This window comes from Streptomyces sp. NPDC019396 (assembly GCF_040632375.1).
In the GTDB taxonomy this organism is placed as follows: Bacteria; Actinomycetota; Actinomycetes; order Streptomycetales; family Streptomycetaceae; genus Streptomyces.
In genome coordinates this window covers 57672-112707 of the sequence record NZ_JBEYBS010000024.1, presented here as the reverse complement: position 1 = coordinate 112707, position 55036 = coordinate 57672, and the positions used below count along the sequence as shown (strand labels likewise).

Here is a 55036-nt window from a genome sequence, read left to right as displayed (position 1 = left end):
ATGTCGGCCATCTGGTCGGCCTCGTCCAGGACGGTGACCGCGACCTGGTCCAGCCGGCAGTCACCCCGGTCGATGAGGTCCTTCAGGCGACCCGGCGTCGCGACCACGACCTCGGCACCATCCCGCAGCGCATTGCCCTGCCTGCCCACCGGTACTCCACCCACGACAGTGGCCAGGCGCAGCTTCACCGCACGGGCGTAAGGGGCGAGCGCATCGGTCACCTGCTGCGCCAGCTCACGCGTCGGCACGAGGATCAGGGCCAGCGGCTGACGGGGTTCGGCGCGCTGGCCGGCGGTCCGGGCCAGCAGCGCCAGGCCGAAAGCCAGGGTCTTCCCGGAACCGGTACGCCCGCGACCGAGGACGTGACGGCCCGCCAGGGAGTTCGGCAAGGTCGCGCCCTGGATCGGGAACGGCACCGACAGGCCCTGCGCGGTGAGCGCGGCCAGCAGCTGCTCAGGCATGTCGAGGTCGGCGAACGCCTCGACGGCGGGCAGCGCCGGAGTGACCGGCTTCGGCAGCGAGAACTCGCCCTGCGCTGCGGCGGGCCGCCGCCCGGATCCGCCCGAGCGGCTCGGACGCCCGGAACGGCTCGCAGCGGGTGGGCCGGAGCGGTCGCCCTTGCCCGCACCCATGCCATAGCCGAAAGCAAGGCCGCCCGTGCGGTGGCGGGCTCGGGAGGAGCGGTCATTCGTACGTGTCGGGCTCATTCAGAACCTTCCTTGATACGGCACGTATCAAGGAATTCCCGTCGCGAAGAGCAGCGCGAAAAGTCGCAAGAAGGGGCCGAATAGAATGCGATTCGTTGGCCTGCAGTGAATTCGATGCGATGCAGCCGATGAAATGGCCGATGAAATATGTGACGCCATGTGGGCGCTGAATTCCGGAAGTGGAGGGGTGTGGTTCCGGAAGGCATGCATCCCTGAGGGGGAGAGCCTGCGGGCGGTGGTCGGCCCACGCCCGTAGCGAGGCCCTCTTCCATGACTGCCGGCGTCACCGGATCGGTGACCACGAAAAGGCTCACGGGGGGCGTCGCCCGTGGAGGGGCCCGCGGCACGCCCCGGTGCCCAGTGGGCGGTAGGCCTCAGGCGGGAACGATGTTCTCGGCCGTCGGGCCCTTCTGGCCCTGCGCGATGTCGAACGTGACCTTCTGGCCTTCGGCCAGTTCACGGAAGCCTTGGGCGGCGATGTTCGAGAAGTGGGCGAACACGTCAGCGCCGCCACCATCCTGCTCGATGAAGCCGAAACCCTTGGCTGCGTTGAACCACTTCACAGTGCCTGACGCCATGTCATATCTCCTTTGGGGGCCAGCAGTACGCCGGGACCCCTCATGCGGGGGGCCGGGTCGCCGCGATGATGCCCCGTCCGGAAAGGACCGGAATGCGAAACGCTTCCAGCGGCTGAAAGTGCCGGAAAAGCGCCTGAAGGTGGGAACCACAACTGCAACTGACCTTGACAGTAGCATGTGGTAGCGGCCCGCGTACGAAAAAGAATCCACCGGGCCGATTGAGGTAAAGACGCTCCCCGCGTCGCGCGTTGAACCCTCATCTCGCGGACATAGAAATTGATCCGCCCGGAGCGCAGTGTCTCCGGAAGAGCCGTCGTCTTCATGCACCAGGCGACTGTGCCGTGTTCGAGGACTCCCGCCTGGCCCGCGACTTCGCCAGGACTTCGCCTGGGAGGTGCCCCGGCACGCAGACTCGCTGCGTTGTCGGGATCGTCCACGGACGCCTAGCACGAGGACGAGTGCCCCCGACCTTCGGTGGGGGTACCACGCGCCTCGCGTTGGCACGCACCGGACGCCGCGAGCCCCGCCCTCCGGGCGGGCGGCGCCAGTTCTCCAACACGGCCTGGGCCCGGCGACACGATTCGTGCCGTTCATTCGGCGCCGATTTCACCGGCCCGTACGCCGGTCCGCCGCAGATCAGGGCCGCGCAGCTGTTCGCGGCTCGACCCTGATCATATGCGGCACAGCAGAACGCACGCAGAGGACGTAAGCGAAGGAACCTCCGGACATGCCGGCTGACGTGGACGCGATTCTGGCGCACACCATCCCATGGCCACGGGAGACGGCCCCTGCGCCACGCACCGCACCCTCATGTGTGCGGGACCCGCCCGACACCGCAGGCCCGCACTGCATCAAACCTCGGTCGTCGGGTTGGTCGATTCGGCGGCGCGGCGGTATTCGGCGTTGATGCGTTGGGCTTCTTCGAGTTGGTCTTCGAGGATGATGATGCGGCAGGCGGCCTCGATGGGGGTGCCCTGGTCGACGAGTTCCCGGGCGCGGGCGGCGATGCGCAGCTGGTAGCGGGAGTAGCGGCGGTGGCCGCCCTCGGAGCGGAGCGGGGTGATCAGGCGGGCCTCGCCGATGGCGCGGAGAAAGCCCTGGCTGGTGCCGAGTATTTCGGCGGCCCGGCCCATCGTGTAGGCGGGGTAGTCGTCGTCATCGAGACGGCCGAAGGAGTCGTCTGCGGTCATTGCACCTCTCTGGGAACGCGTCGAGGGGCCCTGGTGCCTACCGGCACCAGGGCCCCGAAGGAACTACTACACCATCTGCCGGCCCCAGTACTGCGCCGGCCTTCTGTTTCCGCACACCAACCTGGGAGAGGTTGGGGGATGCGGGGATCGCGGTTGCTTGACCGAAGACCACCTCACTCACGATGTCCTGCGGTACCCGGGCTCAGACATCCACCCGGGCGATCCTGATGGCGCCCGTTCCTCCGTTCTTCCTCTTGATCAACCACTTGCCGAACCGGAACTGCACACTGCTGTCATGCGGGTACTTCTTGTACTGCTGGTGTTGCGTACTGCCGGTGGCCTCGCCCAGCACCACCTTCGGACGCCGGGCCCGTCGCCTGTCTCCTTCGGCTCGGGAACCCGCTCTGCCGAACTGCCCGGTACGCGCGCCCGCAGCCAGCGCCTTTACCGAGGCCCTGCTCACTGACTTCACTGCTGGGTGCTGCGAACCGCACTGACGATTACTGCACTGCGTCAACTGCGGCACTGCTCACGGCGGCCCCTGAACTGCGGGCCCCCCGGCCTGGTCGTCAGCCCCGTCGCCGTCCTGCAACCACTCTGGCTTCGGAACTCCAGCACCAAACCGTCCTACGCGTTGCAACTGCGGGTACTGCTGCCCGGCACTTCTCTGCCGGGCCCGGATGTCGTCTCACGGCTACGAGAGAAACCATAACCACACCAGCGTCCAATGTCTACTCTGGCCAACATAGATTTTCATTCGTCCGGCGGTGAGGTCATCGCTCTCGGGCAACGACGATGACGGGATCAAGCATGATCAACCGCCCAGGCCGGGTACGGACACCGGGCAGGCGTGAGGGCCGGCAGCGCAGGGCACGCGCACTGCTTGCCCTGCGCCCCGGGGGGGCCGTGTCCCCGCTGCTGCCCGGCCGAGGCTCCCCGGCAGGCGCGGACACCAGGCCTGCCGGGCCTGCCGGGGACCGGCCATCACGCGACATCCGGCTGAAGCGGAGCGATAGGCGCGCGCCGGGCGGCCCGTCATACCAATCCCAGGGCCGAAGGGGTGAACGGGGCGCGCGTGGGGCACGGAGGCGGCGCCCGCCGTGCAGCAGGCCACCGGGCCCGGCGGAGAGCCGGGCTTCTGTCACTGCAAAGCCGGGCATGGCCGGGGCTTGCCGCGGGGCGCCGGGGGGAGACCCGGAACGCCGGGCACTCGGGTGCCGGACCGTTCACCGTCTCCGTGCCCCGCACGGCCGCGCTCGACCGGCCGAATCGCCCCCACGCTCTTACGCTCGAGTCATGTCCGAGGTGTTCGCTGCCCGACGAGGGCGGCTGCGGGACAGGTTCGCAGCCGCGGGAAGCGCCGCGGCGCTGGTGTCGCGGCCTGCCAATGTCCGCTATCTCGCAGGCGCCGCGCCCCCAGGCGCCGTACTGCTGCTCGGTCCCGACGGGCCGGGAGGGGACACGCTCGTGAGCCCCAGCACCCCGTCGGGGGACGCGCTGGAAGGCAGGCTCGACGACGAGATGCGGCAGACCGTGCTGTCCGCCGACGGCGGTGACCCCGCCGTCGCCGCGGCACAGGCCGCCCGTGCGGCCGGTGCCGACTCCCTCGCCGTCGAGGAGCACCACCTCACCGTCGCCCGGCACCGGGCCCTCGGTTCCGTCGCAGCCCAGCTGCTCCTGTGCGATCTGGGCGGGGCTGTCGAGCAGCAGCGGACGGTCAAGGACGAGGAGGAGATCGCCTGTATCCGGATCGCCGCCGAGATCGCCGACCAGGCCCTCGGCGAGCTCCTCGAATCCATTCTCGTCGGCCGCACCGAGCGCCATCTCGCCCTCGAACTGGAGCGGCGCCTCGTGGACCACGGCGCTGACGGCCCCGCCTTCCCCACCTGTGTGGCCACCGGGCCCAACGCCGGACTGAGCGGCCACCGCCCCTCCGACCGGCGGGTCGAGGAGGGTGATTTCCTCTCCGTCTGCCTCGGCGCCAACTACCGTGGCTACCGTTGCGAGATCGGCCGGACCTTCGTCATCGGCACCACTCCGGCCGACTGGCAGATCGAGCTGTACGACCTCGTCTTCGCCGCTCAGCGCGCCGGACGTGAGGCCCTGGCGCCCGGCGTCGCCTACCGCGACGTGGACCGGGCGGCCCGCCAGGTACTCACCGGTGCGGGGCACGCCGACGGCCTCACACCCTGGATCGGGCACGGCGTCGGACTCGAAATCGACGAGGACCCGCAGCTGGCCCCTGCGGCCATGGGTAAACTGGACGCTTGTGTGCCGGTCACCGTCGAACCGGGGGTCCACCTCCCGGGCCGGGGCGGGGTCCGGATCGATGACACGCTCGTCGTGCGCCAGGAGGCGGACGGCGGACCCGAGCTACTCACCATCACGACCAAGGAGCTGCTCGCGCTGTAGGCGCGGACCTTCGCACTCCTGGGTCGTCCACCAGCGTCAGTCCAGGAGATTCCGCAACCGTGGCCACCACGAACGACCTCAAGAACGGCATGGTGCTCAAGCTCGACAACGACCAGCTCTGGTCCGTCGTCGAGTTCCAGCACGTCAAGCCCGGCAAGGGCCCGGCCTTCGTGCGCACCAAGCTCAAGAACGTGCTGTCCGGAAAGATCGTCGACAAGACCTTCAACGCCGGCATCAAGGTCGAGACGGCCACCGTCGACCGCCGCGACATGCAGTTCTCGTACATGGATGGCGAGTACTTCGTCTTCATGGACATGCAGACGTACGACCAGCTGCACGTCTCCCGTCCCGCGGTCGGCGACGCCGCCAACTTCCTCATCGAGGGCTTCACCGCCACCGTGGCGACGCACGAGGGCGAGGTGCTCTACGTCGAGCTCCCGGCCGCGGTCGAGCTCGTCATCCAGGAGACCGAGCCCGGCGTCCAGGGCGACCGCTCCACCGGTGGCACCAAGCCCGCCACCCTGGAGACCGGCTACACCATCCAGGTGCCGCTCTTCATCACCACCGGCGAGAAGATCAAGGTCGACACCCGTTCCGGCGACTACCTCGGCCGGGTGAACAGCTAACCGTGGCTGCCCGCAACAAGGCCCGCAAGCGTGCCTTCCAGATCCTCTTCGAGGCCGACCAGCGCGGGGTTTCCGTGCAGACGGTCCTCGCCGACTGGATCCGGCACGCCCGGACCGACGACCGTCAGCCGCCGGTGAACGAGTACACGATGGAGCTGGTCGAGGGGTACGCGAAGCAGGCGGACCGTATCGACGAACTCATCGCCACCTACTCGGTGGGCTGGTCGCTCGACCGCATGCCGGTGGTGGACCGCAACATTCTGCGGCTCGGAGCGTACGAGCTGGTCTGGGTGGACGAGACCCCGGACGCGGTCGTCATCGACGAGGCGGTCCAGCTGGCCAAGGAGTTCTCCACGGACGAGTCCCCCTCGTTCGTGAACGGGCTCCTCGCCCGTGTGAAGGACCTCAAGCCGAGCCTGCGCCGCGAGGCATAGCTCTCCGTTCTCACCACGGTGGCCCCGCAGTACACGTACTGCGGGGCCACCGTGTTTCCGTGAGGGAGCCCAACAGCACTCCCCGCCGCCGGACCAGGTCCGACGAATCCCTGAGCCTGTCCCGACCCCCGACGAAGCCCGGGGGAGACGGGCACTGCGGAGCCGCAACGGGGTGCGGCACGCCGCGACCTGGTCACCCGGCGCCGCGGGACCCCAGGGGACGCGGCCGCGCCGGAAACGCCGCCGGGCCGGCAGAAGCTCTCGCTCCCCCCGGCCCGGCGGCACGTTTCTGCGGAGTCTCAGCCCTCTTCGTGGGCGACCGCACGCCTCGCATCCGCGTCCAGCACGCCCCAGCTGATCAGCTGCTCGGTCAGGACCGACGGGGACTGGTCGTAGATCACGGCAAGCGTGCGCAGGTCGTCCTGGCGGATCGAGAGCACCTTGCCGTTGTAGTCACCGCGCTGGCTCTGGATCGTCGCGGCATAGCGCTGGAGCGGCCCTGCCTTCTCCGCGGGGACATGGGCCAGGCGCTCCAGATCGAGAACGAGCTTCGGCGGCGGCTCGGCGGCTCCGCCGGGCGTGGTGCCCGGGAGGAGCTCCTGCACCGGGACGCCGTAGAAGTCCGCCAGCTCGGCAAGGCGCTGAACGGTCACGGCGCGGTCGCCGCGCTCGTAGGACCCGACGACAACGGCCTTCCAGCGGCCCTGGGACTTCTCCTCCACCCCGTGGAGCGAGAGCCCCTGCTGGGTGCGGATGGCGCGGAGCTTGGCCCCGAGCTGCTTTGCGTATTCGCTGGACATATAGCTCCCCGGACACTGAATCGACGTGCGGCTCGGCCGCGCGGCTGGTCACTCACTGTGAGGTTACGCAGCGTGATTTGGCTGCGTCAAGCCGAAAGGTCCGTGCGACCCTCCCGAGGGGTGTGACCAGGGCACCTGTCAGCCCCTGGTACCGTGGACGACGCACATTCCGACGTCCTTTAAGGTCCGTCCCGTGAGGCGGAGAAGGAGGTCCGTTTCGTATGGACGCACACAGCTCCGATGCCGCGCGCCCCGTCCTTGAGGGCCCCGACATCGCGCGGGTACTGACCCGCATCGCACACGAGATCGTCGAACGCGCCAAGGGCGCCGAAGACGTGGTGCTCCTCGGCATCCCGACGCGCGGGATCCATCTTGCCCGCCGACTCGCCGACAAGCTCGCCGAGATCACCGGACGCACTGTTCCGGTCGGCTCGCTCGACATCACCATGTACCGCGATGACCTGCGGCTTCGTCCCGCTCGGGCCCTCGCGCGCACCGAAATTCCCGCAGACGGCATCGACGGCCGTCTGGTCGTTCTCGTCGATGACGTGCTCTTCTCCGGGCGCACCATCCGCGCCGCCCTCGACGCACTGGGCGACATCGGCCGTCCGCGTGCCGTCCAGCTGGCGGTGCTCGTCGACCGAGGCCACCGGGAACTGCCGATCCGCGCCGACTACGTCGGGAAGAACCTGCCCACGTCGCTCCGGGAGACGGTCAAGGTCCAGCTCGCCGAGGAGGACGGTCGCGACACCGTGCTGCTCGGCCTGGGTGAGACCGCCCCCGCCGGTCAGCCGTAGCACCTCGTACGGTCCGGGACAGCCGTACCTCCCGGACACCGCGCCCGCCCGGCCCAGGGCACCGCGCCCCGCGGTTCTGCGCCTGCGCGCCCGCATGCCCCGCATACCGCCACACACCGGAGCACACCCAGATGAAGCGTCACCTCATCTCGGCCGCCGACCTCACCCGTGACGACGCCGTCCTCGTCCTCGACACCGCCGAGGAGATGGCACGGGTCGCCGACCGGCCGATCAAGAAGCTGCCCACCCTGCGCGGACGTACCGTCGTCAACCTCTTCTTCGAGGACTCGACGCGTACCCGGATCTCCTTCGAGGCCGCCGCCAAGCGACTCTCCGCCGATGTCATCAACTTCTCCGCCAAGGGGTCGTCCGTCTCTAAGGGCGAGTCCCTGAAGGACACCGCGCTCACCCTGGAGGCGATGGGCGCCGACGCGGTCGTGATCCGCCATCACGCCTCCGGTGCGCCCTACCGGCTCGCGAACTCGGGCTGGATCGACGGCGCCGTCGTCAACGCGGGCGACGGTACGCACGAGCACCCCACCCAGGCCCTGCTGGACGCCTTCACGATGCGCCGCCGCCTCGTCGGCCGGGACACGGGCATGGGGCGCGACCTGGAAGGCCGTCGGATCACGATCGTCGGCGACGTGCTGCACAGCCGGGTGGCCCGATCCAACGTCCATCTGCTGCACACCCTGGGCGCCCAGGTCACCCTCGTGGCCCCGCCCACGCTGGTCCCGGTCGGCGTCGGGGCCTGGCCGTGCGAGGTCTCGTACGACCTCGACAGCGTGCTGCCGAAGTCCGACGCGGTGATGATGCTGCGGGTGCAGCGCGAGCGGATGAACGCCGCGTTCTTCCCGACCGAGCGCGAGTACTCGCGCCGCTACGGCCTCGACGGGGACCGGATGGCCCGGATGCCCGGGCACGCCGTCGTGATGCATCCCGGGCCGATGAACCGGGGCATGGAGATCACCGCCGAGGTGGCCGACTCGGACCGCTGTACCGCGGTCGAGCAGGTGGCCAACGGTGTGTCCATCCGGATGGCCGTCCTCTACCTGCTGCTCGGCGGTTCCGAACCCGCCGCGTCCGTCACGAACGCCCGCACCGAGGAGACGAAGTAACCATGAGCAAGATCCTTATCCGTGGCGCGAAGGTACTCGGCGGCGAGGCGCGGGACGTCCTGATCGAGGGCGAGACGATCGCCGCGGTGGGCGCGGAGCTGGATGCCGGCGATGCCACCGTCATCGAGGCCCAGGGCAAGATCCTGCTGCCCGGCCTCGTCGACCTGCACACTCATCTGCGCGAGCCCGGGCGTGAGGACTCCGAGACCGTCCTCACCGGCACCCGCGCCGCCGCCAGCGGTGGCTACACCTCCGTGTTCGCCATGGCCAACACCTTCCCGGTCGCCGACACCGCGGGCGTGGTCGAGCAGGTGTGGCGCCTCGGCCGCGAACACGGCTACTGCGATGTGCAGCCCATCGGCGCCGTCACCGTGGGCCTTGAGGGCAAGAAGCTCGCCGAGCTCGGCGCGATGCACGAGTCCGCCGCGGGTGTCACCGTGTTCTCGGACGACGGCAAGTGCGTGGACGACGCCGTGATCATGCGCCGGGCCCTGGAGTACGTGAAAGCCTTCGGCGGGGTCGTCGCCCAGCACGCCCAGGAGCCGCGGCTGACCGAGGGCGCCCAGATGAACGAGGGCGTCGTCTCGGCCGAGCTGGGCCTGGGCGGCTGGCCCGCCGTCGCCGAGGAGTCGATCATCGCCCGCGACGTGCTGCTCGCCGAGCACGTCGGCTCCCGCGTCCACGTCTGCCATCTGTCGACGGCGGGCTCGGTCGCGATCGTCCGCTGGGCCAAGTCCCGCGGCATCGACGTCACCGCCGAGGTCACCCCGCACCACCTGCTCCTCACCGACGAGCTGGTCCGTACGTACAACCCGATCTACAAGGTCAATCCGCCGCTGCGGACCGAGCACGACGTCATGGCGCTGCGCGAGGCCCTCGCGGACGGCACGATCGACATCGTCGCCACCGACCACGCCCCGCACCCCCACGAGGACAAGGACTGCGAGTGGGCCGCGGCGGCGATGGGCATGGTCGGCCTCGAGACCGCCCTGTCCGTCGTCCAGCAGACGATGATCGAGACCGGACTGCTGACCTGGGAGGGCGTCGCGGACCGGATGTCGTTCGCCCCCGCACGGATCGGAAGGGCCGACGGCCACGGCCGTCCCGTCTCGGCTGGTGAGCCCGCCAACCTCACCCTGGTCGATCCGGCATACCGTGGAACGGTGGACCCCGCGGGCTTCGCCTCCCGCAGCCGCAACACCCCCTACGAGGGCCGTGAGCTGCCGGGTCGCGTCACCCACACCTTCCTGCGGGGCCGGGCGACGCTCATGGACGGGAAGCTGGCGTGACACCTGCACTGATCAATCTGGCAGCCGAACCGGTCGGACCGAAGTCCGCGGAGGTGACCGACTGGGCCGCCCGCATCGGCTGGGTGCTGGGCCTCCTGCTCTTCGTCGCCCTCGTCTACTGGCTGATGCGCCAGGGATGGAAGTGGCGCGGTGAACTCCAGTCGGATCTGCCCGGGCTGCCCACCGTGCCCGAAACCACGGGACCCGCGCGGCTGAGCCTCACCGGCCGCTACCACGGCTCGACCAGCGCGGGCCAGTGGCTCGACCGCATCGTGGCGCACGGCCTCGGCACCCGCAGCCGCGTCGAGCTGAGCCTCACCGACGCCGGGGTCGGCGTCGTACGCCCCGGGGCCACCGATTTCCTCATTCCGGCCGCCGCCCTGCGCGGGGCGCGGCTGGGCAAGGGCATCGCCGGCAAGGTCCTCGCCGAAGGCGGACTGCTGATCATCACCTGGGAGCACGGAGAGCGGCAGATCGACTCCGGCTTCCGCTCCGACCACGCGGCCGAGCACGCCGCCTGGGTCGAGGCCGTCAACGCACTCGGCCCGGCAACCGCGCCGCACACCGCGATCCCGACAGACCCGACAACCGCGCAGCACACCACGATCCCGACGGAAGGCGCCGCACGATGACGACCTCCACCAGGGGAACCCGCGTTCCCGCCGTACTCGTCCTGGAGGACGGCCGCACCTTCCGCGGCCGTGCCTACGGGGCCGTGGGGGTGACCTTCGGCGAGGCCGTGTTCTCCACCGGCATGACCGGCTACCAGGAGACCCTCACCGACCCCTCGTACCACCGCCAAGTCGTGGTGATGACCGCCCCGCACGTCGGCAACACGGGCGTCAACGACGAGGACCCCGAATCATCCCGCATCTGGGTGGCCGGATACGTCGTCCGTGACCCCGCCCGCATCCCCTCCAACTGGCGCTCCCGGCGCTCCCTGGACGAGGAGCTGGCCCGCCAGGGTGTCGTCGGCATCAGCGGCGTCGACACCCGCGCCCTCACCCGCCACCTGCGTGAGCGGGGAGCGATGCGGGTCGGGATCTTCTCCGGGAACGCACTGCCCGACGAGGGCACGATGCTCGCCGAGGTGCGCCAGGCACCCGAGATGAAGGGCGCCGACCTCGCCGCCGAGGTCGCCACCAAGGAGCCCTATGTCGTCCCCGCGGTCGGTGACAGGAAGTTCACCGTCGCCGCCGTCGACCTCGGCATCAAGGGAATGACCCCGCACCGGATGGCCGAACGCGGCATCGAGGTGCACGTGCTGCCCGCCACCGCGACCGCTGACGACGTCTACGCCGTGAACCCGGACGGGGTGTTCTTCTCCAACGGTCCCGGTGACCCGGCCACCGCCGACCACGCCGTATCCGTGATGCGGGCCGTGCTCGAGCGCAGGACGCCGCTGTTCGGCATCTGCTTCGGCAACCAGATCCTGGGCCGGGCGCTCGGCTTCGGCACGTACAAGCTCAAGTACGGCCACCGCGGCATCAACCAGCCCGTACAGGACCGTACGACCGGCAAGGTCGAGGTCACCGCGCACAACCACGGATTCGCCGTCGACGCCCCGCTCGACAAGGTCTCCGAAACCCCCTTCGGCCGTGCCGAGGTCTCCCACGTCTGCCTCAACGACGACGTGGTGGAGGGCCTCCGGCTGCTCGACCAGCCGGCCTTCAGTGTCCAGTACCACCCCGAAGCCGCCGCGGGTCCGCACGACGCCGCGTACCTGTTCGACCGCTTCGTCTCCCTGATGGAGGGCCAGCGTGCCTAAGCGCACCGATATCCAGTCCGTCCTGGTCATCGGCTCCGGCCCGATCGTCATCGGCCAGGCAGCCGAGTTCGACTACTCCGGCACCCAGGCCTGCCGGGTCCTCAAGTCCGAGGGTCTGCGGGTCATCCTGGTGAACTCCAACCCGGCGACGATCATGACCGACCCGGAGATCGCCGACGCCACCTATGTCGAGCCGATCACCCCCGAGTTCGTCGAGAAGATCATCGCCAAGGAGCGCCCCGACGCCCTGCTCCCCACCCTCGGCGGCCAGACCGCGCTGAACACCGCGATCTCCCTGCACGAGGCCGGGACGCTGGAGAAGTACGGCGTCGAGCTCATCGGCGCGAACGTCGAGGCCATCAACAAGGGCGAGGACCGCGACCTCTTCAAGGGCGTCGTCGAGGCCGTCAACCGCAAGATCGGTCACGGCGAGTCCGCCCGCTCCGTCATCTGCCACTCCATGGACGACGTGCTCAAGGGCGTCGACACCCTCGGCGGCTACCCGGTGGTCGTCCGGCCCTCCTTCACCATGGGCGGCGCCGGATCCGGCTTCGCGCACGACGAGGACGAGCTGCGCCGTATCGCGGGACAGGGCCTCACCCTGTCGCCCACCACCGAGGTGCTCCTGGAGGAGTCCATCCTCGGCTGGAAGGAGTACGAGCTGGAGCTGATGCGCGACAAGAACGACAACGTCGTGGTCGTCTGCTCCATCGAGAACTTCGACCCGATGGGCGTGCACACCGGTGACTCCATCACCGTCGCCCCGGCGATGACCCTGACCGACCGCGAGTACCAGATCCTGCGTGACATCGGTATCGCCGTCATCCGCGAGGTCGGCGTGGACACCGGCGGCTGTAACATCCAGTTCGCCGTCGACCCCGAGGACGGCCGGGTCATCGTCATCGAGATGAACCCCCGGGTCTCCCGGTCCTCGGCACTGGCATCCAAGGCCACCGGCTTCCCGATCGCGAAGATCGCCGCCCGGCTCGCCGTCGGCTACACCTTGGACGAGATCCCCAACGACATCACCGAGCAGACCCCGGCCTCCTTCGAGCCGACGCTCGACTACGTGGTGGTCAAGGCCCCGCGCTTCGCCTTCGAGAAGTTCCCGTCCGCCGACAACACCCTCACCACCACCATGAAGTCGGTGGGCGAGGCCATGGCGATCGGCCGCAACTTCACCGAGGCCCTCCAGAAGGCGTTGCGCTCCCTGGAGAAGAAGGGCTCGCAGTTCGACTTCACGAGCCCGCTCGGCGACAAGGCCGAGCTGCTGCGCGATTCCGCCCGTCCCACCGACGGCCGGATCAACACCGTCATGCAGGCGATCCGCGCCGGTGCCACCCCCGAGGAGATCTTCGAGTCCTCGAAGATCGACCCCTGGTTCGTGGACCAGCTCTTCCTCATCAAGGAGATCGCCGACGAGCTGGCGGCCGCCGGCAAGCTCGACCCCGAGCTGCTCGCCGAGGCCAAGCGGCACGGCTTCTCCGACACCCAGATCGCCGGGATCCGCGGACTGCGCGAGGACGTGGTCCGTGAGGTGCGGCACGCCCTCGGCATCCGGCCCGTCTACAAGACGGTCGACACCTGCGCCGCCGAGTTCGCCGCGAAGACCCCGTACTTCTACTCCTCGTACGACGAGGAGACCGAGGTCGCCCCGCGCCAGAAGCCCGCGGTGATCATCCTCGGCTCGGGACCCAACCGCATCGGCCAGGGCATCGAGTTCGACTACTCCTGCGTCCACGCCTCCTTCGCGCTGAGCGAAGCGGGCTTCGAGACCGTGATGGTCAACTGCAACCCGGAGACCGTCTCCACCGACTACGACACCTCCGACCGGCTCTACTTCGAGCCGCTCACCCTCGAGGACGTGCTGGAGATCGTCCACGCCGAGACCCTCGCCGGCCCGGTCGCCGGTGTGGTGGTCCAGCTCGGCGGGCAGACCCCGCTGGGCCTGTCGCAGGCGCTCAAGGACAACGGCGTCCCGGTCGTGGGCACCTCGCCCGAGGCGATCCACGCCGCCGAGGACCGCGGCGCCTTCGGCCGCGTACTCGCCGAGGCCGGGCTGCCCGCTCCCAAGCACGGCACCGCGAGCACCTTCGCCGCGGCCAAGGCGATCGCCGACGAGATCGGCTACCCCGTCCTCGTACGCCCGTCGTACGTGCTCGGCGGCCGCGGCATGGAGATCGTCTACGACGAGACCCGCCTCGAGTCGTACATCGCCGAGTCCACCGAGATCAGTGCCGACCGCCCCGTGCTGGTCGACCGCTTCCTCGACGACGCCATCGAGATCGACGTCGACGCCCTCTACGACGGCACCGAGCTCTACCTCGGGGGCGTCATGGAGCACATCGAGGAGGCCGGTATCCACTCCGGCGACTCCGCCTGCGCGCTGCCCCCGATCACCCTGGGCGGCTTCGACGTCAAGCGGCTGCGGGCCTCGACCGAGGCGATCGCCAAGGGCGTCGGTGTGCGCGGACTGATCAACATCCAGTTCGCGATGGCCGGCGACATCCTGTACGTGCTGGAGGCCAACCCGCGTGCCTCCCGTACCGTGCCCTTCACCTCCAAGGCCACCGCGGTGCCGCTCGCCAAGGCTGCCGCGCGGATCTCGCTCGGCGCCACCATCGCCGAGCTGCGTGCGGAGGGCCTGCTGCCCGCTGAGGGCGACGGCGGCACGCTGCCCATGGACGCCCCGATCTCCGTCAAGGAGGCCGTGATGCCGTGGAGCCGCTTCCGCGACATCCACGGGCGCGGTGTCGACACCGTCCTCGGCCCGGAGATGCGCTCCACCGGCGAGGTCATGGGCATCGACTCGGTCTTCGGCACCGCCTACGCCAAGTCCCAGGCCGGCGCCTACGGCCCGCTGCCCACCAAGGGCCGCGCCTTCATCTCCGTCGCCAACCGCGACAAGCGCTCGATGATCTTCCCGGCCCGTGAGCTGGTGGCCCACGGCTTCGAGCTGCTCGCCACGTCCGGCACGGCGGAGGTGCTCAAGCGCAACGGCCTCAACGCCACCATCGTGCGCAAGCAGTCCGAGGGCGAGGGCCCGAACGGCGAGCGGACCATCGTCCAGCTCATCCACGACGGCCAGGTCGACCTGATCGTCAACACCCCGTACGGCACCGGCGGCAGGCTCGACGGCTACGAGATCCGCACGGCGGCCGTGGCCCGCGGAGTCCCGTGCCTGACAACGGTCCAGGCGCTCGCCGCCGCCGTCCAGGGCATCGACGCGCTCAACCACGGAGGCGTGGGAGTGCGCTCACTCCAGGAACACGCGGAACACCTGACCGCGGGCCGCGAGTAGCAGCCGAGAGGGGGACACCGGCAACGGTGTCCCCCTCTTCATGAAGGCACCTGTCTGACACATGTCTCCGTGAGGACACAGGACACCGATTCGATGTACGACTTCTTCTTCCACACGGTCTTCAAGCGCATGGACCCCGAGGACGCCCACCACCTGGCCGTCCGCTGGATCCGCCTCGCGGCCCGCGTTCCCGTGCTGCGGACGTTCGTCGCCGCCGCCCTGGCCCCCCGCCACAAGGAGCTGCGCACCGAGGCCCTGGGCCTGCGCATGCACGGCCCCTTCGGGCTCGCCGCCGGCTTCGACAAGAACGCCGTCGCCATCGACGGCATGAGCATGCTCGGCTTCGACCATGTCGAGATCGGTACGGTCACCGCCCAGCCGCAGCCCGGCAACCCCCGCAAGCGCCTTTTCCGGCTGATCCCCGACCGGGCCCTGATCAACCGGATGGGCTTCAACAACGATGGCTCCGCCGCAGTCGCGGAACGGCTCGCGGCCCGCCGGGCGGTGTTCAGGACCGTCGTCGGCGTCAACATCGGCAAGACCAAGGTCGTGCCCGAGTCCGAGGCCGTCGGCGACTACGTCACCTCCACCGAGCGGCTGGCCGCGCACGCCGACTACCTCGTCGTCAACGTCAGCTCGCCCAACACCCCCGGGCTGCGCAACCTCCAGGCGACCGAGTCCCTGCGTCCCCTCCTCGCCGCCGTACGCGAGGCAGCCGACCGCACCGTCACCGGCCGCAGGGTGCCGCTGCTGGTCAAGATCGCCCCCGACCTGGCCGACGAGGACGTCGACGCCGTCGCCGACCTCGCGGTCGAACTCGGCCTCGACGGCATCATCGCCACCAACACCACCATCGCCCGCGACGGCCTCGGGCTGAAGTCGGACCCCGAGCTGGTGCAGGAGGCCGGCGGACTGTCCGGCGCACCCGTCAAGGAGCGCTCCCTGGCGGTCCTGCGCCGCCTGTACGCCCGCGTGGGCGGCCGGATCACCCTCGTCGGTGTCGGAGGCGTCGAGAACGCCGAAGACGCCTGGCAGCGCATTCTGGCCGGTGCGACCCTGGTCCAGGGCTACAGCGCCTTCATCTACGAGGGCCCGTTCTACGCCCGCGCGATCCACAAGGGCCTGGCCGCCCGCCTCGCGGCCAGCCCGTACGCCACCCTCGCCGAAGCCGTCGGCGCCGACACCAGGAAGGCGGCCAGCGCATGAGCCCCCAGGAAGCATTCGGCGCCCGGCTGCGCCGTGCCATGGACACCCGCGGCCCGCTGTGCGTCGGCATCGACCCGCATGCCGCGCTGCTCACAGCCTGGGGCCTCGACGACGATGTGGCCGGTCTCGAGCGCTTCAGCCGGACCGTCGTCGAGGCGCTCGCCGACCGGGTCGCCGTGCTGAAGCCGCAGTCGGCGTTCTTCGAGCGCTTCGGCTCGCGAGGCGTCGCCGTCCTGGAGAAGGCGGTCGAGGAGGCCCGCGCCGCGGGTGCCCTGGTGCTGATGGACGCCAAGCGCGGTGACATCGGCTCGACCATGGCCGCCTACGCCGAGACCTACCTGCGCAAGGACTCCCCGCTGTTCTCCGACGCCGTCACGGTCTCGCCGTACCTCGGCTTCGGCTCGCTGCGCCCGGCGCTCGACATGGCCCGGGAGAGCGGCGCGGGAGTGTTCGTGCTGGCCCTGACTTCCAACCCGGAGGGCGCCGAGGTCCAGCGGGCGACTGCGGCGGGCGGGGTCTCACTGGCCCAGCTCATGCTGAACCACATGGCCGACGAGAACGCCGGAGCCCGGCCGCTGGGCTCGGTCGGCGCGGTGGTGGGTGCCACGCTCGGCCAGGCGGGTGCCGATCTGGACATCAACGGCCCGCTGCTCGCGCCGGGCATCGGAGCCCAGGGCGCGACCCCGGCGGAGCTGCCGGGTGTCTTCGGCGCGTTGGTCCGCAATGTCCTGCCGAACGTGAGCCGCGGGGTCCTGCGCAACGGCCCGGACATCGCTGCGCTGCGCGAATCGGCCGCCCGCTTCACGGACGAGGTGCGGGCCGCCGTCGCTACCGCCGAGTAGCTCCGTCCGGGTTCGGTGCCGAGGTCGCCACCTGCGCGTTTGACCGACGGTTTCTTGACAGAAACCGGGTCAGTATGTCTGGAATGTCCTGGTCAGCCGATGCTGACCAGGACTTTTCCGCTGTTCTCGCTGACGGGAGCGGTCTAGGCCGCTAGTCTCCGTCGAGAGCCGGCGATGCAGCGCGAGGTATGTGTTGCTCGTTGGCGCCTGGTGTGGGGCCGTTGTGTTCCTCACCGGTCCGTATCCGACAGTTCGACATCCGAGGTGACGTAGGCGTGGCTCTTCCGCCCCTTACCCCTGAACAGCGCGCAGCCGCGCTCGAAAAGGCCGCCGCGGCTCGCCGGGAGCGGGCCGAGGTCAAGAATCGACTCAAGCACTCCGGTGCCTCTCTCCATGAGGTCATCAAGCAGGGCCAGGAGAACGATGTCATCGGAAAGATGAAGGTCTCGGCCCTGCTGGAGTCCCTGCCCGGCGTCGGCAAGGTCCGTGCCAAGCAGATCATGGAGCGGCTCGGCATTTCCGAGAGCCGTCGCGTCCGGGGTCTCGGCTCCAACCAGATCGCCTCTCTTGAGCGCGAGTTCGGCGGCGGCGCCGCCTGACGTTCCCGGGCACTCCCGAGAACCTGGATAATCGCTGCATGGCAGCAGAGGTACGTCCGCGGCTGACCGTGCTCTCCGGCCCCTCCGGGGTGGGCAAGAGCACGGTCGTCGCTCATATGCGCAAGGTCCACCCCGAGGTCTGGCTCTCGGTGTCGGCCACCACCCGTAAGCCCCGCCCCGGGGAGCGGCACGGCGTTCAGTACTACTTCGTCTCGGATGACGAGTTCGACAAGCTGATCGCCAATGGTGAGCTGCTGGAATGGGCGGAGTTCGCGGGCAACCGCTACGGCACCCCGCGCAAGGCGGTCCAGGAGCGCCTGGAGTCCGGCGAGCCGGTGCTGCTCGAGATCGATCTCCAGGGCGCCCGGCAGGTCAAGGAGTCCATGCCGGACTCTCAGCTGGTGTTCCTGGCCCCGCCGAGCTGGGACGAACTGGTACGCAGGCTCACCGGCCGCGGCACCGAGGCGCCAGACGTGATCGAGCGCCGCCTCGAGGCCGCGAAGGTCGAGCTGGCGGCCGAGTCCGAATTCGACACCACCCTGGTCAACACCTCCGTCGAGGACGTGGCGCGTGAGCTGCTAGCCTTGATGGCAGTCGTTTGATCTTCGTCTGATTTCCTGACGTCCTTCGAAGATCTCCTTGAAACCATCGGAAGGCAGAGCGTGTCCTCTTCCATCACCGCGCCCGAGGGCATCATCAACCCGCCGATCGACGAGCTCCTCGAGGCCACTGACTCGAAGTACAGCCTCGTGATCTACGCGGCCAAGCGCGCGCGCCAGATCAACGCGTACTACTCGCAGCTCGGCGAGGGTCTGCTCGAGTACGTCGGTCCGCTGGTGGACACCCACGTCCACGAGAAGCCGCTCTCGATCTCCCTGCGTGAGATCAACGCGGGTCTGCTGACCTCCGAGGCCATCGAGGGCCCGGCGCAGTAGGCGCGTCTCTACGTCACCACAGGCCCGGCCGGGGCACCTCCCACCGCCCAGCGAGGGGAAGCGTCCGGCCGGGCCTGTGGTGTGTCAGCCTGATGTGTGTCGGACAAACCTGATGTGTGTCGGACGAAGGTGTGTCGTCGAAGGCGACGGTGATCGCCGTCCGTGGGGAGCGGGAACGCAGTGGACAAGCCGAAGGTCGTACTGGGAGTCAGCGGCGGCATCGCCGCCTACAAGGCGTGCGAGCTGCTGCGCAGGCTGACCGAGTCCGGGCACGACGTCCGCGTCGTCCCCACCGCGTCGGCCCTGAACTTCGTCGGCGCCCCCACCTGGTCGGCACTCTCCGGGCACCCCGTGTCCACCGAGGTCTGGTCGGACGTCCACGAGGTCCCGCATGTGCGCATCGGGCAGGAGGCGGAGCTGGTCGTGGTGGCCCCCGCCACCGCTGACCTGCTGGCCAAGGCCGCCCACGGGCTCGCCGACGACCTGTTGACCAACACCCTGCTCACCGCCCGGTGCCCGGTGGTCTTCGCCCCCGCGATGCACACCGAGATGTGGGAGCACCCGGCGACCCAGGAGAACGTGGCGACACTGCGGCGCCGCGGCGCGCTGGTCATCGAGCCGGCTGTCGGCCGGCTCACCGGTGTGGACACGGGCAAGGGGCGGCTGCCCGAGCCGGCCGAGATCTTCGAGGTCTGCCGGAGCGTCCTGGCGCGCGGTGTCCGCACTCCGGACCTCGTCGGCCGTCATGTCGTCATCAGCGCGGGCGGCACCCGCGAGCCCCTCGACCCCGTGCGCTACCTGGGAAACCGCTCCTCCGGCAAGCAGGGATACGCGCTGGCCCGCACGGCAGCGGCCCGCGGCGCCAGGGTGACCCTGATCGAGGCCAACACCGGCTTCGCCGACCCGGCGGGCGTGGACGTGGTCCACACCGGCACGGCGGTGCAGCTCCGCGAGGCCGTGGTCAAGGCGGCTCTTCAGGCCGATGTGGTGGTCATGGCGGCGGCGGTCGCCGACTTCCGCCCGGCGGCCTATGCGGCAGGCAAGATCAAGAAGAAGGAAGGTCAGGAGCCCGCGCCGGTCGCCCTGGTGCGCAACCCCGACATCCTCGCCGAGATCTCCGCCGACCGCGCCCGCCCGGGCCAGATCGTCGTGGGCTTCGCCGCCGAGACCGACGACGTCCTCGCCAACGGCCGCGTCAAGCTCCGTCGCAAGGGCTGCGACCTGCTGGTCGTCAATGAGGTGGGGGAGCGCAAGACCTTCGGTTCCGAGGAGAACGAAGCCGTGGTGCTGGCCGCCGACGGCGGTGAGACCCCCGTGCCGTACGGGCCCAAGGAAGCCCTCGCGGAGACCGTGTGGGATCTGGTGGCGGTCCGGCTGCCCTGACGGAACCTGGCCTGATTTCACGTCCGCGCGGCGACACGCCGAATGTGACGCACGCCGCATTCGGCGGGTGCGGAGGTGAAGGACGGCTTCCGGATCAAGGCGTGACGAATGCCGCATACCGCAGTGAGTCGCCGCGGCATGCGGTCGGCATACGGCGGAACCGGCGATTCAGATCCTCTGTGACGACCGGCACTGTGTGCTTCAGTCGGTACTTTGTGTGGCTGAACGACTCCCGTGAGGCCGGACACGTAGTCCAACCGCCGACCGCTCCCGATAAACTGTCCTCGGAACGACGTGGGGCGCAGCCCCCGGCCGGTCCACCAATGATCAGCCAGCAGCCGCTGCAACCCCAGGGAGCGTTGTGTCCCGTCGCCTGTTCACCTCGGAGTCCGTCACCGAAGGCCACCCCGACAAGATCGCTGACCAGATCAGCGACACCATCCTCGACGCTCTGCTCCAGGAGGACCCCTCCTCCCGTGTCGCCGTCGAGACGCTGATCACCACCGGCCTGGTGCACGTGGCCGGAGAGGTGACCACGAAGGCCTACGCCGATATCCCCACCCTGGTGCGCAACAAGATCCTCGAGATCGGTTACGACTCTTCGAAGAAGGGCTTCGACGGCGCCTCCTGTGGTGTGTCGGTGTCCATCGGCGCGCAGTCCCCGGACATCGCGCAGGGTGTCGACACGGCCTACGAGTCCAGGGTCGAAGGCGATGACGACGAGCTCGACAAGCAGGGCGCCGGCGACCAGGGCCTGATGTTCGGGTACGCCTGCGACGAGACCCCCGAGCTGATGCCGCTGCCGATCCACCTCGCGCACCGGCTCTCGCGCCGTCTGTCCGAGGTCCGCAAGAACGGGACCATCCCCTACCTGCGCCCCGACGGCAAGACCCAGGTCACCATCGAGTACGACGGCGACAAGGCCGTCCGGCTCGACACGGTCGTGGTCTCCTCGCAGCACGCCTCCGACATCGACCTCGAGTCGCTGCTCGCGCCCGACATCCGCGAGTTCGTGGTCGAGTACGTGCTCAAGGAGCTCGTCGAGGACGGTATCAAGCTGGACACCGACGGCTACCGCCTGCTCGTGAACCCGACCGGCCGCTTCGAGATCGGCGGCCCGATGGGCGACGCGGGTCTCACCGGACGCAAGATCATCATCGACACCTACGGCGGTATGGCCCGCCACGGTGGTGGTGCCTTCTCCGGCAAGGACCCGTCCAAGGTCGACCGCTCCGCCGCCTACGCCATGCGCTGGGTCGCCAAGAACGTCGTGGCCGCCGGCCTCGCCGCGCGCTGCGAGGTCCAGGTCGCGTACGCGATCGGCAAGGCCGAACCCGTCGGCCTGTTCGTGGAGACCTTCGGTACCGCCACGATCGAGACCGACAAGATCGAGAACGCCATCGCCGAGGTCTTCGACCTCCGCCCTGCCGCGATCATCCGCGACCTCGACCTGCTCCGCCCGATCTACGCCCAGAGCGCGGCGTACGGCCACTTCGGCCGCGAGCTCCCCGACTTCACCTGGGAGCGCACGGACCGGGTGGAAGCGCTGCGGGCGGCGGCCGGTCTGTAAGCCCTGACGACAGTCTTTCGCGGGAGCCCCGGACGGATGCCGTCCGGGGCTCCCGCATGCCCGGCGGCCGCCCGGTCCTGTCAGCCCCGTCTGGTAGGAATGTCGCTGTGAGCAGCGGCGACGAAAGTACCGGGCGGACCGGGGACGGACCGCCCGAGCAGCTTGCGCTCATTCGGGACACCGTGCGCAAGGCCAAGGCCCCGCGGGCCAGGCCGCGTACCTGGCGCGGAGCGGCGCTCGCCGGCGGCCTGCCGGTGGCCAGGGTGGTGGTCAACAAGGGCGTGCTCCACCTCGACCAGTTCTTCGACTACGCCGTGCCCGAGGAGCTGGACGCCGTCGCCCAGCCGGGGGTGCGGGTGCGGGTGCGGTTCGGCGCGGGGGCGCACCAGGTCCGTGCCGGTCGGCGTGAAGGCGGACGGCTGACCGACGGATTCATCGTGGAGCGCCGGGCCGAGTCGGACTACGCGGGACCGCTGGCCGCGCTCGCCGACGTCGTCTCGCCCGAACCGGTGCTCAGCCCCGAGCTGCTCGCGCTGACCAGGGCGGTCGCCGACCGTTACGCGGGCAGCCTGGCTGATGTGCTGCAGCTCGCCGTGCCACCGCGCAGCGCCCGGGCCGAGGCGAAGCCCTCCCCGGAGCCGCTGCCGCCGCCAGGGGCACCCGACCCCGGGACGTGGGCACGCTACCCACGCGGTCCCGGCTTCCTGGAGGCACTCGCCACCGGAGGAGCCCCGCGGGCCGTGTGGAACGCGCTGCCGGGGCCGCACTGGGCCGAGGAACTGGCCAGGGCCGTTGCCGCGACCCTGGCGTCCGGTCGCGGCGCGCTGGTCGTCCTGCCCGACGGCCGGTCCGTGGCACGGGTGGACGAGGCGCTGACCGGGCTCGTCGGCGAGGGGCGGCACGCGGTGCTCACCGCCGAAGCGGGACCCGAGAAACGCTACCGGCGGTGGCTCGCCGTGCGCCGTGGATCGGTGCGGGCGGTGATCGGGACCCGGGCCGCGATGTTCGCGCCCGTCCGCGAGCTCGGCCTGGTCGCGCTGTGGGAGGACGGCGACTCCAGCCACAGCGAGCAGCACGCCCCGCTGCCCCATGCGCGGGAGGTGCTGCTGCTGCGGGCGGCGCACGACAAGTGCGGCTTCCTGATGGGATCGGTGAGTTGCACGGTCGAGGCCGCCCAGCTCATCGAGAGCGGCTGGGCCGGGCCGCTGGCCGCGGACCGCGCCCGGGTGCGCGAGGCGGCCCCGCTGGTACGGACCGTCGGCGACGGAGAGCTCGCCCGGGACGAGGCGGCACGAGCGGCGCGACTGCCGAGCCTGGCCTGGCAGACCGTGCGCGACGGGCTGCGCACCGGGCCGGTGCTGGTGCAGGTGCCCCGCAGGGGGTACGTACCCCGGCTGGCTTGCGAAGGGTGCCGTGCGGCTGCCCGCTGCGGGCACTGCGCAGGGCCCCTGGAGGCACCCCGGGAGCGTGACCTGCGCTGCGGATGGTGCGGCAGGGACGCCGGCGAGTGGCACTGCGCCGGGTGCGGTGGCACCCGGCTGCGGGCCCAGGTGGTGGGCGCCCGGCGCACCGCCGAGGAGCTGGGACGGGTCTTCCCTGCCGTGCCGGTGCGCACGTCCGGGCGTGACCATGTCCTCGACACCGTGCCCGACCGGCCCGCGCTGGTCGTCAGCACCCCGGGCGCGGAACCGGTCGCTGACGGCGGATACGCGGCGGCTCTGCTGCTCGACGGCTGGGCGATGCTGGGCAGGCCCGATCTGAGATCAGGCGAGGAGGCCCTGCGGCGCTGGCTGAGCGCGGCAGCTCTGGTGAGGGGTCAGGAGGAGGGCGGCACCGTGGTGGTCGTCGCCGAGCCCACCCTGCGCCCCGTGCAGGCACTGGTGCGGTGGGACCCTGTGGGCCACGCCCGGCGTGAACTGGCCGAGCGTGCCGAGTTGGGCTTCCCCCCGGTGTCCCGGATGGCGTCCGTGACGGGTCGAGCGGACGCGGTTGCCGCGTTCCTGGCGACCGCCTCCCTCCCGTCCGACGCGGAGGTTCTCGGCCCGGTCCCACTGCCCCCTGTGGCCCCCGGCCGCCCCCGCAGGCCCGGGGACCCGCCGCCGGGTGAGCACTGGGAACGTGCGCTGCTGAGGGTGCCTCCCGGCAGTGGGGCGACACTGGCCTCCGCCCTGAAATCGGCGCAGGCGTCACGACTGGCGCGGGGCGGGGGAGATCCGGTGCGGATCCGCATCGACCCCCCGGACATCGGATAGCGCCTCGCCGGCCGCCGGTTCGGGGTGGGCGGGCCGTCGGCGTGCCCGCACCCCGTGGCGGTGCCCGGTGTGTCCGTCGTCCCCCGTCCCGCGCTGAGGTACGGGCTAGCCGTTGCGGGGGCCCGGGACCGCCCGGGCTGCCGGGACCGCGGGGGCGGTCGCCGGCACCGCCTCCGGCGTGGCAGCCGCCGGTACCTGCGTCGCCCGGCGTGAGCCGTAACGCCGGTGCACCGCCTGCTTGGTGACACCCAGCGCCGAACCCACCGCGTCCCACGAGAAGCCGAGCGAGCGGTCGAAGTCCACCGCCGCGGTCACCAATGTCTCGACACTGTCCCGCAGTTCCTGCGCGAGGCGGACGGTCGGGGCGGGAGCCCTGCCATAGACGACGAATCCCGCGGACGGGCCGGAGCGACGCGGACGGTAGACATTGCCCAACTGCGCCGTGAGTGTGCGCAGTGCGTCCACCTGTCGGCGGACCCGCTCGATGTCCCGCACCAACAGATGCAGACTGGCCCGGGCTTGGGCGTCGTGAGTTGCGTGGTCGGCCATGGACAAGCCTCTCGAACCGGCGTTGAAAGGGGCCGGGCCGCACCGGATGCCACCAGATCCAGATGCGGCGGCATGCGGCCCGTTTCGGTCAATCTCTCTTGACCAACGCTTCAGGCTGCGTTGTGGTCACGGTGCGGGAGAGTGAGGGCATGTGCGCAGGGCGCGCGGGCTCTCGTGCGCCCCCGGTCAGCAGGGCCAAATAGACTGGTGCGTCGCGCGTCCATACGGCACACAGAGCGAGGTAATCCCAGTGAAACTTGTCTTCGCAGGCACCCCCGAGGTCGCCGTACCCGCCCTTGACGCGCTGATCGCCTCCGACCGCCACGAGGTGGCCGCGGTCATCACACGCCCCGACGCGCCCGCGGGCCGCGGCCGGCGGCTGGTCGCCAGCCCCGTCGCGCAGCGCGCGGAGGAGGCCGGGATCGAGGTCCTCAAGCCCGTCAGACCGCGTGACGAGGACTTCCTGGCCCGACTGCGGGAGATCGCGCCGGACTGCTGCCCGGTCGTCGCGTACGGCGCCCTGCTGCCGAAGGCCGCGCTCGACATCCCCGGCAGTGGCTGGGTCAATCTCCACTTCTCGCTGCTGCCCGCGTGGCGTGGCGCGGCGCCCGTGCAGCACGCGATCCTCGCCGGGGACGAGATGACCGGTGCGTCGACCTTCCAGATCGAGGAGGGACTCGACTCCGGACCCGTCTACGGAGTGATCACCGAGCACGTGCGCCCCTCCGACACCAGTGGTGATCTGCTCACCCGGCTCGCCTTCGCCGGTGCCGGGCTGCTCGCCGCGACCATGGACGGGATCGAGGACGGGAGTCTCAAGGCCGTACGGCAGCCAGCCGACGGCATCACCCTCGCGCCGAAGATCACCGTCGAGGACGCCCATGTGGACTGGCGGGCACCGGCCCTCCGGGTCGACCGGGTGGTACGCGGCTGCACCCCCGCACCGGGGGCCTGGACCGTCTTCCGGGGCGAGCGGCTCAAGCTGGTGAACGCCACGCTGGTCCAGGACCGCTCGGACCTGGCGCCAGGGGAGCTCGCCGCCGGGAAGAACAACGTGTACGCCGGTACGGGTTCGCACGCCGTCGAGCTGCTCTGGGTGCAGCCCCAGGGCAAGAAGCCCATGCGCGCCGCCGACTGGGCGCGCGGGGTGCGGATCGCCCCCGGAGAGCGGCTGGGCTCTGTCTGAGGGGGATTCGGGGCGTCGTAGGCTGAAGGGGTTCGACCCTTTCGAAACGCGGAGCACCTTTTGAGCGAGCAGAGCCGTCGCCCTTCCCACAAGCCTTACCGCCGGCCGGCGAAGGACCCCGTGCGGATCCTCGCCTTTGACGCGCTGAGGGCCGTTGACGAGCGGGACGCGTACGCCAACCTCGTGCTGCCCCCGCTGCTGCGCAAGGCCCGTGAGAAGGGCGACTTCGACAGCCGGGACGCGGCACTCGCGACCGAGCTCGTCTACGGGACGCTGCGCCGCCAGGGCACCTACGACGCGATCATCGCCGCCTGTGTGGACCGTCCCTTGCGCGAGGTCGACCCGCCGGTGCTCGACGTGCTCTCGCTGGGCGCGCACCAGCTGCTCGGCACGCGCATCCCCACCCACGCGGCGGTGTCGTCGAGCGTGGAGCTGGCGAGGGTGGTGCTCGGTGACGGCCGCGCGAAGTTCGTCAACGCCGTGCTCCGGAAGATCTCGCAGCACGACATGGACGCATGGCTGGAGCGCGTGGCCCCGCCGTACGACGAGGACGCCGAGGACCATCTCGCCGTGGTGCACTCACATCCCCGGTGGGTCGTCTCGGCACTCTGGGACGCGCTGGGCGGTGGCCGCGCCGGGATCGAGGACCTGCTGGAGGCCGACAACGAGCGGCCCGAGGTGACGCTGGTGGCCCGCCCCGGCCGGGCGACCACGGAGGAGCTCCTGGATCTGCTCGGGGAGGGGACGGGGCTGCCGGGCCGCTGGTCGCCGTATGCGGTGCGGATGGCCGAAGGCGGCGAGCCGGGTGCGCTCGACCCGGTCCGCGAAGGACGGGTCGGGGTCCAGGACGAAGGCAGCCAGCTTGTCGCGATCGCGCTGGCGAACGCCCCGCTCGACGGCCGTGACGAGCGCTGGCTCGACGGATGCGCGGGCCCCGGCGGCAAGGCTGCCCTGCTGGGTGCCCTTGCCGCCGGGCGGGGCGCCGCGCTGCTGGCCGCCGAGAAGCAGCCGCACCGCGCCCGCCTCGTGGAGCGCGCGCTGACCGGCAACCCGGGCCCGTACCAGGTCATCGCTGCCGACGGCACCCGCCCGCCGTGGCGCCCCGGTTCCTTCGACCGGGTCCTGGTCGACGTGCCCTGTTCGGGACTCGGCGCCCTGCGCCGCCGTCCCGAGGCCCGCTGGCGCCGCCGCCCCGAGGACTTCGAGGGCTTCGCCCCGCTCCAGCGCTCCCTGCTGCGGGAGGCGCTGAGCGCCGTCCGGGTCGGGGGAGTCGTGGGCTACGCGACCTGCTCGCCGCATCTCGCCGAGACCCGCGTGGTCGTGGAGGACGTCCTGAAGGGCCGCGGCGGCCCGGCGGCCGAGGCCGAGTGGATCGACGCCCGCCCGCTGATGCCCGGGATCCCGGCCCTGGGCGAAGGGCCCGACGTCCAGCTGTGGCCGCATCTGCACGGCACGGACGCGATGTACCTGGCCCTGCTGCGGCGTACGGCCTGACGGCGGGAGACCCGTGGGCCTGCCGACGGAGTTCTTCACCACCGGGCGGTGACCGCAGGTGCCGCCGCCCGGTCGTGGTCCACGGGAGATTGGTCCACGGCGCGTGGAGCGTGGCGAGGTGGTCGTGGCACCCCCACAACGGTCGACGAAGGACGCCGAAGGCCCCGACGGTGCCGCTTTCCCGCACCCCGTCCCGGCGGCCCCCTGAGCCTCCTTGTGGTCCTCCTGCGCATGCCGGTGCCGCCGCATGGCAGTCTTGGCACATGGCTCAGATCTTTCCCAGCATCCTGTCCGCCGACTTCGCCCGACTGGCCGAGGAGGCCAGGGCGGTCGAAGGTGCCGAGTGGCTCCATGTCGATGTCATGGACAACCATTTCGTGCCCAACCTGACGCTGGGTGTTCCGGTGGTCGAGTCGCTCAGCCGCGCCACGGACACCCCGCTCGACTGCCATCTGATGATCGAGAACCCGGACCGCTGGGCTCCGCAGTACGTCGAGGCCGGTGCCGGGTCCGTCACCTTCCACGTGGAGGCCGCGGCGGCGCCGGTACGGCTTGCGCGCGAGATCCGGGCGAAGGGGGCGCGTGCCTCGATGGCGCTGCGCCCGGCCACGCCCATCGAGCCGTACGAGGACCTGCTGCCCGAGCTCGACATGCTGCTGATCATGACCGTGGAGCCCGGCTTCGGCGGCCAGGCCTTCCTGGACATCATGCTGCCGAAGATCCGCCGTACCCGGGAGCTGATCAACAAGCACGGACTCGAGCTCTGGCTCCAGGTCGACGGAGGTGTCTCGGAGGCCACGATCGAGCGCTGCGCCGAAGCCGGCGCGGATGTCTTCGTCGCGGGCTCGGCGGTGTACGGCGCCGAGGACCCGGCGCAGGCGGTGCGCGCGCTGCGTGACAAGGCGTCCCGGACCATTGCTTCAGCGCCCTGGGCATGCGACCACTGAGCCACGGTTATGTGAACGGGGCCCGTCCGGGCTGATCGACAACCTCGGGATCTGACAGGATGACGGTTCCGGAGTGTGAACAGCAGTGAGGAGAGCGCGGTGTCTGCAATGTCGGCGGGACGGCCAGCCCTGCGGATGGGACCCGCGGAGCTGGTGCAGGCGGCGGCCATGGCACGTCGCTTCTATCTGGAGGGCAAGTCCAAGATCCAGATCGCGGAGGAGTTCGGCGTCAGCCGCTTCAAGGTCGCGAGGGTCCTGGAGACCGCGCTCGAACGCGATCTGGTACGGATCGAGATCCGTGTCCCCGCCGAACTGGACGCGGAGCGCTCCGACGCGCTGCGCGCCCGCTTCGGTCTCCGGCACGCGGTGGTCGTCGAGTCCCCGGCGGAGGGCGAGGACGAGTCCCCCGACCCGGAGAACCTGGGTGAGGTCGCCGCGGATCTGCTCGGCGAGCTCGTCACCGAGGGCGATGTGCTCGGTCTGGCCTGGGGGCGCTCCACGATTCACATGGCAGCTGCGCTGGACCGGCTCCCGCCCTGCACCGTCGTCCAGCTGACCGGCGTCTACGACGCCGGGACCGCCGAGCGCGGATCGGTGGAGGCGGTGCGGCGTGCCGCCCAGGTCTCCGGAGGCGAGGCGCACCCGATCTACGCGCCCATGCTGCTGCCCGACCCGGCCACGGCCGCTGCCCTGCGCAACCAGACCGGTATCGCGCGCGCCTTCGAGTACTTCGACAAGGTGACCGTCGCCTGTGTCTCCATCGGCTCCTGGGAGCCGGGCATCTCCACCGTCCACGACATGCTGTCCGACGAGGAGCGCGCCCACTACGCCTCGCTGGGCGTGGCCGCGGAGATGTCCGCCCACCTCTTCGACGCCGACGGCCGCAGGGTCGGTCGTGACCTCGGCGAGCGCTGCATCACGGTCGAGGCGGACCGGCTGCGCCGCATCCCCGAGGTCATCGCCATCGCGGGCGGCCAGCGCAAGGCGGCGGCGATCGGCGCGGTGCTGCGGTCAGGGCTGGTCACCAGCCTGGTGACGGACACCGCCGCCGCGGACTTCCTGCTCACCGAGTCCCACCCGGGGCCCCGTCCGGCGCTGGAGCGGGCGGACCCGGACAGCTGACGGGCGACCCGTCGTGCTGTCACGCTCCCGGGACCGGATCCGGCGTCCCCTCGGTTTCGAGGCCGTACAGCCGTTGGGCGTTCCCGGCGGCCAGCAGCCGCGCCACGCGTCCGGCGTCCTCGTCCGACCAGGCGCCGGAGCTCGTCCAGTCGCCGAGGAGCCGCTCGACGGCCTCCTGGAACACGCGGGCGCCGACGACGTACAACTCGGGCAGGCCGTGGGCGTCGCTTGAGTAGAGGAGCTTGCCGAACGGGGTGAGCTCCAGCGCTTCGGCGAGCACTGCCTCCGCGCGCGCTCCGGTGTGCGCGAGTGCCAGACCCACGTCCGCGTACACATGCGGGAACACGTTGGCGAGATAGGCCGCGTGGCGGTGGTACGGGTAGCCGTGCAGCAGCACGAGGGGGCACCCGTAGGGGCCGACGGCCCGGATGAAGTCCGTCAGGAGCAGCGGATCGCAGCGGTCCAGCCGTAGATCGGGATCACCGAAGCCGGTGTGAAGCTGGAGCGGCAGTCCGGTGCGCACCGCCGACCAGAGCAGATGACGCAGCAGCACCGGATCCGTGAGGCGGCCGCCCGGCCCTCGCGTATCCAGCCAGCGGCCCGCCGCGGCGCGGACATCGGCTTCGGCGGGTGGATCGGGGTCGAGCCCGAGCCCATGGCGGTAGGCGGCGATCGACTTGAATCCCACGGCGGTTCGGGCGGAGGCCGTGACGGCATGGTCGAAGACTTCGATGAAGGCATCGGGACCGTGGCTGGCGTCCGCCGTCCGCTCGGCCAGCGACTCAAGACGTACGATCGCGCGTGCCTCGCCGCCACTGAGCGCCGCGAGCTCCGTGGGGCCGGTGAGGTCACCCGGAAGTCCGGTGTCGACCAGGTATGTGCCCGTGCCGCTCGCCTCCAGCAGCCTGCGGGTCACCTCCTCATGGCCCAGTTCGCGCCGCCGCCTCAGATAGCGGTCGGGAGGACAGTGCGCCTCCAGACCGAGCAGCGGTGGGCACCAGCGGCGTACAGCGAACCCCAGTTGGGTGTCGAAGAAGCTCGTGCCGGACGGGGCCGGGGCGTCGGACTCGGTGAGGTACGAGACGAAGGAGTCCACGTCCGGCTCCCGGCGCAGCACCCCGTGGCAGTGGTGGTCGACGAGCGGTGGCAGCTCCCAGGCAGGATCCGGCGGCATTCAGAACCGCCCGCATGTGGCATCGGCGATCTCCTGCGGGGACTTCCCGTCGAACAGTTCGATCTCGGCGCGGCGTACGGCCGCAACCGCCTCGAACAGCACCTCGCCCAGTGCCCCCCGCAGCATGTCGGAGCGGTCGAAGTGGCTCAGGGCCTCGGGGAGGGTGCGTGGCAGCCGCGCCGGCGCCGGACCGGCGTCCGCAGACCCGTCGCCGGCTGCCGGATCGCCCTGGACGGGAGCCGGCAGCACCGCCCCGGCCTCGAGCCCGGCGAGCCCGGCCGCGATCACGGAGCCCACCACCAGATAGGGGTTGGCCGCCGGGTCGAAGCACTTGACCTCGGCGTTGGCACCGTCCGGGTCGTCCGGCGCGCCCGCGATGAATCGCAGGGCGGCCTCGCGGTTCTCCAGACCCCAGCACTGGAACACACCTGCCCAGCGCGAGGGTTCGAGCCGCAGATAGCTCGCGGGGGATGGCGCCCCGATCGCGAGGAGGGCGGGCAGGGCGTGCAGGACGCCCGCCAGGAACGCCTCGCTGCCCGCGGTCATGCCGAAGGGGCCCCCGCCGTCCCGGCAGAGGTTCTTCCCGTCCCGCCACAGGCTGAGGTGGAGGTGACCGCCGTTGCCGACGCCTCCCGCCACGACCGCGGGACCGAACAGCGGTGTGAGCCCGTGCTTCAGTGAGACGGACCGTACGGTCTCGCGCACCAGAACCGCGAGGTCCGCGGCGCCCACCGGATCCGACGGCGCCACCGACACCTCGAACTGCCCGGCCATGTACTCCGGATGGAGTTGGAGCACCTCGACGCCCTGGTCGGTGAGCGCGCACATCACGTCGTCCAGATACCCGGCGAGTTCGGCCACCCGTGCCATGCCGTACGCGGGCCCGGTGCACGCGGGTGCGCCGCCCCGCTGCACGATCCACTCGGTCTCGAAGCCCATCCGGAGCTCGATCCCGTGCTCCGCCGCCAGCGCGGCCATCCGCCGGGCGAACAGCCGCTGACAGCCGGGGTAGGGCCGTCCCTGCTGGTCATGGCGGTCCACGGGGGCCCACGCCCAGCCGGGCTGCCCGGCGAGCGCGGTGAGCCGCCCGAGGTCCGGGATCAGTCGGAGGTCTCCGTCCGGGCCGCCGACGTGGCGGCTCGTCGTCATCGAGTCGTCCACGAGATAGACGTCGAAGACGGGCGACATACCGACGCCCCGTTCCGCGACCTGTGCCAGCCGGGCCACGGGGATGGTCTTGACCCGGGTGAGCCCGGCATTGTCGACCCAGGTCAGGGCGACGCCGTGGACGTCCCCCGAGGCCAGCCGGGTGGCGGCCGCCCGGGCCTCCCAGCGGATCCGGCGCAGGGCCTCCTCGGGGTCCAGGCCGCGCTCCGGGAGGGTGTCCTCCCAGGACAGGCTGCCGATCACGGGATCCGGGGGTGCGGTGCCGTTGTCTGCCGCGCCGCCGGGTGCCGGGGCGCCGGATGTCCGGCCGCTGGGGTCTTCGTTGGGCTGCACGGGACTTTCCCTACCCACCCCGCCCCGCGTTCATCACCCGCGTCAGCGGATGGCCGGGGGCTGTCGTGTTGTCAGCGGTGACGACGGCGCGATCTACTACACGCGAGATCACTCACCGGACCGGAGAAAGGGCGACCCCATGAGCGACGGCCGGAACAGCGGCAACGAACGGAACGGCCCCCTCGCGGCCTTGTTCGACGCTGCGGCCGGCCGGAACGTGACCGTGCTGGATCTCCACGGGGTCATGGACAAGGCGGCCTTCATGGAGCGCTGCGCGAGCGACCTGGGGCTGCCCGCCTGGTTCGGCCGGAACTGGGACGCGCTCGCGGACTGCCTCAGCGCCCTGCCCGGGGACGAGGGCACCCTGGTGCTCGTGCGCCGCTGGCAGGAGTACGCGGCAGCCCGGCCGGGCGAGTGGCAGACCGCCCAGGAGGTCTTCGGGCAGGCGGTGGACACGATGCCGCGGCGGGTGGCCGTGCTGGTGGCCATGGGGGAGCACGACTAGGGCGTGTTGCGAAAGTCCCGCCTGGCACGCGACTCCCCCAGAGCTTCGCCTGGGAGGTGCCCCCAGCACGCACCCTCGCTGCGTTGTCGGACTCATCCGAGTACGTCCAGTACGAGGATGACCCTCCGCCTTGCGATCGCACGCACCGGACGCCGCGAGCCCCGCCCTCCGGGCGGACGGCGCTACTTTCGCAACACGCCCTAGTCAGGGAGCCTTTCTGTGGGCCCGCTGGCCCCTCGGCTTCCCGTTCGGGTAGCCTTCCGACGTAAGGCAGGTTCCCACTTCTGCCCGGCGCACGAAGCCCCCGTACCTCCATTGGAGGAATATCCGAACGCGGGGGCGTTTTGCTGTGTCCTTGTAGGAGTGACCTGCGACGTTTCGCGTGAAAATGTGAGACTTATGCGTTTCCTTGAGCCCGGCACCGGACGGCCTGTTGCCTCGTCCCCGGTCCCCTACGACCTGACCTACGACGACGTCTTCATGGTGCCGAGCCGGTCGGCCGTTGGCTCCCGTCAGGGCGTCGACCTCTCATCCCCGGACGGTACCGGAACCACCATTCCGCTGGTCGTGGCAAACATGACCGCGATCGCCGGCCGCCGGATGGCCGAGACCGTGGCCCGCCGCGGTGGCCTGGTCGTCATCCCGCAGGACATCCCGATCGAGGTCGTCACCGACGTCATCTCCTGGGTGAAGACGCGCCATCTCGTGCTCGACACCCCGATCGTGCTCACTCCCCACCAGACCGTCGCCGACGCCCTGTCCCTGCTGCCGAAGCGGGCCCACGGCGCCGGTGTCGTGGTGGACGAGCAGGACCGTCCGGTCGGCGTCGTCACCGAGCACGACCTGTCCGGCGTGGACCGCTTCACCCAGCTCTCCGAGGTGATGTCCAAGGACCTGCTGCTCGTCGACGCGGACATGGACCCGCGCGAGGCGTTCATCACCCTGGACAACGCCAACCGCAAGATCGCCCCCGCGGTCGGCAAGGACGGCAGGCTCGCCGGCGTCCTGACCCGCAAGGGCGCCCTGCGCGCCACGCTGTACACCCCGGCCACGGACGCCCAGGGCCGACTGCGCATCGCCGCCGCCGTCGGTATCAACGGCGATGTGGCGGGCAAGGCCAAGCAGCTCCTCGACGCCGGCGTCGACACGCTCGTCGTGGACACCGCGCACGGCCACCAGGAGTCGATGATCTCGGCGATCAAGGCCGTCCGCGGCCTCGACCCGCAGGTCCCGATCGCGGCGGGCAACATCGTGGCCGCCGAGGGCGTCCGTGATCTCGTCGAGGCGGGTGCGGACATCATCAAGGTCGGTGTGGGCCCCGGCGCCATGTGCACCACCCGGATGATGACCGGTGTGGGCCGCCCCCAGTTCTCGGCGGTGCTGGAGTGCGCGGCCGAGGCCAGGAAGTACGGCAAGCACGTGTGGGCCGACGGCGGTGTCCGGCACCCGCGCGATGTCGCGATGGCGCTGGCCGCCGGTGCCTCCAACGTCATGGTCGGCAGCTGGTTCGCGGGCACCTACGAGTCGCCCGGCGACCTCCAGCAGTCCGCCGACGGCAGGCTCTACAAGGAGTCCTTCGGTATGGCGTCGGCGCGTGCCGTCCGCAACCGCACCAGCGACGAGTCCTCCTATGACCGGGCCCGCAAGGCGCTCTTCGAGGAGGGCATCTCCACCTCGCGGATGTTCCTGGACGCGGCCCGTCCGGGCGTCGAGGACCTGATCGACTCGATCATCGCGGGTGTCCGTTCGTCCTGCACCTACGCGGGCGCCGGCTCGCTCGAGGAGTTCGCCGAGCGGGCGATCGTGGGCATCCAGAGCGCGGCCGGTTACGCCGAGGGCAAGCCGCTGCACGCCAGCTGGAGCTGATGAGCTGCTCGAACACGTAGTGGCGGCGGCCCCGGGAGGATGCTGATCCGGGGCCGCCGTCGTTGCGTACGGCCGGGCCGGCCGGCCCGGCGTGCGAGGCCCCCTTCAGGCGGCCGGCCCGACCACGAGGTCGGTGAACCCGGCGGTGCGCAGAGCGTCCCCGACCGCGGCGGCGATCAGGGCGTGTCCGCTGTCGTCCGGGTGCAGCCCGTCGGCCAGATGGCTGGCTGTCAGCAGCTCCCGGCCGGGCAGCAGTGTGAGGCGCCGGTCGCCCTCCGCCATGAGGTCACGGGTCGCGGACTCCATCGCCGTGCGGAGCTGTGCGAGGGTCGCGCCGAGGGTGTTGGCCGTCGACTCGGCCTCCGGGCACAGCACGGGGGAGAGCAGCAGGAGCGGGGTGTCCGGATGGCCCTGGCGCACCAGGGCGACGAAGGCACGGACCGTCTCGTACATCAGGGAGGTGCTGTACGGGGTGCGGGACCAGCAGTTCGTGCCGAAGGCGAGGGTGAGCAGCTCCGCCGGAAGCCTGGCGAGCTGCTGGGCCGTGGGCAGCTCGCCCCGGGCGCCGCCCGCGTAGCCGAGGTTGACGGTGTCGAGCCCGAGCATCCGCCCGGTGGTCGCGGGCCAGGAGTGGGCCGGCCGGGTCGACCACCAGCCTTCCGTGATGGAGTCCCCGTGTACGACCCAGCGGGGGCGCCCGGGCGCGGGGACCACTGTGCCGCCGACACCGCGCAGGCCCAGGATCACCGGCGCCTGGGACTCGGGGGGATGCACGGTGAACGGCCCGTTTCCCGGGGGGAGTTCCAGTGCGACGACGCTCTCTTCCGCGGGCTCGGTGAACGACTCGTGGAGGCAGCGCTCACCGTGCCAGAGCGAGAAGCAGTGGGCGATGTCGCGCAGCGCGTCCGCCGTATCCGGCACCCGTGCGCGATACCGGATCCGCACCTCGCTGGCCCCGCCCGGGGCGGTGAACTCCAGCCGCACACCGATGGGCAGTGCTGCCCGCTCGCGGGTGTCCCAGGGCAGCCGGGCCAGATCCGCGGGATCGGCCCGCACCGCCCGTGTACCGTCCCGCCAGGCGACACCGCGCAGGAACGGACCCGGATCGAGCCAGCCGTCGGGCAGCGTCCCGTCCGGGGTCACGCAAGGGGTCGTCCGGGGCGTCGTCGCGGGCGTTGTCCCGGGCGTCGTGTGGGGCGTCAAAGGCGGGCTCCGATCTTCGGATGCGGGAGACGGGAAGTCCGGTTCGGGCCATCCCTGCCCGTGTCTGCGCTTTCGCGCACCTTGGCGGAGCTCTGAAACGGTGTCCATACGCACCGCGTAACCGAAATGGCCTGGATTACCGCAGGGAGCATTGCGTCCGACATTCCCCATCGCGTAGCTTGACAGCCCCTACCGGTGGGTAACAGCCGCTGGTCAGTGAGTCACCAAACGCAGTTACGAACGCTCTGGGGAGTTCATGCGCCGGCGATTGCGCCGTTCCACGATCCGTGGCCGGATCGTGGCCCTCACCGTGTTGCCGATCATCGCGCTGATGACGCTCTGGACCTTCGCGATGGTGTCCGTGACCGGAGATCTGCGCGCCCTGATCCGCCTCCAGGGGGTGTACGAGAGTTTCGGCACCCCCGTGGACACGGCGGTCGGGCAGATCCAGATCGAGCGCAGGCTGGCGGCCGGCTATCTGGGATCCGCGGAGCGCGACGCGGACGGGGCCGACGCCGCCGAGTACCTCGCCCAGCAGCGGTCCACGGACCGGGCCGTGCAGACGATGCACGAGGCGATCCGGGACCAGGAGCACCGCGAGGACCTGTCGGACCGGCAGCGGCGGTCGCTGGACGCGATGGACGAGGCGGCCGGACAGCTGGAAGGGCTGCGCAAGCAGGTGCTTGACGAGTCGCTGTCCTGGAGCGGGGCCGTCGACGCGTACACCGGGCTCGTCGAGCCGACGTTCGACATCCAGTCCACCCTGACCGCACTCCAGGCGGGGCAGCTCGCCCGCGAGGCGCAGGTGGTGGTGGAGCTGGTGCGGGTGCGGGAGTTCGTCTCCCGCGAGGATGCGCTGGTCGCCGGGGCGCGGGCCGCGGGCAGGGTCAGTGACGCCCAGTACGACGCGCTGACCGCCACGGTCGAGGACCGCAGGGTCTTCCACCGGACCTACGTCGCGGATCTCCCGGCCGACTCGGCGGCACTCTTCAGGGACTTCGAGCGGAGCACCGCGTACCGCTCGCTGGTCTCCGGTGAGGACGCGCTGCTGCGGGCCGGTGGGTCCGGCGCGAGCGAGGCGATCGCCGCGGACTCCTGGCGGACGACGACTGACCGGGCGGTCAAGCGCTATATGCAGCTGTGCACCGAATCCGCGCTGAACGCGGCTGACCGCGGACGTGACTTCGCCTACCGCGAGATGGTGAAGGCCGCGGTGGTCGGCGGCGTGGGACTCATCGCGGTGGTGATCTCGATCTGGCTCTCGGTGTCCGCGGGCCGGCGTATCGCCGGTCGCCTGGAAGAGCTGCGGGACGCTGCCGATGTGCTGGCCACGCGCCAGCTGCCGGAGGTCATGGAGCGGCTCGCGGCGGGAGAGGACGTGGACGCCGCTCAGGTGGCCCCGCCGATCCGCTTCGGGGCCGAGAACGCAGAAAAGGCTGCGAACGCCGGGAGCGCCGGGAACACCGCGGTCGTCCCGGATGAGATCGCCCAGGTCGGGCACGCGCTCAACGCGGCCCGCAGGGCGGCAGTCGAGGCCGCGGTGAAGCAGGCCACGCTCAGACGCGGAATGTTCGCGGTGCTGCTGAACATCGCCCGGCGCAACCAGGCGCTGGTGCACCGCCAGTCGAAGCTGGTCGACACGCTGGAGCGGCGTACCACCGACCCGGACATCCTCGAAGACCTGTTCCGCATCGACCATCTGACCACCCGTATGCGCCGGCATGCCGAGGGCCTGATCACCCTCTCGGGCGCGGCACCGGGGCGGCGCTGGCGGCAGCCGGTGCCGCTGGTCGATGTCGTGTCCGCCGCGGTGGGGGAGATCGAGGACTACACACGTGTCGTCGTGCCGCCGATGCCTCCGGTGGGTGTGGCCGCGGAGGCCGTGGCGGACGTGGTGCACCTCGTCGCGGAGCTGGTGGAGAACGCGACGGTGTTCTCCCCGCCGCACACCCAGGTGACGATGCGCACCGGCGAGGCCCGCAACGGCTTCGTCCTCGAGATCGACGACCGCGGCCTCGGCATGGACCGCGAGGAGTTCGACCAGGCCCACCGCACGCTGGCGCGCCCGGGGGACTACGACCCGGTGCTGGACGAGCGTCTGGGCCTGTACATCGTCGGCCGGCTCGCCGCCCGCCACGGCATCACCGTGACCCTCACCCGCTCCCCGTACGGCGGCACGACCGCGGTCGTGCTGCTGCCGGACTCGGTCACCTCTCCGGTCGAGTCCGTGGTGACCGTGCCCGAGTCGGGCTCGTCGGCGGGGGCGGTGGTCCGCACCCTGCCGACGCGTGGTCGCGGGCCGGTCGCGCCGACCGCCCCGGAGGACACACCCACGGCCGTCCTGCGCGCGGTGACCGACGACACGCCACAGCCCGAGCAGGCACCGGTCGGGGTCCTGGACCCGCGCACGTCCGGGGCGGCCCCCGTGCTGCCCCAGCGGACGCGGAAGGCCCTCCCTGAGGCGCCACGGGCGTCCCGGACGGACGGTGGGGCAGCGCAGGGCGGCGACTGGGCCGCCGACGCCGTGGCGGCCGAAGGGCATGACTTCGCGGACGGCAGCGGGCAGGCCGCGGCCGTGGGGAAGACCCGGATGTCCGAGTCGAAGCGGCCGTGGCAGCCCGACGACCGTGCCGGTACCCGGCCCGGCGCCCCGTCCGGCGGGCAGGACGCGCACGACCGCGCGGAGGCGGAAGACGGCGAGGCGACCGGTCCCCGGGCGCTGCCCAGGCGGGTGCGGCAGGCGTCGCTCGCGGCGCCGCTGCGTGCCGCGCCGGTGGGCGAGATCACGGGTCGCGAGCCCGAGGACCGCGAACCCGCGAAGGAAGTCAGCGCGGAGGAGATGCGGGCCATCTTCGGGGCGTTTCAACGAGGGCTCGACCGGGGTCGCAAGGGCGACCCGGCCGGGCGGGAGATCATGAGCGACGAAGGGACGGGTCAGGATGGATGACCCCGGAAACCGCGAGGGGGCCGAGCCGGTCGCGCAGACCGCCGCGAGCGACCTCGGCTGGCTGCTGGACGAGCTGGTGGCCAGGACCGACCATGTCCGCCAGGCCGTGCTGCTGACCTCGGACGGGCTGGTCACCTGCGCGTCGCGCGGGATGCCGGCACGTGACATCGAGCACCTGTCCGCCGTCTGCGCCGGGTTCCACAGCCTGGCCAAGGAGGCAGGGGACCGTTTCGGGGCGGGCCGGGTGCGGCAGACCATGGTCATGCTCGACGGCGCGTATCTGTTCATCACGCCGGCCGGTGACGGCAGCCGTCTCGCCGTGCTGTCCGACATCGAGACCGATGTCGGACAGCTCGCCCACGAGATGACCCTGCTGGTCAGGCGGGTGGGCCGGCATATGGCCGTGCCCGCGCGCGCCGTCCGCGAGGCCACCGACGCCTGATCCCGTGAGTGACCACTGGTACGAGGACGAGACCGGGTCGATGGTGCGCCCGTACACCGTCACCCAGGGCCGGACCCGCCCCGCCGCAGAGCATCACATCGACATGATGTCGCAGGTCACGGCCATCGAGCAGGACGACGGACCGTCGCCTGGGCTCGACCATGCCCGCAGCTCCCTGCTGGACCTGGTGCGCCGGGGACGGCGCCCGGTCGCCGAGGTCGCGGCCGACGCCGATCTGCCGCTGACCGTCGTGCGGGTCCTGCTCGCCGATCTGGTCGAGGCGGGGCTCGTGCGTATCTCGGCGCCCTCGGCCCAGCGGGACAAGCATGACCCGACACTGCTGCGTGAGATCGCCGACCGGCTGCGCGAGCTGTGACCGGCCGGCGGTGTGAGCAGCGAGCCGAGCGGCGGTAGGAGCAGTGGCTCCCCGATGCCGCCGAGAGCCGTTCCGGAACGCTTCTGCGTGGCCGTGCAACGTTCCTCCGTGCTCTGTCCAACCACGCAACGATCATTCGCGCATGCGCAAAGCTCGTGCATTTCCGTTCGGAACGCTCACCTCGTAAGGTCGCTGGCTGTACGTGGAGTTTGGCGGGGACCGTCTGCTCGGCGATCCCCCCGCACAGGGCTGCTCAGCCCTGCCCGCGTTCACCGGAGCGAATCCGGTGAACGCGATGGAGTGATGAGGGGAAGCGCCGTGGTCGCCGCCACTCGCTAGGCAGCGATAAGGAGCCTCCCCAGTGTTGGACCACGGCGCAGCGCCGCCCGTCACCCCTCAGCAGGGTCCGGCGGGCCCCCGGCCCGGTCTCGGTGCCCGCCTCATGCGGCGCAAGCCCGTCGAGACGCTGGTCGCCGAGGGCGGCCAGGGCGAGGGCGGAAGCCTCCGCCGCTCGCTCACCATGTGGCAGCTGACCATGATCAGCATCGGTGCCACCCTCGGCACCGGCATCTTCGTCGTCCTCGGCGAGGCGACCCCGCTGGCCGGACCCGCCGTCGCGATCTCGTTCGTCGTCGCGGGTCTGACCGCCCTGTTCTCGGCGCTCTCGTACGCCGAGCTCGCCGGTTCCATCCCGGTCTCCGGTTCCTCGTACTCCTACGCCTACGCCACCATGGGCGAGCTCATCGCCTGGGTCTGCGGCTGGTGTCTGGTCCTGGAGTACGGGGTCTCGGTCGCGGCCGTCGCGGTCGGATGGGGCGAGTACCTCAACGAACTGCTCGACGGGACGATCGGCGTCACGATCCCCGGATCGATATCCGCGCCCATCGGCGAGGGCGGTTTCATCAACCTGCCGGCTCTAATCGTGGTGCTGCTCGCCATGGTCTTCCTGATGGGCGGGGCCAAGGAGAGCGCCCGGATCAACTCGATCATGGTCGGCGTGAAGATCGTCACGCTGCTGCTCTTCATCGGCATCGGCTTCATGGGCATCAAGGCCGGCAACTACGCCCCGCTCGCCCCGCTGGGTGTCACCGGGATCAGCGCCGCCGCGGCCACCCTGTTCTTCTCGTACATCGGCTTCGACGCCGCCTCCACCGCCGGTGAGGAGGCGAAGAACCCGAAGAAGGACCTGCCGCGCGCGATCATGCTGTCGCTGCTCATCGTGACGGTGCTCTACTGCCTCGTCGCGCTGGTCGCCGTCGGCGCCATGCCGTGGCAGGACTTCGAGGGCACCGAAGCGGCGCTCGCCCAGATCATGAAGGACGTCACCGGTCAGAGCTTCTGGGGCGTGGTGCTCGCCGCGGGCGCGGTCATCGCCATCGCCAGCGTCGTCTTCGCCGTGCTGTACGGCCAGACCCGCATCCTGTTCGCCATGTCGCGCGACGGCCTGGTGCCCAAGGTGTTCGCCAAGGTCGACGGGAAGACCGGCGCCCCGCGCGCCAACACCGTGATCGTCTCGGTCTTCTGCGGCGCCCTCGCGGCCTTCATCCCGTTGGGCGAACTGGCGAACGCCACCAGCATCGGCACGCTCTTCGCCTTCGCCCTGGTCAACGTGGCCGTGATCATCCTGCGCTACAAGCGCCCCGAGATGAACCGCACCTTCAGGGTGATGCTCTTCCCGGTCACCCCGATCCTGGGCTTCCTCTTCTGCGCGTACATGATGTACAGCCTGCCCGGCATCACCTGGCTGTGGTTCGGAGGCTGGATGGCTGCCGGGCTCGTGTTCTACTTCCTGTACGGCCTTGGCCGCTCCCGGTTGGCAACAGCAGAGAAGTGATCCACCCCCTGTGCGACTGAACGATCTCGACGAACGCATCGTCCACGCCCTCGCCGAGGACGCACGCCGTTCCTACGCCGACATCGGTTCGCTCGTAGGCCTTTCCGCGCCCGCCGTGAAACGGCGCGTGGACAGGCTGCGGGCCGAGGGAGCCATCACCGGCTTCACGGTGCGCGTGGACCCCGCGGCGCTCGGTTGGGAGACCGAGGGCTTCATCGAGATCTACGCACGCAGCAACACCTCGCCCGAGACCATCCAGCGCGGTCTCGAGCGCTACCCGGAAGTCGCGTCCGCCTCCACCGTCACCGGCGAGGCGGACGCGATCGTCCAGGTCTTCGCCTCCGACATGCGCCACTTCGAGCGTGTGCTGGAGCGGATCGCGGGCGAGCCGTTCGTCGACCGGACCAAGTCGGTGCTGGTCCTGTCCCCGCTGCTGAGACGGTTCTCGTCCGGCTCGCCCGGCTGACCGTCAGCCCTGGCCCGACGCGTACTCCGGGCGCCACGGCAGGACCGTGAAGTCGCCGGTGCCCTTCCCGACGGTCTCGAACGGTGCCGCACCGAGGCATCTGGGCACGTCCGCGACCGCGCCCTCCTCGATCCAGGTGTAGCCCAGGCGGTCGTTCCTCCCCTGGTCGTGGACGGTGACCCCGACCCGCTTCCCCCTGTGCGGGGTGTTGCCGTCGGTGACCACGCCCGTCACCACCGCCACCTTGCCCCCGGTCATCAGGCAGTCGACCTTCACCTTCGCCCAGCCACCCGCGCCGTTCGCGTCGTAGTGGCTGAAGCGGAAGGTGCCATGGGCCTTGTGCGGGTCCATGTTGTCCTTCGCGGCGAGGTGGGCGTCGAAGGAGAACGTGACGTCGTCTCCGGCCGGGCGATACAGCTTGGCCGTGCCGGTCAGGGCGGCCGCCTCACGCGGGCGGACCCCTCCGTCGCCATCCCCCGAGGCGACGGCGGAGCCCGAGACCCCCACGGCGATCAGCAGCGCCACGGCGAGCACGACGGCCTTCGTGCGTCTGTTCATGCAAGTTCCCTTCCGTCGGTGATCCGGCAGCCCCCACTGTTCCGCCCGGGTCGGTGCGGAACATCGTCCTGGGGGCGTGACCGGCTCCGCCGTCCGGCGGGGAGGCCGGTCCGCCCGGCGGAGGACCCCGCGTTGCAACGAATCGCCGCCGGACGGGCGATGCGCGCAACGGATCGACTCTCGGAACGCAACGGACTCGCCTTGTCCCGGCCGAGCGCCGGAACGTACCGTTTTGACGTCGTCCTGACAGCTGTCCTGGCACCCCGCTCACCGTCTCCGAAGGTCGTCCATGCCGCCGCTGCGCACCGCCCTGCTTCAGAGCTCCGGAACTCCCGGCGACATCGCGAAGAACCTCGAGATCCTCGACGCCCACGCCGCGGACGCGGCCGCGGCCGGTGCAGGACTGCTGGTCAGCCCCGAGATGTTCCTCACCGGCTACGCCATCGGCGACGGCATCCACCGCCTCGCGGAGCCCGCCGACGGCGCGTCCGCCCAGGCCGTCGCCGCGATCGCCCGCCGCCACGGCATCGCCGTCGTCTACGGCTACCCGGAGCGCGACGGCGAGCAGGTCTACAACGCGGCGCAGCTCATCGGGCCCGACGGCACCCCCCTCGCGAACTACCGCAAGACCCATCTGTTCGGCTGCTTCGAGCAGGAGTGGTTCACAGCCGGTGACCAGCCCGTCGTCCAGGCCGAGCTCGACGGCCTCCGCGTCGGCCTGCTGATCTGCTACGACGTCGAGTTCCCCGAGAACGTACGTGCGCACGCCCTCGCCGGGACCGAGCTGCTGCTCGTGCCGACCGCGCTGATGAACCCCTTCCATTTCGTCGCCGAGAAGCTGCTCCCGGTCCGCGCCTTCGAGAGCCAGATGTACATCGCGTACGCCAACCGGACCGGCCCCGAGGGCGAGTTCGACTTCGCCGGGCTGAGCTGCCTCGCCGGACCCGACGGAATCGCCCGGACCCGCGCGGGTCACGGAGACGACCTGGTGCTCGCCGACGCCGACCCGGACTTCCTCGCCGCCTCCCGGGCGGCCAACCCGTATCTGAGTGACCGCCGCCCCGCCCTGTACGGGCCGCTCACCCGCTGAGACCTGCCGCCCCGCCCCCCGCAACACCAGGAGCAACACCCCATGACGTCCACGGTGCCCACTGCCGTCCCGCACTCCGAGGCCCAGCCGCCCATCACCATGTTCGGGCCGGACTTCCCGTACGCGTACGACGACTTCCTCGCCCACCCGGCGGGTCTCGGCCAGATACCGGCGACCGAGCACGGCACCGAGGTGGCCGTCATCGGCGGCGGGCTCTCCGGCATCATCGCCGCCTACGAGCTGATGAAGATGGGCCTCAAGCCGGTCGTCTACGAGGCGGACCAGATCGGCGGACGGCTGCGCACGGTCGGCTTCGACGGTGTCGCCGCCCAGGGCGGCGAGGAACTCACCGCCGAGATGGGCGCGATGCGCTTCCCGCCCTCGTCCACCGCGCTCCAGCACTACATCGACCTGGTGGGGCTGCAGACCCAGCCGTTCCCCAACCCGCTGGCCGAGGCCACCCCGTCGACCGTGGTCGACCTCAAGGGTGAGTCGCACTACGCGGAGACCATCGACGACCTCCCGCAGGTCTACCGCGACGTCATGAACGCGTGGAACGCCTGTCTGGAAGAAGGCGCCGACTTCACCGACATGAACCGCGCGATGCGTGAGCGCGATGTGCCGCGCATCCGGGAGATCTGGGCGAAGCTGGTAGAGAAGCTCGACAACCAGACGTTCTACGGCTTCCTCTGCGACTCCGAGGCCTTCAGGTCCTTCCGGCACCGCGAGATCTTCGGCCAGGTCGGCTTCGGCACCGGCGGCTGGGACACCGACTTCCCCAACTCCATCCTGGAGATCCTCCGCGTCGTCTACACCGAGGCCGACGACCACCACCGCGGGATCGTCGGCGGGTCCCAGCAGCTCCCGCTGCGTATGTGGGAGCGCGAGCCGCGGAAGATCACGCACTGGCCGCTGGGCACCTCCCTGAAGTCACTGCACGAGGGCGACCCGCGCCCCGCCGTGACAAGGCTGCACCGTGTCGCCGGCAACCGGATCGTGGTCACTGACGCCTCCGGTGACATCCGCAGCTTCAAGGCGGCGATCTTCACCGCGCAGTCCTGGATGCTGCTGTCCAAGATCGACTGCGATGACTCGCTCTTCCCCATCGACCACTGGACGGCGATGGAGCGGACCCACTACATGGAGTCCTCCAAGCTGTTCGTTCCGGTGGACCGGCCGTTCTGGCTGGACAAGGACGAGGAAACGGGGCGGGACGTCATGTCGATGACGCTCACCGACCGTATGACCCGCGGGACCTACCTCCTGGACGACGGCCCCGACAAGCCCGCCGTGATCTGCCTCTCGTACACGTGGTGCGACGACAGCCTCAAGTGGCTCCCGCTGTCCGCGAACGAGCGCATGGAGGTCATGCTCAAGTCGCTCGGCGAGATCTATCCCAAGGTCGACATCCGCAAGCACATCATCGGCAACCCGGTGACCGTGTCCTGGGAGAACGAGCCCTACTTCATGGGCGCGTTCAAGGCCAACCTGCCGGGTCACTACCGCTACCAGCGCCGGCTGTTCACCCACTTCATGCAGGAGCGGCTGCCCGCCGACAAGCGCGGAATCTTCCTCGCGGGCGATGACATCTCGTGGACCGCGGGCTGGGCCGAGGGCGCGGTGCAGACGGCCCTGAACGCGGTGTGGGGCGTGATGCACCACTTCGGCGGTGCCACGGACGCCGCCAACCCCGGTCCTGGCGACGTCTTCGACGAGATCGCTCCGGTGGAACTGCCGGAGGACTGAACCTCTGGCCCCTCGGGGCCGTGCCCCCTATGGATGAACCCCCGCCGCCGACCGTGATCCGGCCGGCCCCGGGAGGTCCCTGTGCCGCCGCCGACCGGACACCCTGGTCGGCGGCGGCCCCGTGTCCGCCGCGTCATCGGCACGGGGTCAGCAGGCAGCGACCGACGAGCCCGACAGTCGCGTCCAGCCTCTCGGTGAACTCCTCGGTCAGCGAGGGGAGTGCCCTGATGCTCCACAGCAGCCGGGCCGCCGACCACGCGCCGTCCCGGGCGCGTTCCAGGCTCCATGAGCCCAGCAGATGAGTCACGGGGTCGGCGATCTCCAGCAGATCCGGGCCGGGCATCAGATCTTCACGGATCCGCTCCTCCAGCAGCGTGAGGATGTCGCCCACGCGATCGAACGCCCCCTCCAGCAGCGCTGGTTCGCAGCCGAGCGTACGGCAGGTGTCCACCACCGCGAGCGCGAGATCGTGCCCGATGTGCGCGTTGATCCCGGCCAGCGCGAACTGCAGCGGGCGTACCCCGGGATGGCGCCGGTACTGGAACAGCGGTCGCCAGCAGGCCGGCGGGCGGCTTCCGGCCGTGGCCGTGTCCACGGCGTCCAGATAGCGCTCGGCGAAGAGAACGCCCAGCGTGACGGCGGATCGCCGGTCGGGGAACTCCCCGTGGTCGATACGCCGCCCCAGCTCCTCGGTGACCGCCAGATACATCCGGTTGAACACCGCGACCCCGTCCCGCTCCGGCCAGTGGGAGCGGAATACACGCATCCGTTCCAGTGCCGGGCCGACCGAGGGATCACCAGGTCCGCACGGGGCGTCGACGTGTGCTGCGAACTCTTCGGTCTGCGCCATGCAGGCAGCGTCCCAGTCCTAGGCTCGGTCGGGTGCCGCCCGGCCCGGGCTTCCCCAGAACGGGGGAAGGGCCGGATGACGGGCGGCCACCAGACGCAACGCGCGAGGGGGACGGGACGGTGACAGGCGTACGCAGGCGGCGCCGGGCGGAGCGGCGCGAGCGGCGCCGCGCGGCGCGGCGGGCGATCGTGGTGGGGGCCGCCTCCGCGGTGGTGGCCGTCGGCACGGTCACGGGACTGGTGTCCGTGGCGGGCGGGGCAGACAGCGGACAGCGCACGGCCCGTACGGAGGCCAGCAGTGCACCCGCGACCACACCGCTGCCCGCGCGCCCGAGTCCTTCTCCCTCCCCGTCCCCTTCCTCGAACCCGTCTGCCGCTCCGGGTGTTTCGCCGAGCGTGACCCGCAGCTCCGCCCCGAAGAGGACCGCCGTCCCGTCACCGGCTCCCGCACCCGGTGGCGGAGTGCTGTACCGGCACCCCGATTCACAGGTCATCGACTGGGTGCGGGCGCATGGCGGCGACCCGCGCCGGGCGCTCATCGAGTCGCGGATAGCCGCCCAGCCCGCCGCGGTCTGGTTCGCCGCCTACGACCCGGGTGAGATCACCCGCGAGGTGCGCGCCGTGACCGCGGGAGCCGCGGCGTCCGGCCGGGTGCCCGTCCTCGTCCCGTACGCCATCCCCGACCGGGACTGCGGGGGCGCGTCCCAGGGAGGGGCGCCCGATCTCGGGGCGTACGACCGCTGGATCGGGGAGTTCGCCGACGGACTCGGTGCCGAACCGGTCATCGTCGTCCTCGAACCCGACTCGCTGGCGCTGTCGGACTGCCTCTCCGGTGCCGCCCGTGCCGCCCGGAACACCGCGCTGGCCCGGGCGGGCCGCACACTGAAGACGGCCAACCCCCGCGCGAAGGTCTACTTCGACGCCGGCCACTCGGGCTGGCACTCCCCGTCGGTGATGGCCGGTCTGCTGCGCGCCGCGGGGGCCGCGAGCAGCGGGGACGGCATCTTCACCAACGTCTCCAACTTCCACCGCACGGCCGATGAGACGCGCTACGCCAGGGCGGTGCTGGAGGCGCTGGGCGGTCCCGCGCGGCTCGGTGCCGTCATCGACACCAGCCGCAACGGCAACGGCGCACCCGAGGCCGGCGCCTGGTGCGACCCGGGAGGCCGGGCACTCGGGCGCGCGCCCACGACACGGACCGGCGAGTCACGGATCGACGCCTTCCTGTGGATCAAACTGCCGGGTGAGTCGGACGGCTGCCGGGGCACGGCCGGCAGCTTCACTCCGGACTACGCCTACGACCTGGCGACAGGCTGAGCAGCCGCTTCCCGGCCGTCCGGCGGCCGGGGCCCGGCGACCGCGGCGTCCGTGCGCGTACTGCCGCGCAGCACCCCCGCACCGGCGACAAGGCCGAAGGCCAGCACGGTCACCAGGGCGAACGACACGACCAGCGACGTCAGATCGGCGATCCCGCCGATGGCCGAGGGGGCGATCAGCCCCGAGGTGTACGTGATCGTCGCGACGCCCGCGATCGACAGGCTCGGGTTGCTGCCGCTGCGTCCCGCCGCCGCGAAGGCCAGTGGTACGACGACGGCGATCCCGAGGCCGATGCAGCCGAACCCGGCCATCGCCGCGAGGGGGTCCGGGGCCAGCACCACCAGCACTCCGCCCGCCGTGGCGAGCACCCCGCCGACCCGTACCGTACGGACCGGCCCGAAGCGGTCCACGACCCTGTCGCCCGCCAGCCGCGCCACCGCCATCGTCAGCGCGAACGCGGTCGTGGAGGCCGCGGCGAGCCCCGCCGAAGTGCCGAGTCCGTCGCGCAGGTACACCGCCGACCAGTCCAGGCTGGCGCCTTCCGCGAACACTCCGCAGAACCCGATCGCCCCGATGACCAGCGCGGATCGCGGAGGCAGGGCGAAGCGGGGCGGCGGTGCCTCGTCGGGTGCGCTGCGCAGGTCCAGTACGTGCCGGCAGGCCAGCAGACCGAGCACGGTGAGCACCGCGGACGCGATCAGATGATGCAGCCGGGCGTCGCTGCCCAGGTGTGCGGCGAGGGTGCCCGCAGCGGAGCCGATCAGGGCGCCCACGCTCCACATTCCGTGCAGGCCGGACATGATCGAGCGGTCCAGACGGTCCTCGATCTCGACGCCGAGCGCGTTCATGGCGACATCGGCCATGCCCGCCGTGGCGCCGTACACGAAGAGGGCGGCGCAGAGCGCGTACACATGGGGTGACAGCGCCGGGAGCACGAGGGAGAGGGTCCACAGCGCGAGCAGCCCGCGGAGCGCGGCGCGTGCGCCGAAGCGATGGCTGACGGTGCCGGCGAGCGGCATCGCGAGGGACGCTCCGATCGCCGGGAAGGCGAGTGCGATGCCGAGCAGCCCGGCCCCCACCCCGGCATGGTCCTGGACCCAGGGGATACGGGTGGCGAAACTGCCGGTCACGGCGCCGTGCACACAGAAGACGGCGGCCACGGCATAGCGGGCGCGGATCAGCTTCCGCCGTTCGGATACGACGACTTCGATCGTCATCAGCGCGTCCTCCCCCGGGCCGTCGGCATGACCGTCGGTACCGCAGCCCGTAGACCGATGTAGAGGCTAGGAGGACTAGACCAGATGGTCAACAGGTCAGGATCCGGGCCATGTGGGCGACGCGTCCGCGCCTCCTGTGAGCCAGGCCACAGGAACTCGCCTACTTGGCCCATCGTGCGGCGTGGCACACTGGCTCTGTATCAGCAGCAGCGCACTCCGGGGTCGGTGTAATTCCGAACCGGCGGTAATAGTCCGCGACCCGTCCGCATCCAGCGGCCGGTTGACCAGGTGAAATTCCTGGACCGACGGTGAAAGTCCGGATGGGAGGCAGTGCGCGGCGGGCGACCCTCGTGGTCCGTCGGCCGTCTGCGGCCGATCGTCCTCACCGACGACCGGTACCGCCGGCCCGGCGGTCCCCGGCTTCGCGCCGCTTGCTCTGTCGTTCGACGACAGCCCCCGGAGTCCGTGCCCGAAGAGGCAGGAGGACCGGGTGGCCACCGCAGCCGACATCAGCGCCATGCGCCGAGCCATCGAACTCGCAGCCCGCGCACTCGGCTCCACCAGCCCCAACCCCGTCGTGGGATGCGTCATCACGGACGTGTCAGGACTGACCGTCGGTGAGGGCTACCACCAGCGGGCCGGAGGCCCGCACGCCGAGATCCACGCCCTGCGCGCGGCGGGCGAACGCGCCAAGGGCGGCACCGCGTACGTCACCCTCGAACCCTGCAACCACACGGGCCGCACCGGCCCCTGTGCCCAGGCGCTCATCGAGGCAGGGGTCGCCCGCGTGGTGTACGCCGTGGCCGACCCCAACCCGCAGGCCACCGGAGGCGCCGAGACCCTGCGCGCCGCAGGAGTCCGGGCCGAGCACGGACTGCTCGGTGACGAGGCCGGGGAGGGCAACATCGCCTGGCTCACCTCCGTGCGTCTCGGCAGGCCGTACGTCCTGTGGAAGTACGCGGCCACCCTCGACGGCCGTATCGCGGCCGCCGACGGCACCAGCCGCTGGATCACCTCGCCCGAGTCCCGCGCCGACGTCCACCGGCTGCGCGCCGAGGCCGACGCCGTGGTCGTCGGCTCCGGCACCCTCCGCGCCGACGACCCCCACCTCGCCGTACGCGGTGTCGAGGGGGCCACCCAGCCTCTGCGCGTGGTCCTCGACACCCACGCGACCGTGCTGCCGACGGCCAGGGTCCTGGACGACTCGGCGCCCACGCTGATCGCGACCGGTGAGCACGCGGACACCCGGCACCTGCCCGGAGCCGACATCGCCCGGCTGAGCGCGGACGAACGCGGCATCGGTGTCCACGCCCTGCTCTCCGAGCTGTACGGGCGCGGCGTCCGCTCCGTACTCCTCGAAGGCGGACCGACCCTCGCCGGGTCCTTCATCGCCGCGGGAGCAGTCGATCGAGTCATCGGCTACCTCGCACCCGTATTCCTCGGCGCCGGCCGCCCGGCACTCGCCGGGACCGGAATCACCACCATCACCGAAGCGTTGCGGCTCGACATGACCGAGACCGTCCGTATCGGCCCCGATCTGCGGATCACCGCGACCGTCCCCAAGGGAGCTTGAGTGTTCACCGGAATCGTCGAAGAGCTGGGTGAGGTCACCGCCGTCGAGGAACTCGACGACGCCTCACGCTTCCGTCTGCGTGGCCCCCAGGTCACCGAGGGCGCGAAGCACGGCGACTCCATCGCCGTCAACGGCGTCTGCCTGACCGTGGTGGAGACCGCAGACGGCGAGTTCACCGCCGATGTGATGGCCGAGACGCTGAAGCGCTCCAGCCTCGGCGGGCTCGCCGTCGGCTCCCGGGTCAACCTGGAGCGGCCCATGGTGGCCGACGGGCGGTTCGGCGGACACATCGTCCAGGGCCATGTGGACGGCACCGGCACGATCGTGGACCGCACCCCGTCCGAGCACTGGGAGCTCGTCAGGATCTCCCTCCCGCAGGGCCTCGCGCGCTATGTCGTGGAGAAGGGCTCGATCACCGTCGACGGGGTCAGCCTCACCGTGGTCGACGCGGGCCCCGACTCCTTCACCATCAGCCTGATCCCCACCACCCTCGCGCTGACCACACTCGGCATCAAGCAGCCCGGCGACCCGGTCAACCTCGAAGTGGACGTGATCGCCAAGTACGTCGAGCGGCTGCTCGGCTCCCGCGCAGGCGCGGGAACCGACGCCGGCACGCTCACGGGCCTGGGCACGGTCACGGGGGAGGGCGCCAAGTGAGCTCCCTGAGCTGGCTGAACGCCGAGGCGTTCACCGCCTTCGGCCAGCCCATCAAGTGGGCCGACATGACCGGCAACCTCATCGGTCTGACGGCTCTCGCACTCGGCTGGCGCCGCTCGGTGTGGACCTGGCCCGCCCAGTTCGTCTCCGGCCTCGTCCTCTTCGCCGCGTTCGCCACCGCCCACTTCACCGGCAGCGCCGGAAAGCAGGTCGTGGTCATGGTCGTCGCGGCCTGGGGCTGGTGGCAGTGGAGCCGCGGGCGCGGGCAGGCCCAGGACGGCTCGATCGCCGTCCGGTTCGCCACCCGGCGCGAGCGCGCGGCCATGGCCGCCGCTGCCCTGCTCGGCACCCTCGCCGTCGGAGGGCTGTTCACCCTGTACCCGGTTCTGTCCTGGGCCCCGTGGCCCGACGCCTACATCTTCGTCGGCACGCTCGTGGCGATGTACGCCCAGGCTCGCGGCATGGTCGAGTTCTGGTTCGCCTGGCTGCTCGTCGACCTCGTCGGCGTGCCGTTCGCCTTCACGAACGGCTATGCCTTCTCCGGTTTCGTCTATGTGATCTACGGCGCGCTGGTCCTGTGGGGCCTGCGCGACTGGTGGCAGCGGTCCCGCACCGCTCCTGCCCTGGAAGGAGTGGCAGCATGAGCGCCCTGCCCGTCTGGAATCCGGCCGACGACATCGAGGACCTCCGCCTCGACCCCGTCGAACAGGCCATCCGCGACATCGCCGCAGGCAGGCCCGTCGTGGTCGTCGACGACGAGGACCGCGAGAACGAGGGCGACCTCGTCATCGCCGCCGAGAAGGCCACACCCGAGATCGTCGCCTTCATGATGAGCGAGTGCCGGGGCCTGATCTGCGCCCCCATGGAGAGCGACGAACTGGAGCGGCTCGAACTGCCCCAGATGGTCCAGCACAACACCGAGTCCATGAGCACGGCCTTCACCGTGTCCGTCGACGCATCGTCCGCCCATGGCGTGAGCACCGGAATCTCCGCCGCCGACCGGGCCACCACACTCCAGCTGCTGGCCAACGGCACCGCCCAGCCCGGCGACTTCGTGCGCCCGGGCCATATCTTCCCGCTGCGCGCCAAGCCCGGCGGCGTCCTCGCCCGCAACGGCCACACCGAGGCGGCCGTCGACCTGGCCCGGCTCGCCGGCCTGCGTCCCGCGGGAGCGATCGTCGAGATCGCCGGTGAGGACGGCGCCATGCTGCGGCTGCCCGAGCTGATCCCGTTCGCCCGCAAACACGGTCTGACCATCATCTCCATCGAGGATCTGATCGCCTACCGCCGCAGCGCGGAACCGACCGTGCGCCGGGAGGCCGAGGTCAACCTGCCGACCGCGCACGGAGCGTTCACCGCGTACGGCTACCGCTCCACCGTGGACGGCGTCGAGCATGTGGCGCTCGTGCACGGGGACATCGGCGACGGCGAGGACGTGCTGGTCCGCGTCCACTCCGAATGCCTGACCGGCGACATCTTCCACTCGCTGCGCTGCGACTGCGGACCCCAGCTCGAGGCGTCCATGGAACGCGTCACCGAGGCGGGCCGCGGTGTGGTCGTGTACCTGCGCGGCCACGAGGGGCGCGGCATCGGCCTGGTGTCCAAACTGCGGGCGTACGAACTCCAGGAACGCGGACGGGACACCCTCGACGCCAACCTGGAACTCGGACTGCCCGCCGACGCCCGGGACTACGCCGCCGGCGCGCAGATCCTGGCCGATCTCGGCGTGCGCAGCCTGCGGCTGATGACCAACAACCCCGACAAGATCAGCGCATTGGTGCGGTACGGCCTGAAGGTCGAGGGCCGCGAGGCCATGCCGGTGCAGGCGGGGGAGCACAACCTCGGCTATCTGCGCACCAAGCGCGACCGCATGGGACACGACCTGCCCTGGCTGGAGGACCAGTCCCGGTCCGGCGCGGGGACCACCCCGGCGACCGCGTCCACCTGCGGCAACCAGTAGCGGCAACGCCGCACCTTCACGACAGACAGCACCAACGGCACCACCCGAGAACCAAGGAGAAACGTGAGCGGCAAGGGCGCACCCGAACTGTCCGTACGCAACTGCGGAGACCTCCGCGTGGCCGTCATCGCGGCCCAGTGGCACGAGAAGATCATGGACGGCCTCGTCGACGGAGCCCTGCGCGCCCTGCACGAGCTGGGCATCGACGAGCCGACCGTGCTGCGGGTCCCCGGCAGCTTCGAGCTGCCCGTCGTGGCCAAGGTGCTCGCGGGCCGCGGCTATGACGCGATCGTGGCGCTCGGTGTCGTCATCCGCGGCGGCACGCCCCACTTCGAGTACGTGTGCCAGGGCGTCGCCCAGGGCCTGACCCAGGTCTCCGTGGACACGGGCGTCCCCGTCGGCTTCGGGGTGCTCACCTGCGACACCGAGGAGCAGGCCCTCGACCGCGCCGGTCTGGAGGGCTCCAACGAGGACAAGGGACACGAGGCGGTGACCGCTGCGGTCGCCACCGCCGCGACCCTCCGTTCAGTATCTGAACCCTGGCGCTGAGGCGGACCCACTTCCGCGTAGGGTGGGACCACCATGTCCAAGAAGACGTTCGAGGAGCTCTTCGTCGAGCTCCAGCACAAGGCAGCCAACGGCGACCCCGCCACCTCCCGCACCGCCGAGCTCGTGGACAAGGGCGTCCATGCCATCGGCAAGAAGGTCGTCGAGGAGGCCGCCGAGGTATGGATGGCAGCCGAGTACGAGGGCAAGGAGGCGGCAGCCGAGGAGATCTCCCAGCTGCTGTACCACGTCCAGGTGATGATGGTCGCCCGGGGGATCTCCCTGGACGACGTCTACGCCCACCTCTGAGCAGACCCGATTCCTTACTCCCACACCACTGACGCATCACCCACGCACGACGTACGTCACTACGCACCGAAGGAAGCCCACCTCATGCTGCGCATCGCCGTCCCCAACAAGGGTTCACTGTCCGGACCTGCGGGGGAGATGCTCCATGAGGCGGGCTACCTCCAGCGCAAGGACTCCAAGGAGCTCGTGCTGGTCGACCCGGACAACGAGGTCGAGTTCTTCTACCTGCGTCCGCGCGACATCGCGATCTACGTCAGCTCGGGCCGCCTCGACATCGGCATCACCGGCCGGGACCTGCTCCTCGACTCGGGCGCCGGTGCCGAGGAGATCCTCGAACTCGGCTTCGCCCGCTCCACCTTCCGCTACGCCACCAAGCCCGGCACCGCGTCCGGCGTGGAGGACTTCGGCGGGCTGACGATCGCCACCTCCTACGAGGGCATCGTGGCCAAGCACCTCGCGGACAACGGCATCGACGCATCCGTGGTGCACCTCGACGGCGCCGTCGAGACCGCGATCGAGCTCGGCGTCGCCCAGATCATCGCCGATGTCGTGGAGACCGGCACCAGCCTGCGCAACGCGGGCCTGGCCGTGATCGGCGAGCCGATCCTCACCTCCGAGGCCGTGGTCATCCGCCGCACCGGGGCGGACGCCGACGACCCGAAGGTCGAGCAGTTCCTGCGCCGCCTCCAGGGCGTCCTGGTCGCCCGCTCCTACGTGATGATGGACTACGACTGCCGGGTCGAGCACCTGGAGCAGGCCGTCGGCCTCACCCCGGGCCTCGAGTCGCCGACCGTCTCCCCGCTGCACCACGAGGGCTGGGTGGCCGTGCGCGCCATGGTCCCCGCCAAGGAGGCGCAGCGCGTCATGGACGACCTGTACGCGCTGGGAGCCCGGGCCATCCTCACCACGGCGATCCACGCCTGCCGCCTCTGACAGCGCCCCGAGCCCGGAACAGCGCAGAGAGCACAGCGGACCTCATGTCTTCGTCATCCTCGTCATCAGCCGACCAGCAGGAACTCCCCGCACTCCCGGTCACCTTCAGGCCGACCCGCACCCGGGCGGTCCTGCTGACCGTGGGCGTGGTGATGTTCGCCGTCATCACCGCGGTCGCGTTCGCCCTGGAGAAGCTCAGCACGGGGGAGCGGATCAGCTTCGTCTTCATCGCGCTGCTCTTCTTCGCGGTGCTGGCCCTCCTCAGCCGTCCCAAGGTCGTCGCGGACGAACAGGGGGTGACCGTGGTCAACCTCACACGCCGCCGACGGCTTGACTGGGCCGAGATCCTCCGTGTCAACCTCCGTCCGGGTGACCCCTGGGTGTTCCTCGATCTGAGTGACGGCAGCAGCCTGCCCGTGCTCGGCATCCAGCCCGGAATCGCCCGGCACCACGCGATCCGCGACGCACGGGCCCTGCGGGCCCTCGCCGACACGCGTGGCTCCGGCACGGAGCACGACTGAGGCCTGCCCCGCGGGGCAGGGGCATGATTACCCTTGACGCGGAGGTGCCGGGTGCACCTCCGCCTCGTACCCGCGCGGCCGCCAATGGCCCGTGAGGCACCTACGACCCGAGGAGTGACTCCCTCCGGCAATGGACGGATCGTCCGGTAGTACCTGCGCCGCCCCCTCACCTGAGGCGGCGGCATGACCACCCCGCTACTGCTGCTCTGTGCGGCATTCCTGCTGATCCTCGCGAACGGCTTCTTCGTGGCGGCCGAGTTCGGTCTTGTCACGGTCGAGCGCGCGGACGCGGAGCGCGCCGCGGCCGAAGGCGACCGCCGTGCCCACGGCGTCGTACGCGCC

At 70.8% G+C, this 55036-nt stretch carries 52 protein-coding genes and 1 riboswitch (1 of these 53 running past the window's edge); of the genes, 40 read left to right on the top strand and 12 right to left on the bottom strand.

Annotated elements, in window-relative coordinates; all coding sequences use genetic code 11:
• The 4 genes from ABZ532_RS25290 to ABZ532_RS25275 form a co-directional block, all read right to left on the bottom strand.
• Nucleotides 1-707, bottom strand: a 707-nt coding sequence (locus ABZ532_RS25290) for a DEAD/DEAH box helicase (protein ID WP_361288031.1), incomplete at its 3' end; no start/stop codon positions are given.
• Nucleotides 708-1081: 374 nt separating this feature from the next.
• Nucleotides 1082-1285, bottom strand: coding sequence for a cold-shock protein (locus ABZ532_RS25285; RefSeq protein WP_030722003.1), 204 nt, complete (start codon nucleotides 1283-1285; stop codon nucleotides 1082-1084).
• A gap of 851 nt (nucleotides 1286-2136) precedes the next feature.
• A complete protein-coding gene (locus tag ABZ532_RS25280; RefSeq protein WP_361288027.1) occupies nucleotides 2137-2475 on the bottom strand; it encodes a MerR family transcriptional regulator in 339 nt (112 codons plus the stop codon).
• A 202-nt stretch (nucleotides 2476-2677) separates the two neighbouring features.
• On the bottom strand, nucleotides 2678-2830 hold the full coding sequence (locus ABZ532_RS25275) for a hypothetical protein (protein ID WP_361288024.1): 153 nt from the start codon (nucleotides 2828-2830) through the stop codon (nucleotides 2678-2680).
• Between the two features lie 941 nt (nucleotides 2831-3771).
• Here ABZ532_RS25275 and ABZ532_RS25270 point away from each other — a divergent pair.
• From ABZ532_RS25270 to nusB, 3 genes are read left to right on the top strand one after another with little or no spacing between them, the layout of a single operon-like run.
• Nucleotides 3772-4887, top strand: coding sequence for an aminopeptidase P family protein (locus ABZ532_RS25270; protein WP_361288021.1), 1116 nt, complete (start codon nucleotides 3772-3774; stop codon nucleotides 4885-4887).
• A 59-nt stretch (nucleotides 4888-4946) separates the two neighbouring features.
• The gene (gene efp / locus ABZ532_RS25265) at nucleotides 4947-5513 is read left to right on the top strand and encodes an elongation factor P (protein WP_361288018.1); all 567 of its coding nucleotides are present in this window, start codon (nucleotides 4947-4949) and stop codon (nucleotides 5511-5513) included.
• Nucleotides 5514-5515: 2 nt separating this feature from the next.
• Nucleotides 5516-5947 carry a transcription antitermination factor NusB gene (gene nusB / locus ABZ532_RS25260; RefSeq protein WP_361288015.1) on the top strand — a complete coding sequence of 144 codons (432 nt, stop codon included), beginning with the start codon at nucleotides 5516-5518 and terminating at the stop codon, nucleotides 5945-5947.
• 299 nt (nucleotides 5948-6246) lie between these two features.
• Here nusB and bldD read toward each other — a convergent pair whose 3' ends face one another.
• Entirely contained in the window at nucleotides 6247-6747 is a 501-nt protein-coding gene (bldD, locus tag ABZ532_RS25255; protein WP_017945577.1) for a transcriptional regulator BldD, read from the bottom strand.
• 221 nt (nucleotides 6748-6968) lie between these two features.
• On the opposite strand from bldD, the gene pyrR reads away from it, so the two are divergent.
• From pyrR to ABZ532_RS25185, 14 genes are all read left to right on the top strand, one after another.
• Entirely contained in the window at nucleotides 6969-7544 is a 576-nt protein-coding gene (gene pyrR / locus ABZ532_RS25250; protein WP_361288012.1) for a bifunctional pyr operon transcriptional regulator/uracil phosphoribosyltransferase PyrR, read from the top strand.
• A 131-nt stretch (nucleotides 7545-7675) separates the two neighbouring features.
• Entirely contained in the window at nucleotides 7676-8662 is a 987-nt protein-coding gene (locus ABZ532_RS25245; RefSeq protein ID WP_361288009.1) for an aspartate carbamoyltransferase catalytic subunit, read from the top strand.
• Between the two features lie 2 nt (nucleotides 8663-8664).
• The gene (locus ABZ532_RS25240; RefSeq protein ID WP_361288006.1) at nucleotides 8665-9951 is read left to right on the top strand and encodes a dihydroorotase; all 1287 of its coding nucleotides are present in this window, start codon (nucleotides 8665-8667) and stop codon (nucleotides 9949-9951) included.
• Nucleotides 9948-10583, top strand: a complete 636-nt coding sequence (locus tag ABZ532_RS25235; RefSeq protein WP_361288004.1) for a hypothetical protein — start codon at nucleotides 9948-9950, stop codon at nucleotides 10581-10583. The genes ABZ532_RS25240 and ABZ532_RS25235 overlap by 4 nt, the downstream gene beginning before the upstream one ends.
• Nucleotides 10580-11719: a glutamine-hydrolyzing carbamoyl-phosphate synthase small subunit gene (gene carA, locus ABZ532_RS25230; protein WP_361288001.1), complete on the top strand. Its 1140-nt coding sequence runs from the start codon at nucleotides 10580-10582 to the stop codon at nucleotides 11717-11719. The genes ABZ532_RS25235 and carA overlap by 4 nt, the downstream gene beginning before the upstream one ends.
• Entirely contained in the window at nucleotides 11712-15020 is a 3309-nt protein-coding gene (carB, locus tag ABZ532_RS25225; protein WP_361287998.1) for a carbamoyl-phosphate synthase large subunit, read from the top strand. Before carA ends, carB begins: the two co-directional genes overlap by 8 nt.
• 93 nt (nucleotides 15021-15113) lie before the next feature.
• On the top strand, nucleotides 15114-16226 hold the full coding sequence (locus ABZ532_RS25220) for a quinone-dependent dihydroorotate dehydrogenase (protein WP_361288049.1): 1113 nt from the start codon (nucleotides 15114-15116) through the stop codon (nucleotides 16224-16226).
• Nucleotides 16223-17068 carry an orotidine-5'-phosphate decarboxylase gene (gene pyrF / locus ABZ532_RS25215; RefSeq protein WP_361287995.1) on the top strand — a complete coding sequence of 282 codons (846 nt, stop codon included), beginning with the start codon at nucleotides 16223-16225 and terminating at the stop codon, nucleotides 17066-17068. The genes ABZ532_RS25220 and pyrF overlap by 4 nt, the downstream gene beginning before the upstream one ends.
• A gap of 275 nt (nucleotides 17069-17343) precedes the next feature.
• Nucleotides 17344-17667 (top strand): integration host factor, encoded by a 324-nt coding sequence (locus ABZ532_RS25210; RefSeq protein WP_005319887.1) that lies wholly within the window; start codon nucleotides 17344-17346, stop codon nucleotides 17665-17667.
• A 38-nt stretch (nucleotides 17668-17705) separates the two neighbouring features.
• Nucleotides 17706-18269: a guanylate kinase gene (gene gmk, locus ABZ532_RS25205; RefSeq protein WP_361287992.1), complete on the top strand. Its 564-nt coding sequence runs from the start codon at nucleotides 17706-17708 to the stop codon at nucleotides 18267-18269.
• A gap of 60 nt (nucleotides 18270-18329) precedes the next feature.
• Nucleotides 18330-18602: a DNA-directed RNA polymerase subunit omega gene (rpoZ, locus tag ABZ532_RS25200; RefSeq protein ID WP_039649019.1), complete on the top strand. Its 273-nt coding sequence runs from the start codon at nucleotides 18330-18332 to the stop codon at nucleotides 18600-18602.
• A 180-nt stretch (nucleotides 18603-18782) separates the two neighbouring features.
• The gene (gene coaBC / locus ABZ532_RS25195; RefSeq protein WP_361287988.1) at nucleotides 18783-19985 is read left to right on the top strand and encodes a bifunctional phosphopantothenoylcysteine decarboxylase/phosphopantothenate--cysteine ligase CoaBC; all 1203 of its coding nucleotides are present in this window, start codon (nucleotides 18783-18785) and stop codon (nucleotides 19983-19985) included.
• 361 nt (nucleotides 19986-20346) lie between these two features.
• On the top strand, nucleotides 20347-21555 hold the full coding sequence (metK, locus tag ABZ532_RS25190) for a methionine adenosyltransferase (protein WP_361287985.1): 1209 nt from the start codon (nucleotides 20347-20349) through the stop codon (nucleotides 21553-21555).
• Between the two features lie 107 nt (nucleotides 21556-21662).
• Nucleotides 21663-23807 (top strand): primosomal protein N', encoded by a 2145-nt coding sequence (locus tag ABZ532_RS25185; protein ID WP_361287982.1) that lies wholly within the window; start codon nucleotides 21663-21665, stop codon nucleotides 23805-23807.
• A gap of 105 nt (nucleotides 23808-23912) precedes the next feature.
• Here ABZ532_RS25185 and ABZ532_RS25180 read toward each other — a convergent pair whose 3' ends face one another.
• Nucleotides 23913-24356, bottom strand: a complete 444-nt coding sequence (locus tag ABZ532_RS25180) for a hypothetical protein (RefSeq protein WP_361287979.1) — start codon at nucleotides 24354-24356, stop codon at nucleotides 23913-23915.
• Between the two features lie 250 nt (nucleotides 24357-24606).
• Between ABZ532_RS25180 and fmt the strand changes: the two genes are divergently transcribed.
• The 4 genes from fmt (at nucleotide 24607) to ABZ532_RS25160 (ending at nucleotide 29105) form a co-directional block, all read left to right on the top strand.
• The gene (gene fmt / locus ABZ532_RS25175; protein WP_361287976.1) at nucleotides 24607-25542 is read left to right on the top strand and encodes a methionyl-tRNA formyltransferase; all 936 of its coding nucleotides are present in this window, start codon (nucleotides 24607-24609) and stop codon (nucleotides 25540-25542) included.
• 60 nt (nucleotides 25543-25602) lie between these two features.
• Nucleotides 25603-27036, top strand: coding sequence for a transcription antitermination factor NusB (locus ABZ532_RS25170; protein ID WP_361287973.1), 1434 nt, complete (start codon nucleotides 25603-25605; stop codon nucleotides 27034-27036).
• Nucleotides 27037-27299: 263 nt separating this feature from the next.
• Nucleotides 27300-27983 (top strand): ribulose-phosphate 3-epimerase, encoded by a 684-nt coding sequence (gene rpe / locus ABZ532_RS25165; RefSeq protein WP_361287970.1) that lies wholly within the window; start codon nucleotides 27300-27302, stop codon nucleotides 27981-27983.
• A 75-nt stretch (nucleotides 27984-28058) separates the two neighbouring features.
• Nucleotides 28059-29105, top strand: a complete 1047-nt coding sequence (locus ABZ532_RS25160; protein ID WP_361287967.1) for a sugar-binding domain-containing protein — start codon at nucleotides 28059-28061, stop codon at nucleotides 29103-29105.
• 19 nt (nucleotides 29106-29124) lie between these two features.
• Here ABZ532_RS25160 and ABZ532_RS25155 read toward each other — a convergent pair whose 3' ends face one another.
• Nucleotides 29125-30279, bottom strand: coding sequence for an amidohydrolase family protein (locus tag ABZ532_RS25155; protein WP_361287964.1), 1155 nt, complete (start codon nucleotides 30277-30279; stop codon nucleotides 29125-29127).
• Entirely contained in the window at nucleotides 30280-31617 is a 1338-nt protein-coding gene (locus ABZ532_RS25150; RefSeq protein WP_361288046.1) for a glutamine synthetase family protein, read from the bottom strand.
• Between the two features lie 301 nt (nucleotides 31618-31918).
• Between ABZ532_RS25150 and ABZ532_RS25145 the strand changes: the two genes are divergently transcribed.
• Together ABZ532_RS25145 and ABZ532_RS25140 are read left to right on the top strand one after the other, a co-directional pair.
• Entirely contained in the window at nucleotides 31919-32284 is a 366-nt protein-coding gene (locus ABZ532_RS25145; protein WP_361287961.1) for a barstar family protein, read from the top strand.
• A 399-nt stretch (nucleotides 32285-32683) separates the two neighbouring features.
• Nucleotides 32684-34150, top strand: coding sequence for a GuaB1 family IMP dehydrogenase-related protein (locus tag ABZ532_RS25140; protein WP_361287958.1), 1467 nt, complete (start codon nucleotides 32684-32686; stop codon nucleotides 34148-34150).
• A 105-nt stretch (nucleotides 34151-34255) separates the two neighbouring features.
• On the opposite strand, the gene ABZ532_RS25135 is transcribed toward ABZ532_RS25140, so the two are convergent.
• Nucleotides 34256-35293, bottom strand: coding sequence for a GDSL-type esterase/lipase family protein (locus tag ABZ532_RS25135; protein ID WP_361287955.1), 1038 nt, complete (start codon nucleotides 35291-35293; stop codon nucleotides 34256-34258).
• 316 nt (nucleotides 35294-35609) lie between these two features.
• Between ABZ532_RS25135 and ABZ532_RS25130 the strand changes: the two genes are divergently transcribed.
• The 5 genes from ABZ532_RS25130 to ABZ532_RS25110 all read left to right on the top strand — a co-directional run bounded on the left by ABZ532_RS25130 (nucleotide 35610) and on the right by ABZ532_RS25110 (nucleotide 41418).
• Nucleotides 35610-38300 (top strand): nitrate- and nitrite sensing domain-containing protein, encoded by a 2691-nt coding sequence (locus ABZ532_RS25130; RefSeq protein ID WP_361287952.1) that lies wholly within the window; start codon nucleotides 35610-35612, stop codon nucleotides 38298-38300.
• Nucleotides 38293-38742 carry a roadblock/LC7 domain-containing protein gene (locus tag ABZ532_RS25125; RefSeq protein WP_361287948.1) on the top strand — a complete coding sequence of 150 codons (450 nt, stop codon included), beginning with the start codon at nucleotides 38293-38295 and terminating at the stop codon, nucleotides 38740-38742. The genes ABZ532_RS25130 and ABZ532_RS25125 overlap by 8 nt, the downstream gene beginning before the upstream one ends.
• Nucleotides 38743-38746: 4 nt before the next feature.
• The gene (locus ABZ532_RS25120) at nucleotides 38747-39118 is read left to right on the top strand and encodes a DUF742 domain-containing protein (protein ID WP_361287945.1); all 372 of its coding nucleotides are present in this window, start codon (nucleotides 38747-38749) and stop codon (nucleotides 39116-39118) included.
• Nucleotides 39119-39479: 361 nt separating this feature from the next.
• Nucleotides 39480-40952 carry an amino acid permease gene (locus tag ABZ532_RS25115; RefSeq protein WP_361287942.1) on the top strand — a complete coding sequence of 491 codons (1473 nt, stop codon included), beginning with the start codon at nucleotides 39480-39482 and terminating at the stop codon, nucleotides 40950-40952.
• Nucleotides 40953-40962: 10 nt separating this feature from the next.
• Nucleotides 40963-41418, top strand: coding sequence for an Lrp/AsnC family transcriptional regulator (locus tag ABZ532_RS25110; RefSeq protein ID WP_361287939.1), 456 nt, complete (start codon nucleotides 40963-40965; stop codon nucleotides 41416-41418).
• A gap of 3 nt (nucleotides 41419-41421) precedes the next feature.
• Here the strand turns inward: ABZ532_RS25110 and ABZ532_RS25105 are convergent, their stop codons facing one another.
• Nucleotides 41422-41976 carry a Repetin gene (locus ABZ532_RS25105; RefSeq protein ID WP_361287936.1) on the bottom strand — a complete coding sequence of 185 codons (555 nt, stop codon included), beginning with the start codon at nucleotides 41974-41976 and terminating at the stop codon, nucleotides 41422-41424.
• A 289-nt stretch (nucleotides 41977-42265) separates the two neighbouring features.
• Here ABZ532_RS25105 and ABZ532_RS25100 point away from each other — a divergent pair, with 289 nt between their 5' ends.
• Together ABZ532_RS25100 and ABZ532_RS25095 are read left to right on the top strand one after the other, a co-directional pair.
• The gene (locus tag ABZ532_RS25100) at nucleotides 42266-43066 is read left to right on the top strand and encodes a carbon-nitrogen hydrolase family protein (protein ID WP_361287932.1); all 801 of its coding nucleotides are present in this window, start codon (nucleotides 42266-42268) and stop codon (nucleotides 43064-43066) included.
• Between the two features lie 42 nt (nucleotides 43067-43108).
• A complete protein-coding gene (locus tag ABZ532_RS25095; protein WP_361287929.1) occupies nucleotides 43109-44812 on the top strand; it encodes an NAD(P)/FAD-dependent oxidoreductase in 1704 nt (567 codons plus the stop codon).
• Between the two features lie 133 nt (nucleotides 44813-44945).
• Here ABZ532_RS25095 and ABZ532_RS25090 read toward each other — a convergent pair whose 3' ends face one another.
• Nucleotides 44946-45662, bottom strand: coding sequence for a DUF5995 family protein (locus ABZ532_RS25090; RefSeq protein ID WP_361287926.1), 717 nt, complete (start codon nucleotides 45660-45662; stop codon nucleotides 44946-44948).
• Between the two features lie 119 nt (nucleotides 45663-45781).
• Here ABZ532_RS25090 and ABZ532_RS25085 point away from each other — a divergent pair, with 119 nt between their 5' ends.
• Nucleotides 45782-46978 carry a glycoside hydrolase family 6 protein gene (locus ABZ532_RS25085; protein WP_361287923.1) on the top strand — a complete coding sequence of 399 codons (1197 nt, stop codon included), beginning with the start codon at nucleotides 45782-45784 and terminating at the stop codon, nucleotides 46976-46978.
• Here ABZ532_RS25085 and ABZ532_RS25080 read toward each other — a convergent pair.
• A complete protein-coding gene (locus ABZ532_RS25080; protein WP_361287920.1) occupies nucleotides 46957-48195 on the bottom strand; it encodes an MFS transporter in 1239 nt (412 codons plus the stop codon). The genes ABZ532_RS25085 and ABZ532_RS25080 overlap by 22 nt on opposite strands.
• 207 nt (nucleotides 48196-48402) lie before the next feature.
• A riboswitch (FMN riboswitch) is annotated at nucleotides 48403-48533 on the top strand.
• A 152-nt stretch (nucleotides 48534-48685) separates the two neighbouring features.
• Here ABZ532_RS25080 and ribD point away from each other — a divergent pair.
• The 9 genes from ribD to ABZ532_RS25035 all read left to right on the top strand — a co-directional run.
• Complete coding sequence (gene ribD, locus ABZ532_RS25075) at nucleotides 48686-49768, top strand: bifunctional diaminohydroxyphosphoribosylaminopyrimidine deaminase/5-amino-6-(5-phosphoribosylamino)uracil reductase RibD (RefSeq protein WP_361287917.1); 1083 nt, start codon at nucleotides 48686-48688, stop codon at nucleotides 49766-49768.
• The gene (locus ABZ532_RS25070; RefSeq protein WP_361287914.1) at nucleotides 49769-50425 is read left to right on the top strand and encodes a riboflavin synthase; all 657 of its coding nucleotides are present in this window, start codon (nucleotides 49769-49771) and stop codon (nucleotides 50423-50425) included.
• A 5-nt stretch (nucleotides 50426-50430) separates the two neighbouring features.
• On the top strand, nucleotides 50431-51069 hold the full coding sequence (locus ABZ532_RS25065; protein ID WP_361288043.1) for a nicotinamide mononucleotide transporter family protein: 639 nt from the start codon (nucleotides 50431-50433) through the stop codon (nucleotides 51067-51069).
• The gene (locus ABZ532_RS25060; protein WP_361287911.1) at nucleotides 51066-52385 is read left to right on the top strand and encodes a bifunctional 3,4-dihydroxy-2-butanone-4-phosphate synthase/GTP cyclohydrolase II; all 1320 of its coding nucleotides are present in this window, start codon (nucleotides 51066-51068) and stop codon (nucleotides 52383-52385) included. The genes ABZ532_RS25065 and ABZ532_RS25060 overlap by 4 nt, the downstream gene beginning before the upstream one ends.
• Before the next feature lie 63 nt (nucleotides 52386-52448).
• Complete coding sequence (gene ribH, locus ABZ532_RS25055) at nucleotides 52449-52934, top strand: 6,7-dimethyl-8-ribityllumazine synthase (protein ID WP_361287908.1); 486 nt, start codon at nucleotides 52449-52451, stop codon at nucleotides 52932-52934.
• Between the two features lie 33 nt (nucleotides 52935-52967).
• Complete coding sequence (locus tag ABZ532_RS25050) at nucleotides 52968-53240, top strand: phosphoribosyl-ATP diphosphatase (RefSeq protein ID WP_351224319.1); 273 nt, start codon at nucleotides 52968-52970, stop codon at nucleotides 53238-53240.
• An 84-nt stretch (nucleotides 53241-53324) separates the two neighbouring features.
• Nucleotides 53325-54173: an ATP phosphoribosyltransferase gene (gene hisG / locus ABZ532_RS25045; RefSeq protein ID WP_361287904.1), complete on the top strand. Its 849-nt coding sequence runs from the start codon at nucleotides 53325-53327 to the stop codon at nucleotides 54171-54173.
• Nucleotides 54174-54217: 44 nt separating this feature from the next.
• Nucleotides 54218-54694, top strand: a complete 477-nt coding sequence (locus tag ABZ532_RS25040; protein ID WP_361287901.1) for a PH domain-containing protein — start codon at nucleotides 54218-54220, stop codon at nucleotides 54692-54694.
• Between the two features lie 183 nt (nucleotides 54695-54877).
• Nucleotides 54878-55036: the beginning of a hemolysin family protein gene (locus ABZ532_RS25035; RefSeq protein ID WP_361287898.1), read on the top strand. It continues 1185 nt past the right edge of the window; 159 of the gene's 1344 nt are visible here — the first part of the coding sequence; its start codon is at nucleotides 54878-54880; its stop codon lies off the right edge, out of view.

Excerpts from the sequence above, each read along its gene's own strand:
- ABZ532_RS25285 (WP_030722003.1), bottom strand. The coding sequence starts at position 1,285 with ATGGCGTCAGGCACTGTGAAGTGGTTCAACGCAGCCAAGGGTTTCGGC.
- ABZ532_RS25280 (WP_361288027.1), bottom strand. The coding sequence starts at position 2,475 with ATGACCGCAGACGACTCCTTCGGCCGTCTCGATGACGACGACTACCCC.
- ABZ532_RS25270 (WP_361288021.1), top strand. The coding sequence starts at position 3,772 with ATGTCCGAGGTGTTCGCTGCCCGACGAGGGCGGCTGCGGGACAGGTTC.
- bldD (WP_017945577.1), bottom strand. The coding sequence starts at position 6,747 with ATGTCCAGCGAATACGCAAAGCAGCTCGGGGCCAAGCTCCGCGCCATC.
- pyrR (WP_361288012.1), top strand. The coding sequence starts at position 6,969 with ATGGACGCACACAGCTCCGATGCCGCGCGCCCCGTCCTTGAGGGCCCC.
- ABZ532_RS25245 (WP_361288009.1), top strand. The coding sequence starts at position 7,676 with ATGAAGCGTCACCTCATCTCGGCCGCCGACCTCACCCGTGACGACGCC.
- ABZ532_RS25240 (WP_361288006.1), top strand. The coding sequence starts at position 8,665 with ATGAGCAAGATCCTTATCCGTGGCGCGAAGGTACTCGGCGGCGAGGCG.
- carA (WP_361288001.1), top strand. The coding sequence starts at position 10,580 with ATGACGACCTCCACCAGGGGAACCCGCGTTCCCGCCGTACTCGTCCTG.
- ABZ532_RS25220 (WP_361288049.1), top strand. The coding sequence starts at position 15,114 with ATGTACGACTTCTTCTTCCACACGGTCTTCAAGCGCATGGACCCCGAG.
- pyrF (WP_361287995.1), top strand. The coding sequence starts at position 16,223 with ATGAGCCCCCAGGAAGCATTCGGCGCCCGGCTGCGCCGTGCCATGGAC.
- gmk (WP_361287992.1), top strand. The coding sequence starts at position 17,706 with ATGGCAGCAGAGGTACGTCCGCGGCTGACCGTGCTCTCCGGCCCCTCC.
- ABZ532_RS25180 (WP_361287979.1), bottom strand. The coding sequence starts at position 24,356 with ATGGCCGACCACGCAACTCACGACGCCCAAGCCCGGGCCAGTCTGCAT.
- rpe (WP_361287970.1), top strand. The coding sequence starts at position 27,300 with ATGGCTCAGATCTTTCCCAGCATCCTGTCCGCCGACTTCGCCCGACTG.
- ABZ532_RS25155 (WP_361287964.1), bottom strand. The coding sequence starts at position 30,279 with ATGCCGCCGGATCCTGCCTGGGAGCTGCCACCGCTCGTCGACCACCAC.
- ABZ532_RS25145 (WP_361287961.1), top strand. The coding sequence starts at position 31,919 with ATGAGCGACGGCCGGAACAGCGGCAACGAACGGAACGGCCCCCTCGCG.
- ABZ532_RS25140 (WP_361287958.1), top strand. The coding sequence starts at position 32,684 with ATGCGTTTCCTTGAGCCCGGCACCGGACGGCCTGTTGCCTCGTCCCCG.
- ABZ532_RS25130 (WP_361287952.1), top strand. The coding sequence starts at position 35,610 with ATGCGCCGGCGATTGCGCCGTTCCACGATCCGTGGCCGGATCGTGGCC.
- ABZ532_RS25125 (WP_361287948.1), top strand. The coding sequence starts at position 38,293 with ATGGATGACCCCGGAAACCGCGAGGGGGCCGAGCCGGTCGCGCAGACC.
- ABZ532_RS25105 (WP_361287936.1), bottom strand. The coding sequence starts at position 41,976 with ATGAACAGACGCACGAAGGCCGTCGTGCTCGCCGTGGCGCTGCTGATC.
- ABZ532_RS25100 (WP_361287932.1), top strand. The coding sequence starts at position 42,266 with ATGCCGCCGCTGCGCACCGCCCTGCTTCAGAGCTCCGGAACTCCCGGC.
- ABZ532_RS25095 (WP_361287929.1), top strand. The coding sequence starts at position 43,109 with ATGACGTCCACGGTGCCCACTGCCGTCCCGCACTCCGAGGCCCAGCCG.
- ABZ532_RS25090 (WP_361287926.1), bottom strand. The coding sequence starts at position 45,662 with ATGGCGCAGACCGAAGAGTTCGCAGCACACGTCGACGCCCCGTGCGGA.
- ABZ532_RS25080 (WP_361287920.1), bottom strand. The coding sequence starts at position 48,195 with ATGACGATCGAAGTCGTCGTATCCGAACGGCGGAAGCTGATCCGCGCC.
- ABZ532_RS25060 (WP_361287911.1), top strand. The coding sequence starts at position 51,066 with ATGAGCGCCCTGCCCGTCTGGAATCCGGCCGACGACATCGAGGACCTC.
- ABZ532_RS25050 (WP_351224319.1), top strand. The coding sequence starts at position 52,968 with ATGTCCAAGAAGACGTTCGAGGAGCTCTTCGTCGAGCTCCAGCACAAG.
- hisG (WP_361287904.1), top strand. The coding sequence starts at position 53,325 with ATGCTGCGCATCGCCGTCCCCAACAAGGGTTCACTGTCCGGACCTGCG.
- ABZ532_RS25040 (WP_361287901.1), top strand. The coding sequence starts at position 54,218 with ATGTCTTCGTCATCCTCGTCATCAGCCGACCAGCAGGAACTCCCCGCA.